We start from the raw sequence: 56,147 nt of genomic DNA on the forward strand, positions 1-56,147 counted from the left end.
GCGCTAGGCACCTTGGTTCCGTTACCGCGGTAGTAACGTATCTTCCTAACGCGTACGGGAACTGGTCGCTGCCACGGGTAGCGATCGGGATAGGCCAGCACGTCCTCATGTAGGCAGATGAGTGTGTCTGTTCCGGCAGGACCGCCGAATGTGAGTACGCCATCGGCGACCTCGACCGCAGAAGTATATGAAGGGGAGTCCGTCACACTGTGCACGGAGGTCGTTGGTATTTCCGTAAAAAGCGTTCGTCCGCGACGAAGCACGACGGTCTTGTCGTCGAAATAGCTGGGACGAATTCGCTCCGCGGCGATTAGACCCCACACGAACACGAGGGCCCACAGCGACAGTAGTAGCGCAACGACTCGAATGATCCCTTCAGGCAATACGAGGTGAACAACCCCGGCCTCAATTGCGAGCACCGCCGTGACTATTCCAAGCATTTGTAATCGACCCGGTTGGTGAGGAATCGCAACTGCCCCTTCAGGGATGAGTGTCTCTCGGCGGATCCAGCGAATGAGATCTCGGTATAGCCCGAGTTCATACTTGGCTAGTCGGAAGCCGGGGTGTTTTCGAAGTAAGCGGAGGAAGCTACGCAGGAAAATCACCTGCCAGCATTCGAAGCGCTAATCCTTGTGCGCCCTTCGTAGGAACATCGGACAGTGCAAGTGGTACGTCTCCGGGGTTAAGGGTTGGGAAGATACCTCGCATCAGGCCGGCTTGCGCCAGCGCTTGTAGCCGGCGCACCAGCATGGCAACGGCAGGGTCTGTTGGCTTCATCTCGCCGAGTTCTTGCCAGAGAGTCTCCGCCTTTTGGGTAGCAGCGAGACAAGTCGGATCGTGAAGATTCTTCCGAAGCTGCTCCCAAGTGTCCGGCGTAGCAACGCCGGTGAAACCCATGAGATCCCATGAATCTAGTTCAATCTGAAAAAGTGACGGGTCGTTGATTGCAGATTTGAGGGAGTTACGGATGTCCTCCGGTGCTCCATGTGGCGAGGATGCCAGGGCGAGAAGGCGCTGTTTTTGCCGTTGGAGCTGTGTGATGCGTTCGTCGAGAAGGACGAGCGATTTCTCAACAGCATTCGGGCTCTGGACTTCAGATACCGGAACGCCGGCGTCGATAAGTGCTCTGGCGCGAAGGACCGCCGCGAGATCGGATACGGAATAGTTGCGGTAGTTACCACTGGTCCGAGCAGGTTCGGGAACTGCGCCACTCGTATGCAGGTGACGCACGGCCCGCACGGAGCAGCCTGCGACTGCAGCGACTTCTGAAATCTTCACACGACCATTCTCAACCCTGACACTGTGTCAGGGTCAAGAAGTCGGAGGAACTAATTAGTTCCTAAACCCGTGCACCGGTGCGGGGATGAATCCGCCACGGTGGATGAATTCGTCGTTGCCCACCTTGTTTACCGGAATGACCGGTGCGTAGCCGAGGAGGCCGCCGAAGTTGACTTCGTCGCCAGGCTTGGTGCCCGGCACGGGGATCAGGCGTGCTGCGGTGGTCTTATGGTTCATGACACCGATTGCCGCTTCGTCGGCAATCATGCCGGCGATGAGTTCGGCAGAAGTGTCGCCTGGGATTGCGATCATGTCGAAGCCGACGGAGCAGATGGAGGTCATTGCCTCGAGTTTGTCCATGGAGATCGCACCGGAGTTTACGGCGTCGATCATGCCTTTGTCCTCGGAGACCGGGATGAACGAGCCTGACAGGCCACCGACGCGGGAGCATGCCATCATGCCGCCCTTCTTCACGGCGTCGTTAAGCAAGGCTAGCGCTGCGGTTGTGCCGTGGGTGCCGACCTGGTCGAGCCCCATGCGTTCGAGGACGTGTGCGACGGAGTCGCCCATTTCGGCGGTCGGTGCAAGCGAGAGGTCGACGATGCCAAACGGGACGCCGAGGCGCTCAGCAGCAAGAGTGCCGACGAGCTGGCCCGCACGGGTGATCTTGAACGCGGCCTTCTTGATCTCCTCGGCGACTTCGTTGAGCGTCGCGCCCTTGAGCGGAGCGATCGCATTGTCAACGACACCTGGGCCCGACACGCCGACAGAGATGACGGTGTCTGGCTCTTCGATGCCGTGGAATGCGCCGGCCATGAACGGGTTGTCGCCGACCGCGTTGGCGAAGACGACGAGCTTCGCACAGGCGATGGAGGAGCGGTCCTTGGTCAGTTCCGCCGCTTCCTTCACAATCTCGCCCATCTTGGCCACGGCGTTCATGTTGATGCCGGCGCGCGAGGATGCGATGTTGACGGAGCTGCAGACGTTGTTGGTCTCCGCCAGAGCTTCCGGGATGGAGTAGATCAGGTTCTTGTCGGCACGCGTGCCGCCCTTTTCTACGAGCGCCGAGTAGCCACCGACAAAGTTCACACCAAGTTCGGCCGCTGCGCGATCAAGTGCACGAGCGATCTCAACAGGGTTGCCCTCGACACCTGCAGCGACGAGTGCGACCGGGGAGACTGAGATGCGCTTGTTCACGATGGGGATGCCAAGCTCGCGTTCGATGCCCTCGCAGACGGGGACAAGGTTGCGTGCGCGCTCGGTGACGCGGTCGTACACGGCCTGTGCGGTCGCTTCCATCGTGGCGCGGGTGCAGCCGATGAGCGAGATACCCATGGTTACGGTGCGGATGTCCAGACGATAGTCCTCGATCATCCGGATGACGTCGAGGAATCGTGCGTCAGAAAACTCGAGTTTCACGGTCGTCCCTTAGATGTCGTTGATGGCGCTGAACAGTGCTTCGGATTGGATCCGGACCACCATGCCGAGTGGCTTGCCACATGCGTCGAAGGCGTCCTGGAGAACGCCCATGTCAACGTTGCCTTCGGGGAGTTCGACGCGCATGATCATGGTGAAGAAGTCATCCATGATGGTCTGCGAGACATCGACAATGTTCAAGCCCTGGTCAGCAGCGGTCTTTGACACGGCCGCAATCACGCCAGGGCGATCCTTACCGGTGGTTGTAATAATTGCATGCATGCGAAAAGTATAGATCGAGAATCGTCGTTAGAGTCGGGTTTATGAAAACTCAGCATGTCCTCGTTCTTGGTGCAGGCGGTAACGTCTCGCGCTTCACTGTGCCCAAACTAGTGGGCAATGGCCATAACGTTAGTGCTCTTGTCCGGAATCCTGACCACGCCAAGCAGCTTGTCGACGATGGCGCCACCGTCATCGTTCGCGATCTCACCACTCTCGACCAGGAGGGATGGGCACGCCTCCTTACGCCATTCGATGTGGTTGTCTGGTCTGCGGGCGCAGGTGGGGGTTCTGCGGAGCGGACCTGGGCGGTGGATCGCGACGCTGCGATGACGATGATCAACGCGCTCGAAGAGCTAGACGAGTTCGCTCCTTTTCTCGTCATGGTGTCCTATGCAGGTGCTACCGAGGCCTCCACTGAGGATGATGGCGGTTCGTGGTACGCCTACGTTGAGTCAAAGAAGGCCGTTGATCGGCGACTGCTTGATTCGAGCCTGCCACACCAGATCCTTGGCCCAACGCTGCTGACCGATGATCCAGCAGAGGGCATCGCGCTTCTCGACGAACCACGTGGCACCGAATCCGAAACCCCTCGAGAGCTCGTAGCAGATGTGATCGTCGAATCGGTTGGCCGTGGCGAGCCGTTTGCACGTAACCCGCTGGACTTTGAGGGTGGCAGCGGGGCAGTAGCAGGCCTCTAATTGTCGAGGGAGAAGTAGTCCTCGCGGCACAGCCGGGCGAAGTTGCGTAGAAGCATGTTCGCCCGGCTGACGTCATGGTTGGGCAGATCTGCGACGATGCGGGCGTACTCCTCGGCAGGGAAGTAGCCGTAGTCGTGGAAGAAATCCATGCGTGTACGCATGGCGTCGGCGTCCATTTCGGCGTGAAACTGTGTGGCCCACACGTGGTCGTCGTAACGCACCATCTGCACTGGGCAGGAGGGACCTGTAGCGAGCACGGTCAACGAATTGGGCAACTCTACGGGGTTCTCTGTATGTCCCGTCAGCGCGGTAAACGTGCCGGAGCCACTGACTACGGGGTCAAGCTCCCCTTCGGCTGTCACGTCAACGATGGTAGGTCCAGAAGGCTCAGGCGAGGTGCACCCAACGGTGCCGCCGAGGTGGTCGACGAGCCAGGAGATGCCGAAGCAGACGAAAAAGACAGGCTTGCCAGATGCAACCACGGTGGATAGCACGTCGTCGATATGCAGGTGCCAGGCACCACGTTCTTCATTGGTGACGTTCAGCGAGCATCCGCCGACGATAATCCCGCTGACCGTGTCGAGCGGGCCTAATTCAGCGTCAGGCGAATTGATGATGCGAAGCTCCATATCCAATTCGCTCAGGCCAGTTGCGCGCAGCGTGTCGTGATACTCGGCGTGCGCGACATCTGGGCCGATCTCGCCGTTGCGAAGTGAAAGGAAAAGGAGCTTAGCCATGCCGGCTACTCTATACCGCTCGGTCTAGTCCTGATTCATTGGGTGCCGAACGGCTTGCTCCACGATGTCAAGCATCGATTCGAGGCGTTCCACAGGCTCACCGGCAGCGAGTTTGGTGATAAACCCTTCGAGAACAGTCTCCAGGTAGGTCTGCACTACCTCCACGGGGACGTCGTCGCGCATATGCTTGTTCGATTCCAAGCGCGTGCGCACCGCCTGGTCGAGCACCTCTTGATGTTCCCGCCAGCGTGCTTCGAACTTCGGGTCAGTTCGCAGTCTCCGCAGGATTTCCGCACGAGTGGTGAACCAATCGTTTGCTTCAGTGTCGTGGAGCATCCCACGCATGACCTCAACCAAACCCTGCTCACTGACCACTTGTGCCTGGCGCTCCGCGTCCGCTTTCGCAATAGCAAGGAACAGTGATTCCTTGTCTCCGAAGTGATGGAAGATCGCGCCTCGGGTTTTACCGGTGGCTTCCTCGAGCCGTGCAACAGTGGCGCCCTCGTAGCCGTAATGGGCGAAGCATTTGCGTGCGGTATCGATAATCTCGCTACGGCGGCGTGCGAGCTCGGCCTCGCTCACGATAGGCATGTCAGTGCTCCTTGGCGTAGTTCTAGGTCAAACGTGGTCGAAGACTAGCGGAGTGCGGAAACAAAGGATTAGGGGGTAAAAATGCGGAAGGGGCCCCGCGTAGTGCGGTGGCCCCTTCGCGGCGATGGCGTCAGGAGAGCTGACTAGCTCTTGACCATCTGGCGAAGCACGTACTGCAGAATGCCGCCGTGGCGGTAGTACTCAGCCTCACCTGGGGTGTCCACGCGGACAACAGCGTCGAACTCGACAGCGTCAGCGCCGTCCTTCTCAGCCTTGACGTGAACCGTTGCCGGGATGTCACCCTTGTTGAAGTCGGTGATACCGGACAGGGTGAAGGTCTCGGTGCCGTCGAGGCCGAGGGACTCGTGGGACTGGCCCTCCGGGAACTGCAGCGGCAGAACACCCATACCGATCAGGTTGGAACGGTGGATGCGCTCAAAGGACTCGGCGATAACTGCCTTCACACCAAGCAGGTTGGTGCCCTTAGCAGCCCAGTCACGGGAAGAACCGGTGCCGTATTCCTTACCAGCAAGGACGACGAGCGGAATGTTCTTCTCGGCGTAGTTCATCGCAGCATCGTAGATGTATGCCTGCGGTGCACCCTCCTGGGTGAAGTCGCGGGTGAATCCACCCTGCTCATCAACCAGCTGGTTGCGCAGACGGATGTTTGCGAAGGTACCGCGAACCATGACCTCGTGGTTGCCACGACGGGAGCCGAAGGAGTTGTAGTCCTGGCGCTCAACACCGTGGGAATCGAGGTAGTTCGCAGCCGGGGTGCCCGGCTTAATGGAGGAAGCAGGGGAGATGTGGTCCGTGGTGACCGAGTCGCCCAGCTTCGCCAGAACGCGAGCACCCTCGATGTCCTTGACATCCTCCGGCTCCTCCGGCATGCCGTCAAAGTACGGTGCCTTGCGGATGTAGGTGGAGTCTTCGTTCCACTCGAAGGTCTTGCCGGTCGGGATGTCGAGACCCTGCCACTGTGCGTCGCCCTTGAAGACGTCGGCGTAGTCAGCCTCGTACATCTCACGGGAGATGGTGCCAGCGATGGTCTCTTCGATCTCCTCGGTGGACGGCCAGACGTCCTTGAGGAAGACGTCGTTGCCGTCTGCGTCCTGGCCGAGCGGCTGGGTTTCGAAGTCGAAGTCCATGGTGCCGGCGATTGCGTATGCAATGACCAAGAGCGGGGACGCGAGGTAGTTCATCTTCACGTCCGGGGAGATACGACCCTCGAAGTTGCGGTTGCCGGAAAGCACTGCGGTTGCGGTGAGGTCAAACTCGTTGACAGCCTCGGAGACCTCAGCCGGCAGCGGGCCAGAGTTGCCGATGCAGGATGCGCAGCCGAAGCCGGACAGGTAGAAGCCAACAGCCTCGAGGTCCTTCCAGAGGTCTGCGCGCTCGTAGTAGCCGTCGACAACCTGGGAGCCCGGAGCCATGATGGTCTTGACCCACGGCTTAGCCTTCAGGCCCTTCTCAGCAGCCTTGCGTGCGAGCAGGGCAGCGCCAACCATGACGGACGGGTTGGAGGTGTTGGTGCAGGAGGTGACTGCAGCAATTGCGACGAAGCCGTGGTCGAGGGTGTACTCGCCACCCTGCGGGGACTCGACGATGACCGGCTTGGAAGCGCGGCCCTCAGCACCCACAGCAGCGGACTCGCCGTTTGCCGGCCAAGACTCGTTGTAGGAGACGCTGTCGACCTTTGCTGCACGAACCGGCTCGGACGTGCCCTCGCCAGCGGTGTTGTAGTCCGGCAGCTGCTTGCGGAAGGTCTCCTTGGACTCCGCGAGCAGGATCCGGTCCTGCGGGCGCTTCGGGCCAGCGATAGACGGCTTGACGGTGGAGAGGTCGAGCTCGAGGTACTCGGAGTACTCAGCTTCCGCAGCGTCCTGCTCAAGCCACATGCCCTGTGCCTTGGCGTATGCCTCGACGCGGTCGATGTCCTCCTGGTTACGACCGGTCAGGTGCAGGTAGTTGATGGTCTCCTCGTCGATCGGGAAGATCGCGCAGGTCGAGCCGAACTCTGGGGACATGTTGCCGATGGTGGCGCGGTTTGCCAGCGGGATCTGCTTGACACCGTTGCCGTAGAACTCGACGAACTTCTGGACCACGCCGTGCTCACGCAGCATCTCGGTGATGGTCAGCACCACGTCGGTTGCGGTCACGCCGGTCGGAATCTCGCCGGTGAGCTTGAAGCCGACAACGCGCGGGATGAGCATGGAGACCGGCTGGCCAAGCATCGCTGCCTCAGCCTCGATACCGCCGACGCCCCAGCCAAGGATGCCCAGGCCGTTTTCCATGGTGGTGTGGGAGTCGGTACCAATGCAGGTGTCCGGGTATGCAACGCCGTCGTTGTCAAAGACAACGCGGGAGAGGTACTCGATGTTGACCTGGTGGACGATGCCGGTTCCCGGTGGGACAACGCGGAAGTTAGAGAAGTTCTCTGCACCCCAGCGCAGGAACTGGTAGCGCTCCTCGTTGCGCTGGTACTCAATCTCTACGTTCTTCTCGATGGCGTCGGTGGAACCAAAGGCCTCGATGATCACAGAGTGGTCAATAACCATCTCTGCCGGGTTCAGGGGGTTGACCTGATCCGGGTTGCCGCCGAGCGACGATACGGCCTCACGCATGGTGGCAAGGTCGACGACACACGGCACGCCCGTGAAGTCCTGCATCAGCACACGTGCTGGGGTGAACTGGATCTCAACGCTCGGCTCTGCCGACGGGTCCCAGTTTGCAATGGCCTTGATGTGGTCTTCGGTGACGTTCTTGCCGTCCTCGGTGCGCAGGAGGTTCTCGCCCAACACCTTAAGGGAGTAGGGGAGTTTCTCCATGCCTTCAACAGCATCGAGAGCGAAGTAGTCGTAAGACTTACCGCCAACCTCGAGCGTCTTCTTGGCACCGAAGGAATTCTTGCTTTCTGCCACGGTGAGCTCCATTCCTCGTCGTAATCAAAAACAGGGATGATGACCCTATGGTCAAGTCCCATACTAAGCGACCCGCCATAGATCCGTACTGATGATAACAGTACGTTCGTTATGTTTTCATATTTTGCTTATCGACTACAGCAAAATCACTCAGATTAGAATCGGCCCAGCAGTTTGGCATGAAGGAGTAATCGTGGAGCCGGAGACGACATTGGACGAGCTAATCGGCCAGCTTGAAACCTCTGCCGTGGCTTTTGGTACGGAGAATCCGGTAAACGATGACCTGCGAAATGGCATTGAAGGCGTGCTGAGCTCGCCGCATTCGGATTCGATTGACCCTGCCGCAGTAGTCGTTTTAGAGCGCACTCCAGAAAAGGTTGCCCAGCTCCGAGATCTTGCCCAGGACATTGCAAACGCTACGGAATATTCAACGGTGCTGATCCGCACACCCCACACCGCAGTGGGGGTAAGCGAAGAGTTGAGTCGTGCGCAGATAGAGACAGGGGAGCTCGCGATGATGTCGCATGCGGATTATGTCGAAGGACTGAAAGCGTTTACAGGGGAGGCGAGTTCCTTCTCTCCAATGTGGCCGGTAGTTGTTGGGGTGGTGCTGGTCGCGTTTGCCCTCCTCGCGATCGCTGCGCGGCGCCCAAAGCCGTCGCGCTAGACAAGTTGCAAGACTTGACGGAATTAATGCCAGGAGCATCTCGGGTTGCTGAAGGGTGCCTGCTCCGCGGCCCTTATTTCGCCATTTGCCCACGTCAAAACATATAAGTAACGGTTCGGTAACCTTGGATGTGAGCAAACTCACACATCAAATAAGCGTGTCAATACATGCAGGTGAGGCGCGTGTGAATCATGTGACAAGACTTGACTTGATCAACTTTATGTAACGAAAGGGATACAAGTCGGTTGGCTTGACGTATGGTGCTCCTATCGGCTCGCGGGTCGATAGTTGTCACACGTTTCGCGTGAAGCTTCATTGAGCGCTCTAGTCAAGCGTTCGACTGATGGATCGGGCTTGTGGGGAAGCACGCCGAGATCCTGAAACATTGTTGAAGCGCCACGGATTCTTGTGGTGGCTACTTCTTCGCGCTGCCGCGTTAGTAGTCAACATCGAGGCCGCACGTTCCTACCCCTAGTCAGGGTTTATGTGTGCCTTGGCGCGCCTGCAGGTTTCTTGATCACCTGCAGGCCTGCCACGGTATGCGCGTGCGGCGTGAAGGAGCACCTTCGTGGCAAATCCACTTAGGGGCACCCGGTTTGGACGTGCACGTAATGTGTTCGGTACTGCCGCGTGTGTCGTTACCGTGTCGTTGGCGGTGGGCCTCGTCAGCCCGGCTGCCTCTGGTCAGAGCTCGACGTCTACCGTCAGCGAACTCGTTTCCGCAGTCACCCGCGCTCAAGCGGACGTGGACGCCCGAAACTTGAACCTCGGCGAACTGCAAGAGGCGGTTAACCAGTCGCTCGTCGATTTGCACGACGCTCATGCAAAGGCCCAGCAGGCCCGCCTCGGCGAAGAGGAAGCTAAGCGTCGCCTGGACGAGGCTCAGGCTCGCGTCGAAAAGCTGCGCGCCGAGCTTGATGAGTTAAGCCGCTCCCAGTATCGCGGGGCGTCGACAAGCGATGTGCTCACGTCGATTAGCGGTAGGGACACGCAGCGCGACGTGCTGGATCGCTCGCTGTTCCTGCGCCAGCGTTCTGAAGAAAAGCGTGCGAAGCTGCAGGAAGCGGAGCAGGCCCGTGCAGAGGCGGCGAACGAAGAGTCGACGCTGCGTCAGACGCGTGAGCTTGCCGACTCGGCTGCTCAAGAAGCCGAGGCTGCGGAGGCGCAAGCGCGTCAGCTTCTCGACGACAACCGCGCAGCGCTCGAGGCAAGCACGGCTGAGCGCGACGCCGCGCAACGCGAGCTCGAAGCAGCACAATCTGATCTCCAGGAGCAGCGTGCGCCTGAGCAGCAGGAAGCATCCGATGAGTCAACGGAGGGCCCTGTGGCCAGCCCGTACGCTTCAACCCTGACCATTTCGCGCGGCGATGCCACCTATGAGGTCCCAGAAGAGGTCGTGGACCGTGTTCGGGAGCGCATCTCTGGTACCTCCCCTGAAGCCGGTGAGCCGAGCCGTGAGGCCATCGTGGATGCCGTGCGTGTTGTCGCCCAGACCTCTTCTTCAGATACGACGTCCGACGACGTGTCCCAGGTTGCTGCGCTTTCTTCGGCAGCAGGCTTGCCACAGCTTGACGACGACGCTATCGCGAAGGCTGGCGCCATCGCCGTCGGCGTGGCCCTGGTTGGCGGCGTTGCTGCGAACCACGGCTCCTTCTCTGATGCGGTGAATAGCGGTGACGCAGGCCAACTTGTGACTGCGTTCGCAGAAGGGCTCACTGGTGCCTTGGGCAATGTCGATAGCACCTCAGGCACTGTGGCTGACGTATTGCCGCAGGTGCAGACTGCGGCAGATCTTACTGAGAAGGCTCGTGCTGCCTCTGCGGCCGTATCCGACGCCTCGCAGGTTGAGACGGTTATCGCACGCGCTCAGTCGATGATCGGCACGCCGTATGTCTGGGGCGGTGGCGATGCAAACGGTCCAACCACGGGCTTGGAAGGTGGCGGCCAAGCTGGCTTCGACTGCTCTGGCCTCGTGCTTTACGCATTCGCCGGCGCTGGCATTGCATTGCCCCACTACACGGGCTACCAGTACCAGCGCGGCACGCATGTGCCGGCGAGCGAAGCGCAGCGCGGCGACTTGCTGTTCTGGGGTCCGGGCGGCAACCAGCACGTTGCTATCTACCTCGGCGACGGCACCATGATCGAGGCACCCCAGTCCGGCATGAACGTGCAGATTTCTCCGGTCCGTTGGTCCGGCATGGCGCCTAACGCGGTCCGCCTGCTCTAATTTTTCGGGGCCACAGTCTAGGCTCAAGGCTATGGCTCTCAACGACTACGACGCACTCCTCGTCCTTTCCTTCGGTGGACCCGAAGGAAAGGGCGAGGTTATTCCTTTTCTAGAGAATGTCACCCGTGGCCGCGGGATTCCGCGTGAGCGGCTCGCCAAGGTGGGGGAACACTACTTCCACTTCGGTGGTGTTAGCCCGATCAATGAACAGAACCGAGTGCTGATTGGCAACATCGAAAAACAGTTGGAGGCTCGGGGGATTGAACTTCCGGTGTACTTCGGCAACCGGAACTGGCACCCCTTTGCGGAAGATACTGCGAAGCAGCTGGAGGCTGACGGGCATAAGCGCGTGCTGGTGTTCGCGACCTCGGCATGGGGTGGGTACTCGGCCTGCCGACAGTACGACGAAGACATCCAGAGGATCTGCGAAGTGACGCCGCAGCTTGAGTACACCAAGCTTTGGCAGTTCTACGCCCACCCGACGTTCGTGCGGCTTATGGCGAACGTGTTGCGTAGCGCCGTCGATGCAGCGCCGGCTGGTGCAAAAGTACTGTTCACTGCTCACAGTGTTCCGAATGCTGCGGATGATGTCTCAGGTGGCCCGGAGGATGCCAACCTGTACTCACGGCAGGTGCATGAGGCGGCCCGGCTGGTCGCCGCGGAAGCTGGCGTCGAAGAGTACGAGGTTGTCTGGCAGTCTCGCTCCGGCAATCCGGCAACGCCGTGGTTGGAGCCGGACATCGTAGATCGCACCGAGGAGCTCCATGATCAAGACAGCACCTTTACGCACTTGATCTGTGTGCCACTCGGCTTCATCACCGACCACATGGAGGTGATCTGGGACCTCGACACCGAGCTGCGACAGGCCTGCGAGGCACGCAACATCACGCTAGATCGCGTTGCGACGGTGGGGCTCGAGCCCGATTTCGCTGGCATGGTCGTCGATATCGCACGAGCTATCACCGATGGTGACAAGCCTGAAACCTTGTCTAACGTTACTGTTCAGGGTTGTACCGTCAACGGCGCGCCGTGCAAGCCGCATTGCTGCGAGCCGTTGAAGCACCCGGGCCGACCGGGTAGCGCAAACTAATTCGCTAGATATTCGCGCCGGTAATCGATCACTGCGTCTGCGACCCCCGCCATGCGGGCGGTGCGGACGTGCCGCCACAGTGCAAACAGGTGAGGGTCGAAGGAGTGGTCGTCGAGGCGCTCCGTTACCGTCTCGATCGTCGCGGCAACACGGTCAGCCCTGGCAAAAAGCTTTGCCGCTCGCGCAGTCACCCCAGCCGGCAGCCCAGGGGTGTCGTAGAAATCAGCGAGCGTGCCGACGGTAAGCCGGGGATTTGGCAATTCCTTCGAGGTGCCACCAGCCGCCTCAATCAAAACGGCGGCCTCATCGGTTGCGCGCGACAGCAGTTGATCTGCCTCACCTGGAGCTAGCCAATCCGGTTCCGGCAGCCGCTCAGTTTCTTCAAACCAACGCCAGCGCACTTCCGCCCCCGAGTAGTCGGGGACAAGGATGTGGCTGATCCCATCTCCCCGGACAACCAACGCACCGGCCTGGGAGAGGGCGTCCATTGCGGGGGATCCAGCTCGGAGGCGCGGTGCCTGTCCTGGTCCCCACAGAATCAAGCGGACAACTGGATCCGGAGACTCAAGGTCGGCGGCGGCGCGGACGTCGCTAAGCAATTGCACCATGGGCGCGTCGCAATAGGTGTGGGTGCCGCCGAGGTCTGTTAACGCGTCGAGGGTGTCGTCCGTGGATTCGACGTTGTACAGCCAGGCGGCAAGCCAGACTGCAGTGTTTTGGAGAGGCGAGTAGACCTGAGCGCGCGTGTGCATCCAGTTGAGTCTAGCTAGGGGGATAGAATACGGAGCCACTATGGGAGATAGCCGGTATAGCGGAGATATTTTTCAGGGCCACGCGCGCAAGAGGAGGCCAACGTATCCAGAGATGCCTGCAGAGCCAGGCATCATCGTGGAGATCGTCGGCAACGACTTTGTCGGCGCAGTGGTTGGATTCGAGCGAACCTACGACGGCGACTTCGTCCGCCTGGAGGACCGCTATGGAACCCAGCGGCTGTTCAAAATGCTGCCGGGGGCATTCATGGTCGAAGGGCAGCGTGTCACCCTCACCCGATATGTTGCACCGCGTAACGACGAACCAAAGCGCTCCAACTCGGGCTCACGCAAGGTTGCTAACGTGCAGGCGAAGGTTGCAATGCCGTCACGCATCTGGGTGGAGGGCATCCACGATGCTGCGATCGTTGAGCAGGTGTGGGGGCACGACCTGCGTGTTGAGGGGGTTGTCGTCGAGTATCTGGAAGGGCTAGACAACCTGCAGATGCGTCTCGACGAGTTCCAGCCTGGACCGGACCGTCGCGTCGGTGTGCTCGCCGATCACCTCATTAGGGGGACTAAGGAGGCTCGGCTCGTCGAAAATGTAGGACCTCATGTGTTGGTGACGGGGCACCCCTACATCGATATCTGGGCTGCGGTGAAACCGAAGAGCGTCGGCATCGCCGCCTGGCCGGAGGTTCCGTACGGCGAAGACTGGAAGACGGGCGTGTGCCGTCGCTTGGGTTGGTCTGATCCAAAGGAAGGCTGGCGCCGCGTTTCATCGTCCGTGCGCACTTTCCGCGACTTGGATTCAACACTTATCGGTGCAGTTGAGAGACTGGTGGACTTCGTCACTAATCCCGAGCTCACGAAGGAAGATCTCACACACATGTAAGATTTGCGCCGTGGGAGCATTGATTTGGTTTATTGTCGCGGCAGGTTTCGCGCTACTCGAGCTTGGCGTGGGCGAATTGACGCTGCTCATGCTCGCTGCGGGTGCGTTGACAACATCGGGGGTCGCCTTATTCGACGTTCCACTTGCAGCTGAAGTCGCGGTGTTTATCGCTTCCTCGTTGCTGTTCTGGTTCTTCCTAAGGCCACGTCTGCGCAAGCGGATGGATAAGCCGCTGGTGCTCGATGAGACGCCACGCGCGCTCGTCGGAAGTCGTGCAGAGGTTGTCGAGGACATCGGCCCCGGGGGTGGGCAAGTGCGTTTCGACGGCAGCCTGTGGTCGGCACGCGCCCTGGATCCGGCAAAAACTATTCCTGCAGGTTCCCACGTGACCGTTTACGATATCGACGGACCCGTAGCCGTCGTTTGGAAGGAGTCCTAAATGGGTGGGTTAGTTACCTTCGCCGTCATACTTATTCTGTTTATCGCGCTGCTTACAGCGTCGATCAAACTGATTCCGCAGGGAGAAGCTGCGGTTATTGAGCGTCTGGGACGCTACACGCGCACGGCGTCCGGTGGGTTGACGTTCCTGGTGCCGTATATCGACCGCATCCGTGCGCGCGTAGACACGCGTGAGCGCGTGGTGTCGTTCCCGCCCCAGGCAGTAATTACCCAGGACAACCTGACCGTGGCGATTGACACGGTGGTGACGTTCCAGATCAACGAGCCTGCGAAGGCCATCTACGGCGTGGACAACTACCTCGTCGGTGTGGAGCAGATTTCGACGGCAACGCTGCGTGACGTCGTTGGTGGCATGACGCTTGAGGAGACGCTGACCTCTCGCGAAACTATTAACCGCCGCCTGCGCGGTGAGCTAGATGCTGCGACCGCAAAGTGGGGCCTGCGCATTAGCCGCGTGGAGCTCAAGGCGATTGATCCGCCACCGTCGATTCAGCAGTCCATGGAGATGCAGATGAAGGCGGACCGCGAAAAGCGCGCGATGATCCTCACCGCTGAAGGTAAGCGCGAGTCCGACATCAAAACCGCTGAGGGTGAAAAGCAGGCTCGCATTCTTTCTGCCGAGGGTGAGAAGCACGCAGCGATTCTCGCCGCTGAGGCTGAGCGTCAAGCAATGATGCTGCGCGCCGAAGGTGAGCGTGCCGCGAAGTACCTCGCTGCGCAGGGTGAAGCGCGTGCGATCCAAAAGGTGAACGCCGCGATTAAGTCCTCTGGAGTGACGCCGGAACTCCTGGCATACCAGTACCTGGACCAGTTGCCGAAGATTGCCAACAACGAGGCGGCCACGATGTGGATGATTCCGTCCCAGTTCGGCGATTCGTTGCAGCAGTTTGCCAAGGCGTTTGCCAACAAGGACGACGACGGAGTGTTCCGCTACGAGGCGGCGCAGGTTGACGAGCGCGATCTTGAGATGGCCGATGAGGGCAATCCGGAGCGTTGGTTCGACACCTCGACCGACCCGGAGCTAGCCAAGGCGCTTGCAGAGGCCCGCGCGGTGGCGAACAAACACGTAGACGATCCAGATCCGACCCAACCTACCGCTGGCACGGCTTCCAGCGACTCGGGGTTGCGAGAGATCAGTGCCCCTGCGAACAAGCCGACCGATTTCGGGTTCAATGACCAGGTGTCGAACCCGCTTAATCAGCCAGATCAGCAGCCCGAGTAATCAGGTTGAGGGCCAGTTGCCAGCCGGCTTGTTCGGCTGGCCATCCCGCTGCCTGGAGCCTCTGGCTGATTGCCTGCTTGGATATGCCGAGCTCGGCTGCTGCTTCATTCTGATTCAGCCCGCGGCGCACGAGCGAGGTCGCTTCTCGTCCCTCGAATGTCCGCTTGTGCAGCACGTGGGCTAGCAGGGCGAATGCGGCAGCGATATCCGCAGCCTCAGTAGTTGCGCCTTGCTTGTCGACGACCACACGCACCTGGCCCGCTTTCACCCCAACCGCCTTTGAGGCAGCTTTCAAGGCATCGCTGTTGCTTGCAGCGACCCCTAGGCCGATGGCCCAGTTGCCGTCGGAGAGCAGCGCCATGATCAGGTTTAACGAAGCCTCAGCGTCATCCACCAGGGTGCGGATATCTTCAACACCGAGCACTTCAAACGGGCTGATGCCTGGGAGAGTGCCAAGCGCCTCCGCGGAACGCTCGACGACGGCAGCACGCCCTTTTTCGCGGCCCCTGTATTTCGCATGCACGGCAATCATGGCTGCCAATACTACGCGGGTCTACCCGTGAGCCTTTACTTACGCGCCGGAAGTCGTGCGTCGAGAATCAACCCGCTAAGGCCAATCACTGCCAATACAGCCATCACTGCGATGACCACAGGGTTTGCCTCACCCGTGAGGGTGTCGCCAAAGATAGTGACCAACACGGTTCCTGGAAGTGAACCCGCAAACGTTGCGATGGCAAACGGCAACACCGGAACGCGCGTGAGCGCTGCTGCGTAGTTGAGGACGGAAAAAGGAACGGCTGCAATGAGGCGCAGGCTGAAAATCGCGAGCCAGCCGCGTTCTTCGAGGCGCCGGTTGATCTGCTCAACAGCAGGATGTGTCAGTCGCGCTTCTACCCAATCCCGCAGCAGAGTGCGCACGATCAACAGTGAGATAACTGCGCTGACTGTCGTCGCGGTAATCGCGATCAGGATCCCTTGTACCGAACCGAAAAGAATGCCGGCAGAGACGGTCATCACGGTGCGCGGGATAGGGAATTGGGTAATCAAGATATAGAGCAGCCAGAACGCTACTGGGAACCAGGGGCCGAGTGTGTCAGCCCAGGTGCGAAGTGTGGAGAGTGGTGGGACGTCGAGAAACACCCAGCCCGCTATGAACACGACGATAAGCGCTGCGAGTACGAGCTTGTTGCGGGCGGCACCCGATATCTTGGGCATACGCACTCCTCGACCATGTCTGTAAATATAAATGTCCCGCTCCGCAGTTCTATTGACTGCTGAGCGGGACTTATCTGTGCCCGGAGGGGGACTTGAACCCCCACGTCCGTTAATAGGACACTAGCACCTCAAGCTAGCGCGTCTGCCATTCCGCCACCCGGGCTAGGGTGTTTGTTCAGCCTCTTGGCTGGGCACCTGCACTACTATAGGGTCGGTTCTTGCAGGTACCAAATCGCCAGCATAACGCGCAGATTCTGCTAAATTTTGCGGGGTGATAGCTCCACCGCGCAGAATGCTGACGTACCGCTGGTTCGTCCCACAAGTTCCGCCTGCTCATGACCCCGCCCGGCTCCACCCGGCGCGATGGGAGGAAGGTAACCGGGTCGTTCGGGACATGGTTTCCGCGTATCCGGGTGTGCTCGCGCTGCATATTCTGAGCTACCTTTTTGGCTCCGGTATCGCAGCGTTCGTGCCGGTGGTGGTCGGCATGATCGTGGACGGTCTCCTTGGCGAAGAAACGTTTAACGCGTGGTGGCTGTTTGCGGTACTGGTGGGCATTTTTGTTTTGTCGTTCATCGGTGAGGCAACCGGCGACGGCCTTGCGGCAGCGTCGGTGGGCCGGGTTACCCACAACGCCCGGTTACACTTATCCTCCGGAGTGCTGCGCGATGGTGCAGGCGCGATGAGCCCGGGTACGGTGCTCAACACGATCGATGCAGACGCAAGCACGGTCGGACGGTACCGCGAACTGCTGTCGTTTCCGCTTATGGCGATCGGTTATGCCGCGGGTGCAGTGGTGGCGATGTGGTCTGTGTCCCCGTGGGTGGCACTTGCCATTCCGGTTAGCGCGATGATCATTGGGCTTTTTGCGGCGTGGACCGCAGGACCAGTGACACGGATCTCGTTGAAGCGTCGCGCTGCGGAAGCGGATGTCGCGGGCTTGGCCACGGATGTCTCTCAAGGCATTCGTGCTGTGAAGGGCCTTGGCGCGGGTGCATCTGTTGCACAACGTTTTGCAGTTGAGACGGCCAACGCCAGGACATTGATCTTGAAGCACCTGAAGGTTGAAGTCGGGCTGGGCTTTGTTCGTCTTGTGGTGGCTTGGCTGTGCAATCTGGCGATCGTGGCACTTGCTGCCTGGTTGACGCTTCGCGGAGAGATCACGCCTGGGCAGATGACATCGGTTGCGCTGCTAGTGCCGCCTGCGCTGAATATGGCGGGATTTGCCTTCGGTGACCTAGCTAGTGGGTGGGGCAGGGCGGTTGCCAGTGGCAAGCGCATCGTGGAGTTGCACCATGCAGCCGAAAAGGTGTCTGAGCCGCAGCCAACCTCCAACGCGATCCCCGGTCCAGGGCTGTGGATCCTTGCTCCGGATGAGCGATCGTTTGCGGTCGTTGAGGCATGGGCGGAGCGTGAGGGGGTGCTGTTCCCACCGCACACCGTCAACGTATTTGAGGGCACGATCGCGGATAACGTGAATCCGCGCGGTGATTTGCCGGAAGTCGTCGTCAAGCAGGCGCTCGCTGCGGCGCATTGCCAGGACATTCTGCGTCGCCTCGGAGGTGTCCGAGAGAACGGTGAATTGCCTGATGCGCCGCTGGGGGAGGCGGGGCTGAATTTGTCGGGCGGGCAGCGGCAACGTGTGGCACTTGCACGCGCACTCGCAGCGGATCCGAACGTGCTCATTTTGGACGACCCAACAACAGGGCTGGACTCTGTCACCCAAGCTGACGTCGTTGCGGCGGTTAAGACGCTACGCGCGGACAAAACAACCATAGTGATCACTGGAAATGCCGCGTGGCGCTCTGCAGGTAACGCATTGGAGGTGCAGTAAATGAAGCGTGAATACGAGCGCGTCGATGCCGTTGCCCCCGCTGGGGTGAAGGAGACCTTCGCGTACCTTGCGGAACTGCCGAACGCACTGGATCGTCGGTGGTGGGTAATGCTGTTGAGTATCCAGGCTGTGATCGTTGCTGTGAACACGACACAGTCGAACCTGTTTGGGCGCAGCGTTGACCCGTTGATCGGTGGCTCGATACCCGGGCTCGGCTCTGGCAGCAGTGCTTTTATTTGGGCCATCGCATTGGCAATGTTTTGCATGCTGATCGAGCTGTCCCTCCGTGGTCTGGGCAACTATGTGGTGGGCCAGAAGGTCGCCCGTGCGTCCATCGATCTGCGCCGTCGTTGCCTCGACGCTATCTTGCGCGCGCCTGTGCCGCGGGTGATGGAGTTGGGCACCGGCAACGTGATTACGCGCATGACGAAGGACATCGATGATGTGGTGCAAACGATCACCGCGATCGGATCCAGGGTCCTCACCACAGCCTTCGTGTTTCCGATTACCTTTCTCGGGCTTTTGCTTATCGACGTCCGCTTTGCCCTCATCCTCGTCATAGTCGGTATCTGCACGTACCCGTTCGCGCGAGCCGTTGTGCGTGCAATCCCTGCTGCGTCGAACGCAGTGAGTGTGGCGGAGGCTCGTAGAAACGCAGTGCTGCTTGATACGGTGCGTGGCCTGCCGACGCTTCGCGCGTTCGGACTAGAACGTTGGGCGCTTGGGCGCATGCGTCGCACCTCCTGGGGTGCGGTGGAGGCGACGATGGATCGTGTGCCCTGGTTCATTCGTCTCATGGGCATCGGACAGTTCGCCTTCGCAGCATGGGTGCTGCTCACTCTTGGTGTGGGTGCCTGGTTGGTGTCTACAGGCGCTGTGACACCTGGGGAGGCCAGCGCTGCTGTGTTCATGGTGATCCGTGCTGAGGTCGTCGTGTTTAATGCGCTGTTTTTCATCGGAGAGCTCCAAAGCGCCGCCACGTCTGTTGGGCGCGCGGTGAGTTTGGCCAAACTGGCGGACGGCCGAGCGGCCACCGTGGTACCTGATGACCTCGATGTGCCTGAAGACGTTGAGATCAACCACGTGTCCTTTGCCTACCCCGGCGGAGCTAACGTTCTTGAGGACCTCTCGGTGACGCTCGCAGCGGGCACGATGACGGCGCTCGTCGGCACGTCTGGCGCGGGCAAATCCACGCTGGCAGCGCTTATCGCAGGCTTAGTGGAGCCGACTTCGGGGAGCATCCGAGTTGGTGGGGTAGATACCTCCCAAGTCAGCGACGTCTGGACTGCGAAGAACGTCACCCTGCTCACCCAGGACGTGCATATCTTCGCGGGCACGCTGCGCGAAGACCTGTCTATGGCTGCTCCGGGAAGTGACGACACTGTTTTGCTCAATGCGCTCGCCAGTGTCGGGTTGGATCCGAACAGCACGCAGTTTGCCCGACTCTTCCCCAATGGGCTCGACACCGCTGTGGGAGCAGGCGCAGATGACCTCCCACCCGAGGTGGAGCAACAGGTCGCGCTCGCGCGTGTGGCGTTGGCAGGTCCGAAGATCCTCATCCTGGACGAAGCGACGGCGGAGGCGGGCAGTGATGCCACAAACATGCTCGAAGATGCTGCTGCAAGGATTACTGAAGGCACGACGGCGTTGGTTGTCGCGCATCGCCTCGATCAAGCTGCAACCGCTGATCGCATCCTGGTGATGGAAGCAGGACGCATTATCGAAGACGGCACCCATGCCGAGCTGCTTGCTGCCGGTGGGAGATATGCACAACTCTTTGAGGCGTGGAGTGGCGAGGGTCACTGATTTTCAGGTAGGAATGGGTCTATGACTGCTTCCTATGTTTCAGACCGTTTCCCCGGCCCCGACCCGTATGCGCCCCTGGCGGACGTGCCTTCGTTCACGGTGACCTCGGATGACATTGTTGACGGCGAGCGTCTCAACGACACACTTGCCGGCGATAACGCCACCAGCCCGCAGCTTGCGTGGGAAGGTGCGCCTGAGGGGACGAAGACCTACGCAGTGACGTGCTTCGACCCGGACGCACCAACCGCGTCGGGTTTTTGGCACTGGTCCGCGTTCAACATCCCGGCAGATATTACCGAGCTGCCTGCTGGCGCAGGCGCCAAGGAGGACCTGGGCGTCGGCGCGGTTGTGCTCACCGGTGATTCCGGAGTTAAAGGGTTCTACGGCGCAAACCCGCCGGCAGGCCACGGGCCGCACCGCTACCTGTTCGTAGTCCACGCGGTGGACACGGAATTGCCGGCAGATCAGATCGCGAACCCAACGCAGCTCGGGTTCAACCTGAACTTCCACTCGTTGGGCCGGGCAATCATCTGGGGTTGGTACGAGAACCAGTAGTATTCGGCGAATGGTACCTGTGCAGCTTCGCGTCGGCGGCGCCTTTTTAGGTCTTGCCGCCGCACTCGTCCTCTATGCAGTCGTCGGATTTACCCGTGGTGATGAGGGGTTTGTGATCACCCCTCAGGTGCTCACGGTGCTTGTGGCTGTCGCTCTCGTCGGTGCGTTTGCGACCACGAACAAAGAGCAGCAAGGCTCGCGCACGCAGGTTATCGCCCTTTTCATCGCGATCGTCTTGATCGGCCTTGGGGTAATTTTGCCGAACACCGCATTATTCACGACGACGCCGGTGTGGCTTGTCGCTTGGGCTATCGCCGCGGGCTTCTGCGCCGTGATTCTACGGCGCAGCGTGCAACCGAAGGCCTAGAGCGCTTTCCACTCAAGCCCATTGCCCACGGCCTGCTCAATAGAGTTCAGACCGTGGGCCTTAATCTGTGCAGCAATGCCCCGGTGGATATCCCGGATCCAACCCGGGCCGCCGTAGATGAATGGCGTGTAGCCCTGCAACAGATTGGCACCTGAAGTGATGCGTTCCCACGCCTGTTGGGGTGTGGAGATACCGCCAACACTGATGATCGCCAATTGGCCGCCGATGCGGTCGTAGAGGCGCTTGAGCACCTCGAGTGAGCGTGCCGCAACGGGTGCACCAGAGATGCCACCCGCACCCATGGCTGCAACCTCGTCTGCATTGGTGTGCAGCCCGTCGCGGGAGATCGTGGTGTTGGTCGCCACGATGCCGTCGAGTCCAAGTTCGACAGCGAGGTCTGCAACAGCGTCGATGTCCTCGTCCGAAAGATCTGGCGCGATCTTGACCAGCACCGGGGTGGTGGTCGACTCTTTCACCACGGAAAGGATGGGGCGAAGCTCCTCCACCGCCTGCAGGTCGCGAAGACCCGGCGTGTTCGGGGAGGACACGTTGACCACGAGATAGTCGGCCAGCGGGCCAAGGGCGGTAGCGGTTGCGCGGTAGTCGGCGACAGCGTCTTCGGCGGTCTTGTTCTTGCCGATGTTAATCCCGACGATGTCGTCGGACTTCCTGCTGCGCAGGTTATCTGCGACAACGAGTGCACCCTTGTTGTTGAACCCCATACGGTTCAAAATTGCCTTGTCCGCGGGAAGGCGGAACAGGCGTGGGGCGGGATTACCCGGCTGCGGCTTCGGAGTCACCGTGCCCATCTCTGCGTAGCCGAAGCCAACGGCGCCCCAGGCGTCGATAGCTTCAGCGTTTTTATCAAACCCAGCCGCAAGTCCGAGCGGGGCAGGGAAGTCAACGCCGAACACTGTCTGGCGCAGCACGGGGTCGTGGACGCGTACAACCTTCTCGAGTGCGCGGTTGAGGGGACTCGCGGCATCCAGTACACGCAGGCCACCGCTGATGATGCCGTGGATGCGCTCCGGCGGGATGCGGAACATCAGTTGCAGGGCGCGGTCGTAAAGACTCATGTTGGTCTCCTAGTTAATCTGCTCGTCGGGTGCGACGATTTGGATGCCATCGCCGGTGGCGGATGCGAGGACGACGGTGCCGTCGTCAAGCGAAATGATGCTCTGAGCGTTCGCGACAGTGGCGAAACTCTTCTTTTCGATCGGCACACCCTGGGAGATGTCGTATCCGGTTGCGGTGTTTTCAGCCAAGGAACTTACCCATGCAAGGCGTTGCGACGAATCCCACGCGACGTCCCACGGGCCTTCCGGCACAGGTGCGCTCTGCTGGAGACGAATGATGTCGTCGGTGGTGTAGACGTGGATCTGGTTGCCGGTGGAGTCGGCAGCGAGCACAAGCCCGTGCTCGCCTGCGGCAACCTTGCCCACGCCGAGGCCAACACGCAGCGTGCCGCCCTGGCGGGAGCCCTGCCAGTCGATGTCCTGGATGGTGGTGTCGAAGCTGCTGATGCGAACTACCGCGTCATCTTGGCCGTCGAGGGCGACCGCCTGCAGCTGGTCGGTCTCGCGGGCAACATCGATCGTGTCCGACAGTTCCCCGTCCTTAAACACCCACACTTTGCGCTCTGTATCGCTTGCAGCGAGCACTTCACCGCTGGAAACAACAGTCGCCGAAGTCACCGGAAGGTCGGTGCTAATAGTTTGCGCGGCTTGGCCGAAGACGTTGACAGCCCCATCACACGCCACTGCGAACGACCCATCGCTGGCAGATACATCCCCGCACGACGCGTCGAGTGGATGCTCTTCAGCCTTGCCGTTGGCAATGTCGTCGATCGACCCAATCAGCAGGGCATTTTCTGTGCGCACCCCGACAACACCGTTTGTCGTGTCTAGGTCGCGCACAGCCTCAAACTGCACTACACGCCCAGCCGGGTTCTCGCTCGCAGGGGACTGGGCAGGTTCGGCGCTGCCCATGTTGGCTGCGGCGTCGCCACCCGCCTCCTCGATTTTTGCGTTCGGGGAGGCGCTGCATGCTGCCAGCGCGAGCGGTAACACCGCGCTAAGGCAGAGTGCGGCAGTAAAACGGGAAGCAGTACGTCGAACAATCACGCACGTAAGCCTAGCAATCAGCCTGCTGCGTTCAGTGATCAAGCGCGGTGCGGAGTAGGGTGTGCAGCCATGATGTCGTGGCTACAGGTGATCGTCCTCTCCATCGTGCAGGGCTTGACGGAGTTTCTCCCGGTGTCCTCGTCGGGTCACCTCCGTATCGTCTCAGAGTTGTTTTGGGGGGAGGACGCTGGCGCAAGTTTTACCGCTGTGATCCAGCTCGGTACCGAGCTTGCCGTACTTGTGTACTTTGCCAAGGACATTTGGCGGATTTTCACCGCGTGGTTCGCTGGACTGTTCGACAAGGCCAAGCGAGGGTTTGATTACCGCATGGGCTGGATGGTCATCGCCGGCACGATCCCAGTCGGGTTGGCAGGTGTGTTGCTGAAGGACCTGATTCGCGAAAACTTCCGCAACTTGTGGATCACCGCGACCGTGCTCATTTTGTTCTCTCTGGTGTTCATTCTTGCGGAACGCCGCGGCAAGAAGTCTCGTGGGTTTGAGGAGCTGACTATGAAGGACGCCGTTCTCATGGGCCTGTGGCAGTGCCTAGCGCTGATTCCTGGTGTGTCGCGCTCCGGCGGAACGATCTCGGGTGGTTTGTTCCTCAACCTCGACCGCGAGGTTGCTACCCGGTTTAGCTTCCTTCTGGCTATCCCCGCGGTACTCGCGTCTGGTCTGTTCTCCTTGCCCGATGCGTTTGACCCGCAAGCGGGACAGGCTGCCTCCGGAATGCAGCTGCTTGTCGGCTCCGGAATTGGCTTTATCGTCGGTTACATCTCCATTGCGTGGTTGCTGAAGTTCGTTTCTAACCACTCGTTTGCCTGGTTCGCTGCCTACCGCATCCCACTCGGTGTCATTGTGATGATTCTGCTTGGCACTGGTGTCATGCAGCCTGTGTAGGGTTGGGCGCATGCAAGCTTGGCCGAACCCAATTGTTCCTAACGTTGCCGGCACTTCGGTGCCGCTGAAGCTCTACGACACCGCTGATCAGCAGGTGAAACCTGTGGATACCACGCCGGATGCGAAGGGCGAAGTGGGGTTGTATGTCTGCGGTATCACTCCATACGACTCGACCCACCTGGGACACGCTGCCACCTATCTCACATTCGACCTTGTGCAGCGTCAGCTGATCGCTAACGGTCACAAGGTGCACTATGTACAGAACATCACCGATGTTGATGACCCTCTGTTCGAGCGCGCCGAGCGTGACGGTGTGGATTGGCGCGAACTCGGCTCAAGCCAGATCGATCTGTTCCGCAGTGACATGGAGATTCTCTCCGTCATCCCGCCGCGCGATTACATCGGCGCGATGGAGTCTGTCGATGAGGTCATCGAGATGGTGCAGAAGCTTCTCGACGAAGGCGTGGCCTACATACTCGACAAGGGCGATGTGTATGCCTCGATCGATGCAACCGAGCAGTTTGGCTACGAGTCGAATCTTGACCGTGCAACGATGGAGGAGTACTTCGCTGAGCGCGGTGGTGACCCGGAGCGTGAAGGCAAGCGCGACAAGCTTGACGCGCTGATCTGGCGTGGTCACCGTGAGGGCGAGCCAGCCTGGGACTCGCCGTTCGGCCCAGGTCGTCCGGGATGGCACGTGGAGTGCTCCGCGATTGCGACGAACCGCTTAGGGGCAAGTTTCGCGATCCAAGGTGGCGGTTCGGACCTGGCGTTTCCGCACCACGAGTTCTCAGCCGCGCACGCAGAGGCCGCGCTGCACGTGGACCGGATGGCCGGCCACTATGTGCACGCGGGCATGATCGCACTTGATGGTGTGAAGATGTCGAAGTCACTAGGTAACCTCGTCTTTGTTCACAAGCTCACCGAGCAAGGCCACGAGGCTTCCGCGATCCGGCTGGCGGTGTTTTCCCAGCACTACCGGGAAGACCGTGATTTCTCCGACGCGATTCTTCACACTGCTGAGGAGCGACTCGACCGGTGGCGTGAGGCCCTGGCGAACGAGGTGTCTGAAGACGAGGCGCTCGGTGTCGTCGATAAGTTGCGCGCTGCGCTGGCAGACGACCTTGACACGCCCACAGCTCTTCGTGTGGTCGATGAAGCACGGGGCGACTGCGACGGTGTGATTGCGACAGCACTTGAGGGGCTACTCGGTGTGCATCTCTAGGCCTCATCCAGCACAATGGTGGTCATGAGCGCAGCAGCACACACGATTCGTGCCCAGTTCCAGCCTGAGGTCGACGAGTTTATCGATGACCTGACGATGTTCGCCTCAGGCTCCTACCTTTCTGAGGAAGACAAGGAGTTGTGGGACGAGCCATTCGACCCGTCCGTGTTGCCTGAGTTGCGGAAAATGCTTGAGCAGTACCTCGACGAGGTCGACGCACTCGGTTCCCAGCCAGAGGACCAGCAACTGGTGGGGCTAGTTGGACCGTTCTACGAGCGCTTGGAGGCATTCAATGTCCGTCATGCGGACGCGGTGCTTGAGCCAGAAGAAAAGGCAGATATTGAGACGCTCGTGATTCGGGTGTGCACCGCGGCGGGCGCGACCGATGAGGCGCTAGAAGCGCTGCCGGAATTTGAGTAGGCAGCGTCCGGCGGCCGTCTTCTGGGATATGGACGGCACGCTGATAGACACAGAGCCGCTCTGGGGACAGGCGACCTACGAGTTAGGGGAGTTGCTTGGTCGGCCACTGACCCCAGAGGTTCGCGAGCGCACCATTGGCGGGAGTTTCCCGAACACGCTTCGCATTGTGGCGCAGTGGGCGGAGCACACACTGACTGACGGCGACGAACAGCGTTATAAAGACTGGATGTTCGGTCGGATGGCTGAACTGTTTTCTGCAGGTATCGAATGCAACCCAGGGATTCTTGAAGTGCTGCAGTCGCTGAAGGAAGACCACATGCCCATGTTCGTGACGACGAATACTGAACGCGTCCTGGCAGATCCGTGCATTGATGCGATTGGGCGTGCGTTCTTCACCGGCACCATTACTGGCGACGAAGTGATCCACCCGAAACCTGCCCCCGACATGTACCTCGAAGCAGCCCGGCGCGTCGGCGCCGCTCCGCAAGACTGTCTCGTGGTCGAGGACTCGTTCAGTGGCATGTCAGCTGCGGCTGCAGCGGGATGTGCAGTGTTGGGGCTCGCGGATCATGTACCTGCCGGTGTGTATCGGTTTGATCCCCACCTGTTTGTGGGGGCCAGTGCCGACGACGTGTACCGCTGGTTTGCTGCAGCCTGCAGCGCGTAGGTGTCACGCGCACAATCGTCGAGAGGCTTCGCTTTGCTACGTATAGTGGTGTGCCATGAGCACTCGTATTGAAGAAGACCTGCTTGGCAAGGCTGAAGTCCCCGCTGATGTGTACTACGGAGTGCATACGCAGCGAGCAGTAGACAACTTCAAGTTGTCGGCCAGCACCCTGAACGATTTGCCGGAGTTCATCCGTGGCATGGCCCAAGTCAAGAAAGCTACCGCTATTGCGAACCGTCGCCTGCATGTGTTGCCGCGCGAGAAAGCCGAAGCAATTGCGTGGGCCTGCGACCAGATTCTGGATGAGGGACGCTGCATGGATCAGTTCCCGATCGACCTATTCCAGGGTGGCGCGGGTACCTCGGCAAACATGAACACGAACGAGGTGGTGGCTAACCTCGCACTGGAATACGTTGGTGCTGAGAAGGGCTCCTACGACATCATCAATCCGAACGATGATGTGAATATGTCCCAGTCCACCAACGATGCGTACCCGACTGGTCTGCGTCTCGGTGTGTACTACGCGGTGCAGGGCTTGCTTGAGGAGCTCGACGAGCTGCAGAAGGCACTGCGCGCGAAAGGCGACGAGTTTTCCGACATCATCAAAATGGGTCGTACTCAGTTGCAGGACGCGGTTCCGATGACGCTGGGTCAGGAATTCACTGCGTTTGGCGCAAACCTCAATGAAGAGCAGCGCACCATCAGCAACGCTGCAACCTCGTTGCTGGAAGTCAACCTTGGCGCAACCGCAATCGGTACGGGAATTAACACTCCGAACGGCTACAAAGATCAGGTTGTCACGGCACTTCGCGAGGTCACCGGCCTGGACATCCAGGCGTCTCCGGATCTGATCGAAGCCACTTCGGATACCGGCGACTACGTCATGATGCACGGCGCTATCAAGCGTGCGGCAATGAAGCTCTCCAAGATGTGTAACGACCTGCGCCTGCTGTCGTCCGGTCCTCGCGCTGGTCTGAACGAGATCAACCTTCCGGAGCGCCAGGCTGGTTCCTCGATCATGCCGGCCAAGGTCAACCCGGTTATCCCGGAGGTTGTTAACCAGGTGTGCTTCAAGGTCTTCGGCAACGACGTGACGGTCTCCATGGCTGCTGAGGCAGGTCAGCTCCAGCTCAACGTCATGGAGCCGGTCATTGCTCAGTCCTTGTTTGAGTCGATCCGTCTGCTGGCCAATGCGGCACGTACGCTGCGCGAGAAGTGCGTTGTGGGCATCACTGCGAACAAGGACGTGTGCGAGGCTTACGTGACTAACTCGATCGGCATCGTCACCTATCTCAACCCGGTGATTGGTCACCACAACGGTGACATCATTGGCCGTGAGGCTGCTTCCACCGGTAAGAGCGTCTATGACCTGGTGCTGGAGAAGGGCCTTATTGAGGAAGAGGATTTGAAGCGGTTGCTGAGCAAGGAAAACCTCATGCACCCGGAATTCCGCGGCAAGCTCTACGTTGATGAGGACGACGCTAATTAGGTTTTAAAACCGCATTTCCTTCCGCGTCAGCGGTGAACCGGGGCAGGGTGGTAGCCAATCTCACACCTGCCCCGTTTCCTTTTGGTGTGATCAATACGGGATAATGGCGGAAGTTCTTACTAACCCGTAATGAAGGAGCGCACACCATGTTGGTTGCCCTGCACACCCTCATTCTTTTCGGGGCAATCGTGTTGGGTGCACGCATTGGCTCGATCGCGATCGGTTTCGCCGGGGGATTGGGGGTGTTGCTGCTCGGTGCGACAGGCATGACGGTCACCGCAGATGCAATTCCGTTCGATGTCATCGGCATCATCATGTGCGTTATCGCAGCGATTTCTGCAATGCAGCTCGCGGGCGGCATGCAATACCTCGTTAATCTTGCGGAGCGACTCTTACGCAGGAACCCTCAACGCATCACTGTCTACGCCCCGATGGTGACGTGGTTGATGACCGTCTTCGCTGGAACTGGGCATACGGCGTTTTCCACGATGCCGGTCATCACAGAGGTGGCGAAGGAAGGAAACGTTCGTCCTTCACGCCCCTTGTCAGCGGCCGTGATCGCTTCACAGATGGCGATCGTCGCTTCACCAATCTCTGCAGCAGTTGTGTTCATGGCGTCAGCGCTTGAACCGCTTGGGGTGGGGTATCTCCAGATTCTTGCGGTGATGCTTCCTGCGACGTTCCTCGCAATTTTCCCGACGGCGTGGGTTGCCAACCATATGGGCAGTGAGCTTGACGACGACCCCGTGTACCGCAAACGCAAGGCCGCTGGACTCGTCGCAACGCATCAAGCTCATGACGATTACGTTGCCGCACCAGGAGCGAAGCGCTCGGTCGCTATCTTTCTGGCAGCGATCGTCATTGTGATGGTCTACGCAACGCTGATTTCGGATCAGATCGGTCTGATTGCGGAGCCAACAGTGCCGCGTAACGAGGCAATTATGGCCATCATGCTCAGCGCCGCGGTCGTCATCATTATGAGCACCCGCACTGCTGCCGCGGAGATTCTGAACACCCAAGTCTTTCGATCCGGCATGTCCGCATGTGTCTGCGTTCTCGGCGTGGCGTGGCTGGGTACGACGTATATCAACTACTACATCGACGACATCCAAAACATCGCCGGTAACGTGCTGACCTCAAAACCCTGGCTGCTTGCGGTCGTGCTCTTTGTCGCCGCATCACTGTTGTATTCACAAGCCGCTACGGCGAAAGCGCTCATCCCCGCCGCATTGGCGATAGGGGTCAGCCCACTCACGGCACTTGCAGCATTCCCGGCGGTCTCCGCACTATTCGTCCTGCCCACGTACCCAACGCTGCTCGCGGCAGTAGAGATGGACGACACGGGCTCGACCCGCATTGGCAAGTATGTGTTTGACCACCCATTCCTCGTCCCCGGAGTGGTCTGCATTTTAGTCAGCGTAATCCTGGGATACCTCATCGGTGCGGCGGTAGTGTGAGATGCATGACTGCACAACCATTGACTGACGTCGAAATCGCTCAAGCACACGAACTCGAACCCATCACCGACATTGCCGCCCGGGCCGGCGTGGATGAGGATGCGCTCATCCCGTACGGCAAGTACATGGCTAAGGTGGACATCAACAAAACCCCGAAGGGCAAGCCGGGCAAGCTCGTCCTGGTGACCGGTGTGTCCCCAACCCCGGCTGGCGAGGGCAAGTCCACCATGCTGATCGGTCTGACCGATGCATTGGCAAAGCTTGGCCACAAGGCGATGGTGGCGCTTCGCGAGCCTTCGCTCGGCCCGGTCATGGGCGTCAAGGGTGGTGCAGCAGGTGGCGGCTACTCCCAGGTCGTTCCGATGGAGCAGATCAACCTGCACTTCACCGGCGACTTCCACGCCATCACCAGCGCCAACAACACCCTGGCTGCGCTGATCGACAACCACATCCATCAGGGCAATGAGCTCAACATCGACCCGCGTCGCGTGACCTGGCAGCGTTGCGTGGACGTGAACGACCGCGTGCTGCGCAACGTCATTACCGGCCTCGGCGGCCCGACCTCGGGTGTTCCGGCAGAAACCGGCTTCACCATCACGGCTGCGTCCGAGATTATGGCGATCCTTGGCCTGGCCACGGACCTGGAGGACCTGAAGCGTCGCCTCGCAGCGATCACTATTGGCCTGACGTACGACGGCAAACCGGTCACTGCCGGCGAGATCGGAGCACAGGGCGCGATGGCCGCTCTACTCAAGGACGCTGTGAACCCGAACCTGGTTCAGACGCTCGGCGGCACCCCGGCGTTTATCCACGGCGGACCGTTTGCCAACATCGCACACGGCTGCAACACCCTCATCGCTACCCGCACGGCACTCGACTATGCCGACATCGTGCTCACCGAGGCCGGCTTCGGTTCTGACCTGGGTGCGGAGAAGTTCTTCGACATCAAGGCACGCTACGGTGATCTGGATGTCGCAGGTGCGGTGATCGTCGCTACGATCCGCTCGATCAAGCACCACGCTGGCATTGCGAAGGAAGACCTTAAGGCTGAAAACGTCGATGCGCTGGCAGAGGGCATCGTGAACCTGGAGCGCCACGTGGAAAACGTGCGCAAGTTCGGCGTCACCCCGGTGGTTGCACTCAACCGGTTTGTCACCGATACCGACGCCGAGCTCGATTTCGTGCGTAACTGGGCAGAGTCCAAGGGCATCGCGCTTGCCGACGCCAACGTGTGGGCCGAAGGCGGCGCCGGCGCCACCGAGCTCGCTGAAACCCTGCTGGCGAACCTCACCGAGGGCGAATCGCACCCGCTGTACGACCCGGCTGAGGGCGTGGAGAAGTCCATCGAAACCATCGCCAAGGAGATCTACCGCGCAGGCGAGGTGCAGTACTCCGCTGCAGCTCTGAAGGACCTGAAGACGTTGAAGGACAACGGCTTTGACAACCTGCCGGTCTGCGTGTCCAAGACGCAGTACTCCTTCTCCGACGACCCGACGGAGCTTGGCGCACCTGAGGGCCACACCCTGCATGTGCGCAACCTCATCCCGCGCACCGGTGCCGGCTTCGTCCTCGCGCTGACGGGCGATGTGATGACTATGCCGGGCCTGCCGAAGAAGCCGGCTGCCAACAACATCGACGTCGACGAGAACGGCGTAGTCAGCGGACTGTTCTAGTCCTTCTCTGGGGCCGGCTCTTCCTCTGCGCGGGAGCCGGGCCAACCGGGATACTCGGGTGGTGTGCCACCAAACGCTGGACACAGCGACTGGAAGGCGCACCACCCGCAAAGCTTCGACTGCTGCGGGCGGAACGAGCCAGCTTTGCCGTCGGCCTCGATCTTCCACCACAACTCCGCCAGGTCGCGCTCGAAGTACTCCAGCTCCTCGCGCGAGGGGGTGAGGATCATTGAGTCCATCACCTTGAGGTACATCAGTTTCAGCTGGGTCGGAACGACGCCGAACAGGCGCCAATAGACCAGCGCGTAGAAGCGCATCTGGAACTGCGCGTCCTGGGAGTAGCGGGGTAGTGGCTTCTTGCCGGTCTTATAGTCGACAACACGTACCTCGCCGGTCTGCGCAATGTCCACTCGGTCGATGAAGCCGCGCACAGGAACCCCGTTGGGCAGTGTGAAATCGACCGGCATTTCTTGTGCGTGCGCGTCGAAGCCGAGCGGGTTTTCCATGGTGAAGTAGCCACGCAGGAGCGTGCGGGCATCCACGAGCAGCTGGTAGTCGTCTTCGACGGGTTCGGCGCAGGTGGGGTCGTCGATACGCATTTGCTCCCACGTCGGCTTGAGCCGCTTCACGGCGGCGGGGTAGGTGCGCTCCTCTCGGGGCCACGTGAACATCTCTTCCAGCACGGCGTGTACGAGCGTGCCTTTCACCTGCGCTTCCGTGTATGGTTCCGGCAGGCGGTCGATCGCGCGGAACCTGTATTGCAGCGGGCAGCGCTTGTAATCGGACGCGCGGGAGGGGGACAGGGCGAGTGGTCGTGGCGTATTGCTGGGAGTCATGGTGCCCAACATCTTAGAGTGGGGGTATGACACAGCCGTTCATCGATTTCATCAGCCAGAGTCCATCCGCCTATCACGCAGCGGAAAACGTCGCCACAAGCCTCGAGGCAGCAGGGTTTACTCGCCGGGCATTGCTTGACGACGACGCCACCCGCCCCGGCGGCCACCTCATCATCAGCGATGGCGCCGTGATTGCGTGGTGGGTCCCGGAAAACCCCAACCCGCGGTTCCGTGTGGTCGGCTCGCACACGGACTCGCCTGGCTTGATGGCCAAGCCCGATCCGGATGTCGTGCGCGAAGGGTTCCGCCAGGTTGCCGTCGAGGTCTACGGCGGGCCGATCCTGGCGAGCTGGTTCGATCGCGACCTCACCTTCGCCGGTCGAGTGGTGACCACCGACCGTAAGGAACACCTCGTGAACACGGGTGCGGTTGCGCGCGTTCCCAACCTGGCTATCCACCTCTACCGGGGTGACATGCCAGAGATCGACCGCCAGGTCCACACCCAGCCGATCCTGGGGGTGGACCGTCCGCTGCTCGAGCTAGCAGCGGAGTCGGCGGGCCTTGCTGCAGACGACATCGTGGCGCACGAACTTATCACCGCGGACGCACAGCGGGGCGAGGTCATCGGTGATCTTCTGGCCGCTGGCCGCCTGGATAACCTGACCAGTGTGTGGGCATCGCTCGAGGCAATGCTCGCAGCCAAGGAAAATGCCCAGGACATTCTGGTGCTTGCGGCGTTTAACCACGAGGAGGTGGGCTCTGCATCCACCGCCGGAGCCGGTGGCCCGATGCTGGAGCGCGTCCTGACCAAGGTGGCGGCGGCATTCGGCGATCCGTCTGAAATTATTGCGAACTCCATCCAGGTTTCCGCCGACGCGGCGCACGCGGTGCACCCGAACTACCCGGGCAAGCACGATCCGACGCATCACCCGCTGATCAACAAGGGCCCGGTGCTGAAGATCAACGCCAACCAGCGCTACGCGTCCAATGCCGCCACGGAGGCCGAGTGGATCCTGGCGTGCCGCGCAGCCGGGGTTCCGCACCAGACCTTCGTGGGCAATAACGCGGTGCCGTGCGGGTCAACGATTGGCCCGATTTCCTCGACACGTCTAGGCCTTCCGACGGTCGATGTGGGTGTGCCACTGTTGTCCATGCACTCCGCACGCGAGCTGTGCGGAGTGGACGACATGGATTACTTCGTGCGCGCACTGTCGGCTTTTTACACCGGCGCACAGTAGGGCATACTTACCGGCATGTATTCGGGACCGTTCCAGCCAGGCGACAAGGTGCAGCTCACTGACGCGAAGCGCCGCCACTTCACCATCGAGCTCAAGGAGGGTGGCCAGTTCCACTCCCACAAGGGCATCGTCAGTCACGATGACATCATCGGTGCCGACGAGGGCACGGTGGTCAAGTCCACGCTGGGCTCGGACTACCTCTGCTTCCGCCACCTCCTGGTGGATCACGTCCTGTCTATGCCGCGCGGCGCTGCGGTGATCTACCCGAAGGATGCGGCCCAGATCCTCGTTGAGGGCGATATCTTCATGGGCGCACGAGTGCTGGAGGCGGGTGCCGGCTCCGGCGCGTTGACCATGTCGCTGCTGCGCGCGGTCGGACCCGAGGGGCACGTGTACTCCTACGAGATTCGCGACGACCACCTGGCGTTCGCCAAAGACAACGTCGCTGAATACTTCGGCGGCGAACCAGAATGGTGGACGCCTCGCCTCGGCGACTTCGGCGAGGTCACCCCGGAAGACCTCGACGGCCAGGTGGACCGCGTCATCTTGGACATGGTCGAGCCGTGGCACTTCATCGACACCGTGAAGAACGTGCTCATCCCAGGTGGTGTGTTCATGACGTACGTGGCCACCGTGCCACAGCTGATGAACATTATGGAGGCTATCCGCGAGGCGAAGTGCTTCACTGAGCCGCGCGCCTGGGAGACCCTGCTGCGCGAGTGGAAGGTCGACGGCCTGGCCACGCGCCCTGAACACCGCATGAACGCACACACGGCGTTTCTTGTCTGGACCCGCAGGCTCGCTGATGGTGTGACGCCGCCGCGTCCGCAGCGTAAGGCTCGTCGATAAGCACTTGCGTCCTATCGGCGATAGGTAGGCTCGGATCCATGGTTGGACACATTGAAGACGATGCTTTCGGGCCCGAATTGCGCAACCTCAAGCGCGAGAACCAGGATTTGGGGGCGCGCAACAAGCGGCTTGCGGAGTTGCTGAAGTCCAGCCGCGACAAGCTCAATGACCTCTACGTCAAGGTCGAGGAACTCGGCGAACCCGCGTCTACCTACGGCATCTACCTTGCCCCGGGTACTCGCGATGGGGAAGCGGAGGTGCACACGTCCGGTCGGCGGATGCGTCTGAAAATCTCGCCCTTGGTCGAGCCGCAAGCCCTTGTACCAGGCACGCTTGTGCGCCTCGGTGAGGGGACCGTTGTGGTGGAAGCCTGCGGGTTTACCCCAACAGGCCAGATTGCCACGATGGTGGAACGCATCGGCACAGATCGCGCCGTGGTCGCCGACCAGCAAGGCGCGGAGTCGCTGGTCATGCTCGCCGAACCGCTACTCAAGACCACGCGTGCAGGCGATACGGTGCTGGTGAATTCGTCCGCCGGTTACGCGTTTGAGCGCATTGAGAAGACCGAAGTCAACCAACTCTCGCTCGAAGAGATCCCGGATGTGACCTATGAAGACATCGGCGGGCTGTCGTCTCAGATTGAGACGATCCAAGACTCCGTCGAGCTGCCGTTTTCACACCCCGAGCTCTACGCCGCGTACGACCTCACCCCGCCGAAGGGCCTGCTGCTCTATGGTCCTCCGGGTTGCGGTAAGACGCTCATTGCAAAGGCGGTGGCGAACTCGTTGTCGCAGCGCATTGGCGACGGAGGACAGGCGCACTTCATCAACGTCAAAGGCCCCGAGCTGCTGAACAAGTTCGTCGGCGAAACCGAGCGGCGCATCCGCCTGATCTTCGAGCGCGCCCGCGAACTCGCCTCCGAGGGCAACCCCGTCATCGTCTTCTTCGACGAGATGGAATCGATCTTCCGCACCCGCGGTTCCGGTGTCTCCTCAGATATGGAAACCACCGTGGTGCCGCAGTTGCTGACTGAGATCGACGGCGTGGAGGACATCGCGAACGTCATCGTCATCGGCGCGACCAACCGCGAGGAACTCATCGACCCCGCAATCCTGCGCCCGGGTCGCCTCGACATCAAGGTCCGCGTGTCGCGACCGAACAAGGAGGAGTCGAAGGACATCCTCGCGCGCTACCTCACTGACGAGATCCCACTCGCGGCTCCTCGCAAAGAACTTATCGACGCAGCCGCTGCCGCTCTGTTCGCCCCGCGCCCCTTCGTGCGACTCGAACTTGTCGACGGCACCGCCGAGGTACTGCACTACTCCGACTTCGTCTCTGGCGCTTTGATTGCCAACGTGGTGGATCGCGCGAAGAAGCTTGCGATCAAGGACCACCTCTCAGGTGTATCTACCGCGGGTGTCACCGCTGATCACCTGCGCGAAGCAGTACGCGACGAGCAAGACGAAAGTGAAGACATGCCGAACACCGCGAACCCAGACGAGTGGGCGCGTATTACTGGCCGTCACGGCAAGCGAGTCGTCGCCGCCGAGGTCATCGGGTAGTAGAGGAGTCTATTCCCCGTAGTGGTAGCGACAAGCCGCAATTCGGATCTCGGTTTCGGTCATTTTGTACACGAGTCGGTGCTCGCTGGTAATCCTCCGGGACCAATAGCCACTGAGCTCATGTTTGAGCGGTTCAGGCTTGCCGATGCCTTGATTGCCGTTGCGTTGAATATCGCGGATGAGCATGTTGATGCGTTTGAGCACACGCTTGTCCGTGGTTTGCCATTCGACATACTCGGCCCAGGCATCTTCGTCCCAAGACAGAATCATCTATCTTCCTCGATGAGCTCATTCTGAACCGACGTTCCTTTTTCCAAGCGTTCGATTCGCTCCTTGAGTACGCGAGCATTCGCTGGGGATTGAAGCAAATAAGAGGTCTCCTTCATCGATTCGTATTCCGCCAGCGAGACAATGACAACCGGATCGTGGCCGGAACGGGTGATGACGACCTCCTCGCAATCGTCAACAACTGTGTTCAGAACCTCCGCATAGTTTGCACGAGATTCCGAGTAAGACATGACTTTCATCATTTGCCTCCAATAACCCCGATAAGTACAACTTCCTGTACAACTCTATTCATTATTGAACGGGCGTGTCAATGAGATCACACAATCCGTGTGACGATCTCAACGGCGAGGTCGAAGTCAGTTGCACTCAAGTGGGCAAAGCTCAACACCAGCCCGTCGCCGCTGTTGGTCCACAGTGCAGATTCGTGACCAGACTCGATACCTGCCTCGAGCAGGCGTTGTTCAAACTCATCCCGTTCGTTTCGTGTGTCAAAACGCACCGTGAGGTCTGCGCCATCGCCGGGCGCGAGTTCGGCACCGTTGATTAACGGAACCAGTCGCTCGTTGAGTACTTTGCGTCGCTGTGCCAGCCCACGATGCACGGCGCGAGATGAGCGGCGAGCGACGCCGTCGTTAAGCAAGTATGCGATGGCACGCTGGGTGACCGAAGAAACTGGCATGCCGAGGACGCTGCGTACCTCGCGCAGCACTTCTGCGGTTGCTGGTGAGGCGACGACGTAGCCGGCCGCGAGTTCCCGGGAGAGCAGCGTGGAAAACGTGCCGAGGGTGAGCACGTCCGCGCGTGTGGCCAGCGAGGACAGCGCAGGCTGTGGGGAGATGCGGTAGCGCAGTTCGGTATTGAAGTCGTCTTCGATCACCACGGTTTCGGTGCGAGCCGCCCATTCCAGGAGCTCTACGCGGCGGGCGGCGGGCATGGCGCCGCCGAACGGGTAGAGGTGGGAGGGGGTTACCAGCAGAGCGTCCAGAGTGTCAGGGAGTTCGCTGACCACAATGCCCTCGTGGTCGGTTGAGCATTCCACGACCTCGTGGCCGCCGAGCGGGATCACTCGCCTCAGGCCTGGGTGTCCGGGGTCCTCCACGCCGACGCGCAGTGCGGCACCTAGCGCGTAGAGGATGCACATCAGCCCTTCGCGTGAGCCGCCGGTGACCACGATCTGATCCGGAGAAACGTGCATGCTGCGTGCAAGACGGAGGTGTTCAGCCACCGCGTGGCGTAGCTCTGGTTCCCCGGACTTATCCATGGAGTTATCGGGTTCTGCGGCGGCCTCGCGCCACGCTTTGCGCCAAGTGACGGGGCGGATGGTGCCGGCGTTGCCGGGAGAAGGCTTCAGGGAGATCTGGGCCTTCGGTGTCATGCGGGGCGGCGCGTCGGTGGTGCGTTCAGGCATCCGTGCGGCGACGGTGAGGTCTGGGTGGATCCGCGTGGGCGCTCCCTGGCTGGTCAGCAGGTAGCCCTCACCCTCGAGCTGGTCGTATGCAGTGACCACACTGCCTCGCGATACCCCAAGTTGCTCGGCGAGAACACGGGTGGACGGGATTGCGTCGTTAGGCGAAAGCGCGCCGGTGGCAACAGCGTCGCGGATCCCTGCCGCGATTTGAGCAGGAATGGGCGTGGGATAGTCGCGTGAGACGTCGAGAAGCATCAACTGGTCCAAAGAATCTAAATATAACTGGCTCTTGGAATCTACCAGTTGGAGGTGCAGACTAAGCGGTATGTCTGATGTAGAACAGTTGAACCAGAAGTTCCTCGGCGGCGTGATTATGGACGTCGTCACCCCAGAACAGGCGAAGATCGCCGAAGACGCCGGCGCGGTCGCTGTGATGGCCCTCGAGCGCGTCCCCGCGGATATCCGCGCCCAGGGCGGCGTGGCCCGCATGTCGGATCCGGATCTGATCGAAGGCATCATCAACACCGTCGATATCCCGGTCATGGCCAAGGCCCGCATCGGCCACACGGTGGAGGCGAAGATCCTCGAGCACCTGGGCGTGGACTATATCGACGAGTCCGAGGTGCTCAGCCCGGCGGACTACGTCAACCACATTGACAAGCGTGGCTTTTCCGTGCCGTTCGTCTGTGGCGCGACCAACCTCGGCGAGGCACTGCGCCGCATCAACGAAGGTGCATCCATGATCCGCTCCAAGGGCGAGGCCGGCACCGGCGACGTGTCCGAGGCCACCAAGCACATCCGCAAGATCACCAGCGAGATCGCTGGCCTCCAGGCTATTTGGGAGAACAACCGCGACGAGCTCTACGTGGCCGCCAAGGAGCTGCAGGCTCCGTACGACCTTGTAGCGTGGGTTGCCGAGAACGGCAAGCTGCCAGTGCCATTGCTTGTCGCTGGTGGCGTGTCCACCCCGGCTGATGCGGCCTTCATGATGGAACTCGGCGCGGACGGTGTGTTTGTCGGCTCCGGCATCTTCAAGTCCGGCAACCCTGAGGCCCGCGCAAAGGCTGTGGTGAAGGCGACGCAGAACTGGAACGACATCGCGGTAGTCACCGAGGTGTCCCGTGGCCTGGGCGAGGCGATGGTGGGCATCAACGTCTCCGACCTCCCGGCACCGCACCGCCTGGCTGAGCGCGGCTGGTGACGCATTTATTCGTGCATCGACTAACCGGTTGAGAATGGCCATAGTTGTACGACCCTAAGTTCTCTGCGACTCGAACCTGTCAAACACATCGCCCCCAGGTCATGCGTGATACTTGGGGGCGAAGACTATTTCCTCATAACCACTCGAATTGGGCGGTCGAATCTATGTGTCTCTTCGAATTGCGAAAGCACTAGCACCGGCAGTGCGGAACTGCACCAGAAAACTCGCAATCAGTACTAGCCCTGTAGTGCATAGGTGCTCCGGAGAGAACCACGGTCCAGCATCTAGAAGTACCGCAAAAGGCCATGGGGTGAAGTTGGTAAAGAAAACCAAAGGCGTATTACAAAGCGCCCACAGGATAATGGTGGCGAGTGTCCCCAGTGATTTTCCCCACTGCGTGATCAGTATTGCACCTGCCGCAAATATCAACACACTGTTGTTGATAATCAGTTCGCTCTCTGGACTGACGGCGGGATCGGTCCCCGGCTCAAGATGATAAGCAACATTGCTCTGGATCGAGGCGAAATAGGCGACAATCACGACGACCATCGCACCAAAGGTTTGTCTAAATACTGATAACCACTGAGCCCGTCGTCTCCGCAGATCAATGTGAGGCATCGAAGGTGTTACAAGCACAACCGTGGTCAAAGCGAAAAGAAGCGAAACTAGCTCAACAGCTGTAATGCCAAAGGTCTCAGTGGGACTACCTCCGACCTCAAACGTTATCCCACGAACTAAACGAATCATTACTCCGCAAAATGCCCCCAAAAGGCAAATGATGTGCCACGGGGTGGACAAGAGAATACTACGGATCGGCATCGGGCTACCTCTGAGTAACTAAACGATGGTCAATGGTTGACCTAGGACTCCTCCGTCAACATTTCCCATGTAGCTTGACAAGACACAATTGCTCTCCAGTTCTTCGCTATGTTTTTGTCAACCACGCTGTGGTCAAGGGAAGATAGCACGTCCTCCGGTGCTGGATCCGTCTCACCGCTCTCGGAAATGCTTTTGTAGAAAGCACCATTTTTCTCAACGCTCTTGGAATAAACACCAGTGCGCTTAGTGATATAGACCCCAACTCGGTCGATCACAAAGGCTCCTTCGGACGTCGGATCTGTACATGACCCGATTCCTAGCTCATCGAGAAGAAGCCCACTGATGTCTAGGCGCCGATCCTCGCCGGCGGTCGTAAAGTTTTGGTAACCGTGGTCCCCGGACTTGATCCGGTAAGCCGAATTGCTGGCGAGTTTCCTCGGTCTTACGCCGTCCGGTAAATATTCTTCGAGGGCGGAGATATCACGAGTCATTTGCTCAAGCCCGGGCTCATCGGCCGAATCCACACATATCTCTGACCCGCCCGACGAGAATGCGCAAGAGTCTCGATCGACGATCGCGACGGGACCTGCAGCTGCCTGCAACAGACCTGCAACACCGACAATCGCCGTAATAGCAATTACTCCGCTAAGACTAATGTTTTTCGAAGCACCAGCAGCCAACAAAAGAAGTCCACCAGCTACCAGTGCGAGGCAAACGCTTACACCCAAGGCAACTACCAGGTTTCGAGGCTCAGTGAGATCAGTCGGATCAACCGCCTGCAAAACAATTGGAGCGACTGCCCAAGTTTTGGCACTGTTAGCACCGAACGCGACAACAAAGTAGGTGACAATAACTGCAATCAATGGCGAGACAGCGGGATGAAACTTGCGAAAGGCAAGCGCAACGAAAGCGGACAGCGCAGCAACCGTGGAGAGAAAAACAGTGCTGACAGCGACTACCAGCAGAATCCAGACGGATCCATCTGCACTTTTAGCGATAGCATCGGTAAAAGCAGGAATAGCCCCAAGTGATATTGACGCGGCTGTAATTAATGCTGGGGCGAGGGTCAAGAATAGAACCTGCAGTTTTAGCGGGTACCGGCCAAGTGAGTTGGCAGTTCCCACGCGAGGAGAAGCTAACGCTGCCACGTTGTAGGAGACGATGACTGCTAGTCCAAAGCAGGATAAAGCAGTTGCATCTCGAAATGCCTCAGCGATATCCGCAGTTCGCGGATACGCAAATTGCATTTGTTTAGAGGTCACCCAAAAGGAAACCCCAACACCGAATACCACCTGAAGGACACCGAGCACCATGAGCACTGGTGAGCCAAATTTTCTAGTGATCATAAGCTGAAGTCCTGAATTAATGTTTCGATGCCACGTAAGCGAGGGCGCGTTCTAGGGGATCGGTTGACACCGAGGAAAAATTGTCTGCCGAAACAGCTTTTAACCGATTCCATTCTCCCTCGTACGCGATGCGACCGTTGTGGAGCGCAACCACGTTGTCAGCCACATGCTCGAGATCATCCTGCAGATGCGTGGAGAGAATGATTGTTGCGCTATCTTTGAGACGATTTAGGAGATGTCGCACCTCAATCCTCGCCTGCGGGTCAAGACCTGCGGTAGGTTCATCCAAAAATAGAATATCGGGCGAATGGATCAGGGAAGCTGCAATTCCAACGCGCCGAGTTTGTCCTCCAGACAGGTTGCTGACTCGGGAATTCTCAATCTCTGGGAGCTCGATCATCTCCAATACTTCCGGGATTCGTCGCAAATAGGCGCGTCTATCAAGCCCTGCAACCCAGCCTGCGTATGCAAGGGCGTCACGGCATGTCATAGTCGAGGCGAAACGTACATCTTGGGGTACATAGCCAATACGACGCCGATAGTTAACTAACGCTCTTCCTGCGATCTCCGTTCCATCGACCGAAAATCCACCTCGTGTCGGCTTTTCTATGGTGCACAGGAGACGTATCAACGTAGACTTTCCACTGCCGTTGCCGCCTATCAGGACCGAGAGACCCGGCGGGAACGTTACAGACACGTCTTTGACTGCTTCCGTAGTGCCAGTGCGTGACTTGAAAGTCTTGCTTAAGGAATTGGTGCGGATCAAGGAGCTTCCTTCCTATTTATCGGCAGGCCCCGGAGTTATCTCCACGCAACGAGTTTCCTGTGCTGCTGGCCACCCGGCCGTAGTAGCTTCCAGGTCCCTTGCATGCCCCAAAAGCTCGAACTATTTGATTGTTTACGCCCCTGACAGAACCAATGAGTGGGTCCGGTGCCCGAGGAATATCCTTGCGCAGCTCTAAGAAAAATTCAGCATTGTTCGCGCAGTTTTCCCGACCGCCTTGGATGCCCAGCCAATTTGTGGACTTGTCCCAACCGACATCCCAGACAACCAAACGGCAGGTTCCCGGCGCTCCACTTTCGCGGAAATCGTACGGAACAATCTCTGAGACATCATCAGACATCGATGTGGTGGGCGAATCGGACCACTGAGAAGGTTCCAAGGAGACGCCACTGCTTGGCGATGCGTCTGATATGGGCGAGAGGAATGACATACCAATTGCGGTTGCTGTCAGTATGGCGAAGATGTGGCGCCTTGAAGCTTGCATGTTCGTTACTCCTAAAAAGTTCGGAGGTGAAGCACCTCCATCAGAAAATTACTGGTGTAAAAAATATAGCATGGGTTACTATTCTGCGACAATAGTGAGAATACTCACAATTTGCCCCCGGCCTGTAGTCTGTTGAAGTGATGAGTAATAACCAATTGCGCTACATGGGTACCGAGACCGAATACGGCATCACTTGCCCCGATAATCCGCTGATCAGCCCGCTAGTTACCTCCACTCACGCGGTGGTGGCGTACGCGGCGTTGCGCACAAAAGCGCGTACGCGATGGGACTATGCGGAAGAAGCCCCGCTGAAGGACGCCCGTGGGTTCGATCTGCAGCGCTACCGCAGTGTGCCGGTGGTGGACGCGAATGCGATCGGGGTGGCGAACGTTGTCGTCGCTAATGGTGCGCGTTATTACGTTGACCACGGCCACCCCGAGTACTCAAGCCCAGAATGCTCGAACGCTTTGGACACCATGATTTATGACGCAGCCGGCGATCACATTCTTAATGACGCCGCCGCTGACATCCGCCACCTGTGGGAAGAGCAGGTCTCCGTCCTGGCTAATCACGATCCGTGCCCGCCGCTGAAGTTCTACAAGAACAACGTCGACGGCAAGGGTCGCTCCTACGGCAGCCACGAAAACTACCTGTACTCCCGCCACACCAATTTTGAGCGGCTCACGCAGGCGTTGATTCCGTTCTTCGTCACTCGCCAGGTGATCATCGGCGCCGGGCGCGTCGGCATCGGCCAAGCGTCGGAGAAGCCCGGTTTCCAGATCTCGCAGCGCGCAGACTACTTCGAGCAGGAAGTCTCGCTCGAGACCACACTCAACCGTGGCATTGTGAATACGCGTGACGAGCCACACGCACCGGAGGAGGACTTCCGTCGCCTCCACGTCATCGTGGGCGATGCGAACATGAGCCAGTTCTCCAACTTCCTCAAGCTCGGCATGACGAAGTTGGTGCTCGACGCCATTGAGCAGGACGTGGACTTCTCAGACCTGCGTCTGAAGGACCCGGTTGCGGAGATCCATGCGGTCAGCCACGACCCGACGCTGAACCATGAGCTTTCGCTTGTCGACGACACCACGCGCACCGCAATCTCCATCTTGCGGATCTACCGTGAGCGGTGTGCAGGCCTTGAGGGGCTTGGGGTCGTCGATAAGCAAGTGCTCGAAATGTGGGGCGAGATTCTCGATGACTTGGAGCGCGATCCGCTATCGACGGCTGACCGGCTGGACTGGACCGCAAAGTGGTCGCTGATCCAGCGTTTCGAGCAGCGCGGCGTGACGATGGCGAAGCTGCAGGCGATTGACCTGCAGTACTCGGACATTGACCCGTCGCATTCGCTGTATCACGCGCTTGTCCGCAAGGGTGCGATGCACACGATGGTTGATGCGGAAACGATCAAACGCGCCGCCGCAGAACCGCCACGCGACACGCGAGCGTACTTCCGCGGCACTGCCGGCCAAAAGTTCGGCGAAAACCTGGTCGCCTCTAGCTGGCAGTCCATGCTGTTTTCTGTCGACGAGCAGCTCTACCGGGTCCCGCTCGACCTGCTTGGGGAGCACACCGCGGCGGACACCGAAGAACTCATCGCCCAATCCAACACGGTGTCCGACTTGCTGGCCGGACTGGGCTTGAAAACGAATAGGTAAAGGTAGGCTGATACCCATGGCTACGCAACAGATGCATGCCGCAGGTGGCGGCGGTGAAGATAACGGTGACAACTTCGACGCATCGCAAGGCGCCGGGCAAGCTCAGATCAACACGACCGGTACGGATGATCTGCTGGACGAGATCGACGCGCTGCTGGACACCAACGCGGAGGAGTTTGTGAAGTCCTTCGTGCAAAAGGGTGGTCAGTAAACGCAATGGTGGCTGGGTACCCGCGGCGCATCATGGGCGTCGAAACAGAATTCGGCGTGGCTGCCTACGACGGTGCTCGCCAAGTGCTCACCCCGGAAGAGATCGCCAGGTATCTCTTCCGCCCGGTAGTAGCGCAGCACCGCAGTTCCAACGTGTATGTGGACAACGCTGCGCGTCTCTACCTGGATGTCGGATCGCACCCGGAATACGCGACGGCGGAGTGCGACTCGTTGTCCCAGCTCCTCGCGCACGATAAGGCGGGCGAGTGGATCTATGCGGATCTTGCAGAAACGGCTGACAAGGCCCTTGCGGCAGACGGCCTCGGCGGGTCGACCTATTTGTTTAAGAACAACGTGGACTCCCGTGGCAACTCCTATGGTGCACACGAGAACTACCTGGTCAGCCGCGAACTCGCGCTGAAGTCCTTCGGTCAGCAACTGCTGCCGTTTCTGATCACACGCCAGCTCATCTGCGGCGCCGGCAAGATCGCAGGCGACACATTCGTCATCTCGCAGCGCGCCGACCAGGTGTGGGAGGGTGTGTCCTCTGCAACGACGCGCACCCGTCCGATCATCAACACCCGCGACGAACCGCATGGGGATTCGCACCGGTTCCGTCGCATGCACGTCATCGTGGGAGATTCCAACATGTCCGAGCCGACCTTTGCGCTGAAGGTGGGCTCGATGCTGCTGGTCATTGAGATGCTCGAGGCGGGCTTCGACCTGCCCGACATGGAGGTCACAGACCCGATTGCGCATATCCGCGATATTGCAGCCGACCCGACAGGGGCGACTCCGCTCGACCTTGCTGCTGGTGGCACCGTGACCGCCCTGGAGGTGCAGCGCACAACGCTTGAGGCGGCGAAGCGCTGGCTAGCGCAACGTCCAGACGAGGGCACGCCGAACGAGGAGATGGCCCGAGTCGTGGACCTGTGGGAGCGTACCCTCGATGCGATTGCGACGCAGGATTTCTCCCAGGTAGATACAGAGATCGACTGGGTGATCAAGCGCAAACTGCTCGAGCAGTTCCGTGCCAAACTCGGTTGCGGCTGGGACCACCCAAAACTCGCCCAGATCGACCTGACCTACCACGACATCAACCGCAAGCGCGGACTGTTCTACCTGCTGGAGCGCAAAGGTCTTGCCAAGCGCTGGATTACCGACGACCAGATCGCACAGGCTGTGGTGAACCCGCCTGAAACCACACGTGCCGCCATCCGCGGGAGGTTCCTCGCGGCAGTACGTGAAGCAGATACGCCACACAACGTCGATTGGGTGCACCTGAAGGTCAACCGTCCGGAGCCGCGCACGATTGAGTTGCTCGACCCATTCGCCAACACCAGCGCCGAGGCAGATGACCTCATCGACTACGTCAACGCTCACGCGGGGGAAGGGGAGTAGCGCATGGCCGACGATTCCGACATGATCATCCGCCAGGTCGGCCTCACCTTTGCACTGCTCAACTCACCTGAAAAGCGGGACGTCGCGTGGGTGCAGCGCCACGTCGACGGTTACGGAGGTCGCAGCCGTGACGCTGCAGGTCATCTCATCCGCCGTGACGTCGCAGAACTGCGCCGACTCTGGGTTCCCGCCCACTTTGTGGACGGGGAAGTTTGGGTAGATAAAGACCTCTACGAGCTTCCCCCGGTGGATCTCACCGCCGAGGAAGCATCCGTCGTCGGTTTGGCCGTAGACCTCTCCCAGCCGGGCTCGCTCGGCAGTTTCGCGCGCTCGGGATGGACAAAGCTCGCCGCATCCGGTGCGACGCGGAACCTGGACGCTCCGACGTTGGTGTCGGTGTCCAACGACATCTTCCAACTCCGCCCAGAGACGTTGCGCGCCATCGTTGCGTGTGTGCGCAACAAGCAGCGCATGTCCTTCGACTTCGTCCGCGCACCAGGCAAGGATCCTGAGCGTCGCGTAGTGGACCCGTGGGGTGTGGTGTCGCTGAACAACCGTGCCTACTTCGTCGGCTACGACATCGACCGCGGTGCCGAGCGCGTCTTCCGCGTGAAGAAGATCTCCCAGGTCAAACGTGTCAACACATCGGAGCAGTTCCACGAGCAAGAACGCGAGCTCCAAAGCATTGTGGAGGCATCGTTGCGAGGCGACCTGGTTGATGCCACCGTCACCGTTGCCAATGGAGCCGGTGAAGAACTCGCAATGCGGGGCAAGCGTATCGACGACACCATCACGCTCACCTCAGTCGACCGCGATTGGATCGTTCGCGCGATTGCCAGCATCGCGGGCAACGTTATTGCGGTGGAGCCAGCTGGGGTACGGGAGGACGTCGTCAAGCTTCTGCGCTCTGCGAAGGGAAAGGAGCCTCATGAGCACTGATCTGCAGCGTCAAGAGCGCGTGGTGCGTTTGCTCAACCTCGTTGCTTACGCATCCAACCACGCGGACCTGACGGTGATGGAGATTGCGCGCGACCTCGGCGCAGATCCGCAGCAGGTGCGCGATGATCTGGACTTGCTGTACATGTCGGGCGTTGGCACTGGTCCGGGGGAGATGATCGAGCTGGAGCATTCCTGGAAGGGTGTGCGGATCATCGACGATCAAGGCTTGACCAAGCCGCTTCGCCTCACCCCAGTCGAAGCAAGTGCGCTGCTGGTGCTGCTCGACTCGTTAGAGACAATGCCTGGGCTTGTCGATGCCCGCGCGGTCCGCTCCGCAGCCGACAAGATCCGTACCGCGACAACCTCCAGCGGCATTGGCGATGCGGAGCACCCCACGACATCGAGTGTTGCGTCCACGGTCGCCGACGCGCTCTCTGCAAAGAAGCAACTTGAGGTGACGTATTACTCGGCAACCTCAGACACAACGAGTAAGCGAATAATCGAACCGGCGAGCCTCTTCCACGAGGACGGCAACACCTACCTCCGCGCCGCAGATGCCGGGGATATAAAGACGTTTAGGCTGGATCGCATCCGGGAAGCGGTACTTCTCGACGAGCCGTCCACCGCCACGGACACCGACTTCGACAGCGCCGATCCTTTCGGGATGGCCCAGCAGGCGAAGGCTCGGTTGTTGATTCATCCGGACGCGACGTGGCTGGCGGACTACTGGGACATCGATATCGAAGGTGACGTAATTGACTCCAAAACGGGGTGGATTCCGGCCACGATGCACTACGGCAGTGGCGACTGGCTGATCCGGTTCTGCCTAGGTCAAGCCGACCGCGTACGTATCCAAGAGCCTGTGGATCTCGCCGACGAACTCGAGGCGCGCGTGAATTCTGCGCTCAAAGCGTTAGACTAAGAGCCCTTACACGTCTGTTGTTGAAAGGAACGCAATGACTTTGCCGAGTGGAGCAGAACTACTCCTTATCCTTTTCGTAATCCTGCTTTTGTTTGGCGCAAACAAGCTGCCGGATCTCGCACGCTCCATGGGTCGCTCCGCCCGCATCTTTAAATCCGAAGTCAAGGAGATGCACAAAGACGAAGCTGACGAACAACCGAAGCAACAGCACGAGATTGAATCCGCGGCTGCCCAGGAGACCCGTAGCGCCGCGCAGGACGCCGATTTCTGGGAGCGCCCGGAGAACCAGCCGCGCTCCTAGGTGGCAATGAAGGCAAAAGTGACAAATCGGAGGAAGAATCCTACCGGCGAGATGTCGCTGGTCGAGCACCTCCAGGAACTTCGTCGTCGGGTACTTGTCTCTCTAGCTGCGATTCTCGTCGGGACGATTGTGGGCTTCATTTGGTATCAATATGCGCCTTGGCGCTTGATGCCGCTGGGCGAAATCATTCGTGGCCCATATTGCAGTTTGCCTGATGAACTTCGAGCAGATTTTACCGGAGACGGTGAGTGCCGTCTTTTGGCAACAAGACCACTAGAGATGTTCATGCTGCGACTGAAGATTGGTGCTCTCGCCGGTCTGGTACTGGCATCTCCGGTGTGGCTATCCCAAATTTGGAAGTTTATTACGCCAGGACTGCTAAAGAACGAACGCCGCTATACGTTTGTCTTCGTAACTATTGCAGTGATTCTTTTTGTAAGCGGCGCAACTCTGGCCTATTTCATCCTTGACCAGGGTTTTCTTATCTTGATGTCAATTGGATCTGAGTTTCAGATCGCTGCACTGTCTGGTGGAGACTACTACAACTTCCTGCTGTCGCTCATCGTGATCTTCGGCGTGAGCTTCGAGGTGCCGCTGATCATCATCATGCTCAACCTCGTCGGAGTGTTGCGCTACGAACATGTGAAGGACAAGCGTCGCTTCATCATCGTGTTGATCTTCATCTTCGCGGCCGTCATGACTCCGACACAGGATCCATTTTCCATGACGATCCTCGGTCTTTCTATAACGTTTTTGGTCGAGCTCGCGTTCCAGTTCTGCCGTTTCAACGACCGCAAGCGCAAGCGTGAGCGTCCAGACTGGATGGATCTTGACGACGAGCAGGGTTCCGGCCCGATCGACGCTCCGACTCCGGTTGGGTCTGCGAGCCCGATTGGCTCGTCGACAAGCATTAGGGCTGCACCAATCGAGCGCCCACAACCGGTACACCGTGCCCCGGCGACAAAGTCGAGCACCTCGCAGAAGCGAGGCTTCGAAAACGACATTGACTTTGGGGACGTACTGTAGGGGGCATGCTTTCCCCCGAGAACTCCACGCCGTTTTTGCAGGAATTCGCCGCCGCGAAGCCTTTCGATCTCGACGACTTCCAGATTGACGCCTGCAAAGCCGTCGAGGAGGACCGTGGCGTGCTGGTTTGCGCGCCGACTGGTTCAGGCAAAACCATTGTTGGCGAGTTCGCGGTCTCGCTCGCGCTGCACCGGGGGACGAAGTGTTTCTACACCACGCCGATTAAGGCGCTGAGCAACCAGAAGTACAACGACCTGGTCGCCGAGCATGGCGAAGAGACTGTTGGGTTGCTCACCGGTGATACCAGCATCAATGGTTCGGCTGAGATCGTCGTCATGACCACTGAGGTGCTGCGTAACATGCTCTACGCCGAGTCACCACAGTTGGATCGCCTGACCCATGTGGTGATGGATGAGATCCACTTTCTGGCAGATCGGGACCGTGGTGCCGTGTGGGAGGAGATCATCCTCAACTTGAGCGACTCGGTCAGCCTCATTGGTCTTTCAGCTACGGTGTCAAACTCCGAGGAGTTCGGCGAATGGCTGTCTACCGTCCGTGGCGATACAGAGGTGATCGTCTCTGAGCACCGCCCGATCCCGCTGAGCCAGTACATGATGGTGGGGCGCAAGATGTTCCCGCTGTTCGAACCCGGCACCGACGGGCGAGTCAACCGCTCCCTCGAGCACGCCATTGAGCGCATCGAGTCCGGCCATTCCAATGAGGGTCGCCGCGACTTCGAAGAAGGCCGTGGCTTCCGTTCGCGCTCCCGCAGCGGCCGTACCCGCGGCCAGGACAAAGTGCGTCCAGTAGGGCGCCCGGAGGTCGTCTCCGTCCTGCAGGGCCAGGACATGCTGCCCGCTATCGTGTTCATCTTCTCCCGCGCCGGCTGCGACGGCGCACTGTTCCAGTGCCTGCGTTCCCGCAAGGAACTGACGACTCCCGAGGAGCGCTCCGAAATCGACCAGATTATCGACGACGGCGTGGAAGGCATTCCCGACGAAGACCTTGAAGTGCTCAACTTTAAACAGTTGCGCACCGCTTGGATGCGCGGCTTTGCCTCCCACCACGCAGGCCTGCTGCCAGCGTTTAAGCACATCGTCGAGCAACTTTTCGTACGCGGCCTGGTCAAGGTGGTCTTCGCCACCGAAACGCTTGCGTTGGGCATCAACATGCCGGCGCGCACGGTCGTGCTAGAGAAGATGGTCAAATTCAATGGCGAGGCCCATGTCGATCTGACTCCTGGCCAGTACACGCAGCTGACCGGGCGTGCGGGGCGTCGCGGCATCGACCACATCGGCAACGCCGTCGTGCAGTGGGCGCCGGCGCTGGACCCCCATGCGGTTGCCGGGTTGGCCTCGACCCGCACATACCCGCTGATTTCGCAATTTCAGCCTGGCTACAACATGGCCATCAACATGCTGGCCATGAATGGGTTCGACGATTCGATTCGGCTTATCGAGCAGTCCTTCGCCCAGTTCCAAACGGACCGCTCCGTGGTGGGCGAGGTCCGTGACATTGAGCGCCTGCAGGCTAAGGTGCGGACGTTGCGCGAGAAGTTGGAGCGCGACATCTCCGCGTTCGCGCCGCCGTCCGAAGATCCCGCAGCGGAGCTTGTGGAGTACTCGCGGCTGCGTCGAGACCTCAACGATGCGGAGAAGAAAGCGCGCCGCGAAGCGATTGAGAACCGTCACACGGAGACGGTGAAAATCCTTGCCCGCCTTCAAGTCGGCGAGGTGATCGCGCTGCCAGGCAAGCGGAAGCCGGAACTGGCCGCTGTGGTGCAACCCGCGGCGAAGCAGCACGACCCGCGTCCCTGGGTGACCACAGAGCGCGGCTGGTCGGCGCGTATCGACGCCGCCTCGTTCCGCAACCCACCCATGGTCGTCGGCCGCATCAAGGTGCCACGTCACATGCAGCAACAGCCACGAAAACACGCGCGCAAGGTGGCAGACATGCTGCACCGTGGCCACTTCAACGCGCCGAAGCGACTGCGTGAGAAGGCAAGAACCCGTCCGAACAAGCAGGTGCTGGCGCTGCAAGCGGCGCTTCGCAACCACCCGGTTCATCACTGGCCAACCCACGACCGCGAGCTTCTTGCCCGGACCGCTGAAGACATCGTGCGCGACGAGCGCAAACTTGCCTCACTTGAACGCCGGGTCGACTCGTCGACTGATTCCCTCGGCCGAACCTTTGAGCGCATCATCGGGCTGCTCACGGAGATGGACTACGTCGAACTTGTTGACGGCGAACCGCACGTCACCGACGAGGGCGAGCGTCTATCGCGTATTCACAACGTCTCAGACCTTCTGGTCGCACAGTGTCTCAAGCGCGGCATCTGGGACGAGCTAGATCCAGCGGAACTCGCCGGTGTCGCATCCATGGTGGTGTTCGAAAACCGTCGTGCAACCCAGGGTTCGCCGGAGGCGGCAACCGGCGCGATGGCTGATGCGATGAACGACACCATGCGCATCTACGGCGAACTGGTGTCTGATGAGCAGCGCCATAATCTTCCCGCAACACGCCTTCCGGATGCCGGGTTTAGCCTGTCCATGCATCAGTGGACCGCGGGTGCGCCGCTAGGCTATGCCCTTGCAGCTGCGGCAGAATCCGGCGCGGAACTGACACCTGGCGACTTCGTTCGCTGGTGCCGCCAAGTCATCGACCTGCTCGAGCAGATTAAGAAGACCGGCTACTCGGACCAGATTCGTGATAACGCCAACCGTGCGGTCGACGCGATCCGCCGCGGTGTGGTGGCTATCGGTAACTAGCGGGCAATAGCGACACGGTGGCGATTCGCAGGTTTCGGTTCATCGGATCCATGATGAGCGACTGCACTGCGAACACCTTGCCGTGTGCAAAGACCGGCCCGCCAGAGTCTCCTTTGATCGCCGGGGGAGAGGCGTAGACTAAGCCCGCGGGGCGGATACGCGTGGCAAACGACCGTGACGCGGAAAACGGCAGCTTGCCCAGGTAGAGGCCTGGCTTTCCCTGAGGAGTTTTCGCACGTCCGCCGAAGCCAACCGTCAGCGTCGATGCGCCGATCTTCGGAGGAGCCCCAATCTCAAGCAGCGGAGCCGATGAGCGTTCGGTGAGCCTTGCCAATGCAATATCAGTACCGGGAATCGGTGCGGCGGATCTGAGGCGGTACGTGGTGTCGTCGATACGCACACGCACCTTCGATTCATCCACACCGCGAAAGAAATGCGCACACGTGAGCACCGTATCGGGCGTGATCAGCGCGCCTGAACAGTAACTACGTCCAGGCTTACTGATGCGGGCGATTGATCGTGCGAGGGATTCAGACACAGCAGCGATGGTATCGATCTACCATGGCCAGCATGACGTTTGATGCAAGTGTGTACGCGAAGCGCCGACAAATGGCTGCCGAATTGGTAAAGCAACGTGGCTTGAGCGGATTGGTGATCGGGACTGGTGCAGAGTTTGCCTACCTCACCGGCTCCTGGGCGTCCTCCCACGAACGCCTCACCGCCCTCGTCATCTCCGCCGATGGCGCGCGTGTCGTCGCACCGATGACAGACCTGCTTTCGTTGGGGCTCGACGGCGCGGACGACGTCGAGGTGATTGGCTGGCGCGATGGTGAGAACCCGTACCGCCTCGTTGCTGACTCGCTCCCGGATGGCCCGGTCGGTCTCGGCTCCTCTTTGACCGCCGACCACGTGTTCGCACTGCAGGCCCTGCTGCCACGTACAGATCTGGCTGAGACTGAGGTCGCGGAATTGTTCATGGTGAAAGACGCTGCAGAGCTTGAACAACTCGAGGCCGCAGGCAGGGCAATCGACCGTGTGCACGAACGTGCTGCGGAGCTGCTTCAGCCGGGCCGTACGGAACGCGAGGTCGCTGCAGAACTGAACGCGCTGATCCTCGAAGAGCACGAAACGGTCGCGTTCGTCATCGTCGGTTCGGGACCAAACGGCTCGAACCCGCACCACGACTTTTCGGACCGTGTGCTCGAGGAGGGCGACCCCGTGGTCGTAGACCTGGGCGGTGTGCTGCCATCTGGCTACCAATCGGACTGCACCCGTACTCACGTCGTGGGTGGTAGGAACAAGGCGAAGCCAGACTTCCTGGAGGCGTACGACGCGCTTCAGCGCGCATTCCAGGCGGCCTGCGACGCAGCCCGCCCCGGCATTACCGCAGGGGAGCTCGACGCCGTCGCACGAGGCGTACTGGAGGAGGCCGGCTACGGCGAGTGGTTTACCCACCGTCTTGGACACGGTATCGGATTGTCGGGCCATGAGCAGCCGTTCATCATCGCAGGTAGCGACGTCATCTTGCGCGAGGGAATGGCCTTTTCCATCGAGCCGGGCATCTATAAGCCAGGTGAGTGGGGCATGCGCATCGAAGACATCGTGACGCTGACGGCTACCGGCATGAAGACCTTCAACACCACTCGCCGCGACCTGGATGCAGCGCGTGGATAACCCCGGGGTTGTGCTCCTGCTCGGTGCTCGCAGCGACATCGGCGGCGAGATCGCTGTGCGCATCTGCAGTGGTCGTGAAGTCGTACTCGCAGCGCGTGGTAGCGACGGCCTCGATGACGTGAAACGTCGTTTGCTTGCAGCGGGCGCGACTGTTGTCCGAGCCGTTAATTTTGACGCTACCAACCTCGACTCGCATCGCCGCATCGTCCGCGAGGCGGGGGAGGTCACGTCCGCCATCGTGGCCTTCGGCATTTTGGGCGATCAGGAACTAGCAGAGCGCGATGAACGCGAGGCCGCTCGCATTGCCACGGTGGACTACGTGGCACAGGTCAACATGCTTACCGTCCTTGCCGACGAGATGGCACGCGGCGAGATCTTCGCCTTTTCTTCCATCGCGGGCTGGCGGGCACGGCGTGCGAATTATGTCTATGGCTCGACCAAGGCAGGCCTCGACGCGTTTTGCCAAGGACTCTCCGACAAGCTTCACGGCACGGAGCTGAACCTCATCTTGGCGCGCCCCGGGTTCGTCATTGGCGCGATGACTGAGGGGATGAAGCCTGCGATTATGTCTGTGACGCCGGATGTCGTCGCTGATGCTGTCGTTGACGCTGCGGCCAAGGGACGGAGTACGACAGTGTGGATTCCGCGTCGCCTCGCCGTTTTGGCCATGATTATGCGCTTGGTTCCACGTCCAATCTGGCGCCACATGCCGAGGTAGCTCATGGCGTCGTTGCTCCTTCCTCGTGTGCGCTCGCTCGTCGGGCTCGGCCTTGACTTAGTTCGTCCTGCTCAACGAACCGGGCCAGACTTCGGCCGAGCTACCTGGCTTATGGGCGTGACGCCTGGTTCCCTTCTCGAGGCCGTACAGATCCGACCAGTAGGGGCAAGCGGGCTGTTGAACCCCTCAGACTCCTGGCGAATCGAATACGCCACGAGCGATACTCAAGGCCGGATCTTGTCCGCGACAGGCGCAGTGTTTCGCTCTCGTACGCCGTGGATGGGGAAAGGTGAACGGCCCACGATCGCGTTTGCGCCATCGACGCAGGGCGTTGCACGGCGTTGCGACCCCTCATATTCCTGCACCGTGGGCATCGGACCACGTATCAAGCCCATAGACTTGATCGCCGCGTATGAACAACCCGTAATCAACTTGTTCCTTGCAGCCGGCGCCGACGTAGTCATCACCGATTACCCACGCGACCCCGGGGACGATGTGGAGCTCTATTGCGACCACGTTGCGGCAGCACGCTCGCTCGCCGACGCGGTTCGCGCAAGCACCCACCTGGGTGTCGGTACGTCCAAACTCGGCCTGTGGGGCTTCTCCCAGGGCGGGGGAGCCGCCGCAGCGTGGCTCGAGGAACCTGAGTACGCACCCGATCTCCAACTGCTGGCAGCTGTGGTCGCAGCTCCGCCAGTGGACATGGTCAGCATGCTCCATCACGTCGATGGCGCGCTTGCCTCCGTAGTGATCCTCTACGCGGTCGCGGGTCTCATGGCCAGCGACGACGCAATTGCTGCCGAGATTGCTCCGCACTTGAGCCCAAGAGGTGTTGCGGCCATTGCGAACGGGGCGCGCACGTGTGCTTTAGGGGCGGTGCTGCATCGCCCGTGGTCGCATACTCGCTCTTGGACGAGGACCGGAGTGAGCATGGCATCGCTTCTCGACGACCTCCCGTTGACCAGCAGCCACCTTGATGCAACACGCCTAGGCACCAAACGCCCGCTAGGTATTCCGATTCGTCTGTGGAGTTCGCCATACGACGACCTTGTCCCGCACTCAGATGTCTCAGCCTTGGCAGAGAGTTGGGGAGTGGAGTTCCTCTCACGTACGGCCAAGCGTATCCGTGGCAGGACTGGCACGAACCACTTCGGCCCGTATTTTCTCTACGCTGCAACTGACGTGGGTTGGTTGCTCGATCGGCTCAACGGGTAGTCTCTGGCCCATGCCTGTGCTCCTGTTGTCCTACTTCGTTGTTGAAGCGATCGCGTTCTTTCTCGTCGCCAAGTGGATTGGTGTCGGATGGGCGCTGTTGGCAATTTTCGCACTGATGATCTTCGGCGGCTTTGCCGCCAGCATGTCGCTTCGCAGTGAACTTACGCAGATGGCTCGTGGGCGAACCAGCCTTGGCAAGTTGGCTGGCGACTCCGCGCTGTTGATGGCGGGTTGGGCGCTAAGTCTCGTCCCTGGTTTCGTGAGCTCTGTCATCGGCCTGCTATTAGTGTTCGGTCCGACACGAGCAATCGCGCGTCGTTCGATGACCAAACGCGCCCGTCGCGGCATGGAAGACCTCGGCGCGCGCCTCTACGAGGCCACCCCGATGTCGCAGTTCACCACCTCCTACGGTTCGTTTACCAATCCCAATCAGCCCTATCCGCAGAAAGGAGCGGATGCTGACGACGTCGTTATTGATGCCGACGAGTTGGAGGAATGGTTCCGCAACAGCGGCAATGAGCCGGGGGAGAAGTAGGTGACGGCCCTTACCCGCTTCCTCCGGTTCGTACTCGCGGCCTGCTCTGGCTGGCTGGTGTTCTTCTCGTACGAACCGCACGGACACTGGTTCTCCGCCATCGTCGGCATATCCGTGTTTTATCTTGCGCTCATGCCATGGCAACGCTGGCCGGGTACTGATCGTCCTTCCGCAGCCTTCGGCGGCCTACTGGGCTTTACGCAGGCTGCGTTTTGCTACCTCTACCTGCTGCCGTGGATCGGGGAGTTTGTCGGCGCAATGCCGTATGTCGCTTTGTCGATCTTCCTCGCGCTCTACGGCATCGCTATAGGTGTGTTTGGTGTGATCGTCGCGCGTTGGCGCTTTGGCTTCCTCGCGTTTGCGCTGATCTACCTTGCGGTTGAGTTTTGCCGCTCGTCGTTTCCTTTCGGCGGGTTTAGCTGGGTACGCCTGGCGTGGGGGCAAATCAATGGTCCACTAGCTGCTCTCGCACCTTGGGGTGGTCCGGCGCTGATCTCAATTGCGGTGGCGCTGGCAGGGGCAGGTCTCACCGTGGCCATCCTGCAGCGTGGGACGCAACGCTGGGCCGGCCTTGTAGCCGCAGTACTGCCCCTCGGTCTCGGCACCGTGGCGCAGATCGGGGTCAATAACCCTGCCTCGACAGTGGGCGAAGCAACCGTTGCCGCGGTACAGGGCAACGTCCCTCGCATGGGGCTTGATTTCAACGCACAGCGCCGCGCGGTGCTGGCCAACCACGTCAACGAAACGCTTGCGCTTCGCGACGACCTCCGCGCGCAAAACATGGATGTCGACGCCGTTTTCTGGCCAGAGAATTCCTCCGACGTCAATCCGTTCACCGACTCGGAAGCACGAGCGCTTATCGACGTCGCCGTGCGCGGCATCGACGCACCGTTGCTCGTTGGCACACTCACACGTGACGACGTTGGGTCCCGCAACACCATGGTCGTCTTCGATCCAGAGGATGGGCCAGGGGAGTACCACCACAAGCGGTTCCTCCAG

55 protein-coding genes and 1 tRNA gene (2 of these 56 only partly in view) are annotated in these 56,147 nt (G+C 60.0%); 36 read left to right on the forward strand and 20 right to left on the reverse strand.

The features are described from left to right. Positions 1 to 7: the 3' portion of a PLDc N-terminal domain-containing protein gene (locus tag HMPREF3048_RS01300; protein ID WP_083279521.1), read on the forward strand. It extends 239 nt beyond the left edge of the window; the window shows 7 of its 246 coding nt (coding positions 240-246); its start codon lies off the left edge, out of view; the stop codon is at positions 5 to 7. Between the two features lie 581 nt (positions 8 to 588). Here the strand turns inward: HMPREF3048_RS01300 and HMPREF3048_RS11665 are convergent. From HMPREF3048_RS11665 to HMPREF3048_RS01315, 3 genes are read right to left on the reverse strand one after another with little or no spacing between them, the layout of a single operon-like run. Beyond that, a complete protein-coding gene (locus tag HMPREF3048_RS11665) occupies positions 589 to 1,278 on the reverse strand; it encodes a MerR family transcriptional regulator (protein WP_083316635.1) in 690 nt (229 codons plus the stop codon). Positions 1,279 to 1,332: 54 nt separating this feature from the next. Then, positions 1,333 to 2,697 (reverse strand): PFL family protein, encoded by a 1,365-nt coding sequence (locus HMPREF3048_RS01310; RefSeq protein ID WP_083316637.1) that lies wholly within the window; start codon positions 2,695 to 2,697, stop codon positions 1,333 to 1,335. Between the two features lie 9 nt (positions 2,698 to 2,706). After that, positions 2,707 to 2,976 (reverse strand): ACT domain-containing protein, encoded by a 270-nt coding sequence (locus tag HMPREF3048_RS01315; RefSeq protein WP_070423148.1) that lies wholly within the window; start codon positions 2,974 to 2,976, stop codon positions 2,707 to 2,709. A gap of 41 nt (positions 2,977 to 3,017) precedes the next feature. Here HMPREF3048_RS01315 and HMPREF3048_RS01320 point away from each other — a divergent pair, with 41 nt between their 5' ends. Further along, positions 3,018 to 3,674: an NAD(P)H-binding protein gene (locus tag HMPREF3048_RS01320; RefSeq protein WP_070770999.1), complete on the forward strand. Its 657-nt coding sequence runs from the start codon at positions 3,018 to 3,020 to the stop codon at positions 3,672 to 3,674. On the opposite strand, the gene HMPREF3048_RS01325 is transcribed toward HMPREF3048_RS01320, so the two are convergent. The 3 genes from HMPREF3048_RS01325 to acnA all read right to left on the reverse strand — a co-directional run bounded on the left by HMPREF3048_RS01325 (position 3,671) and on the right by acnA (position 7,923). Beyond that, entirely contained in the window at positions 3,671 to 4,411 is a 741-nt protein-coding gene (locus HMPREF3048_RS01325) for a glutamine amidotransferase-related protein (protein ID WP_070423149.1), read from the reverse strand. The two genes, HMPREF3048_RS01320 and HMPREF3048_RS01325, sit on opposite strands and share 4 nt — an antisense overlap. Positions 4,412 to 4,435: 24 nt before the next feature. Further along, entirely contained in the window at positions 4,436 to 5,002 is a 567-nt protein-coding gene (locus HMPREF3048_RS01330; protein WP_070423150.1) for a TetR/AcrR family transcriptional regulator, read from the reverse strand. Between the two features lie 143 nt (positions 5,003 to 5,145). After that, positions 5,146 to 7,923: an aconitate hydratase AcnA gene (gene acnA / locus HMPREF3048_RS01335; RefSeq protein WP_208856595.1), complete on the reverse strand. Its 2,778-nt coding sequence runs from the start codon at positions 7,921 to 7,923 to the stop codon at positions 5,146 to 5,148. Between the two features lie 193 nt (positions 7,924 to 8,116). On the opposite strand from acnA, the gene HMPREF3048_RS01340 reads away from it, so the two are divergent. The 3 genes from HMPREF3048_RS01340 (at position 8,117) to HMPREF3048_RS01350 (ending at position 11,907) form a co-directional block, all read left to right on the forward strand. After that, complete coding sequence (locus HMPREF3048_RS01340; RefSeq protein WP_083279523.1) at positions 8,117 to 8,590, forward strand: Rv1476 family membrane protein; 474 nt, start codon at positions 8,117 to 8,119, stop codon at positions 8,588 to 8,590. 568 nt (positions 8,591 to 9,158) lie between these two features. Next, positions 9,159 to 10,817, forward strand: a complete 1,659-nt coding sequence (locus HMPREF3048_RS01345; protein ID WP_070771000.1) for a DIP1281 family NlpC/P60 protein — start codon at positions 9,159 to 9,161, stop codon at positions 10,815 to 10,817. A 31-nt stretch (positions 10,818 to 10,848) separates the two neighbouring features. Then, on the forward strand, positions 10,849 to 11,907 hold the full coding sequence (locus tag HMPREF3048_RS01350; RefSeq protein WP_070771001.1) for a ferrochelatase: 1,059 nt from the start codon (positions 10,849 to 10,851) through the stop codon (positions 11,905 to 11,907). Here the strand turns inward: HMPREF3048_RS01350 and HMPREF3048_RS01355 are convergent. Then, on the reverse strand, positions 11,904 to 12,659 hold the full coding sequence (locus HMPREF3048_RS01355; RefSeq protein WP_070771002.1) for a hypothetical protein: 756 nt from the start codon (positions 12,657 to 12,659) through the stop codon (positions 11,904 to 11,906). The genes HMPREF3048_RS01350 and HMPREF3048_RS01355 overlap by 4 nt on opposite strands. Before the next feature lie 40 nt (positions 12,660 to 12,699). Between HMPREF3048_RS01355 and HMPREF3048_RS01360 the strand changes: the two genes are divergently transcribed. The 3 genes from HMPREF3048_RS01360 to HMPREF3048_RS01370 are packed head-to-tail and all read left to right on the forward strand — an operon-like array spanning position 12,700 to position 15,232. Further along, positions 12,700 to 13,551, forward strand: a complete 852-nt coding sequence (locus HMPREF3048_RS01360) for a DUF3097 domain-containing protein (RefSeq protein ID WP_070423154.1) — start codon at positions 12,700 to 12,702, stop codon at positions 13,549 to 13,551. 10 nt (positions 13,552 to 13,561) lie between these two features. Continuing rightward, positions 13,562 to 13,990, forward strand: a complete 429-nt coding sequence (locus HMPREF3048_RS01365) for an NfeD family protein (protein WP_070423155.1) — start codon at positions 13,562 to 13,564, stop codon at positions 13,988 to 13,990. After that, positions 13,991 to 15,232 (forward strand): SPFH domain-containing protein, encoded by a 1,242-nt coding sequence (locus HMPREF3048_RS01370; RefSeq protein WP_083279524.1) that lies wholly within the window; start codon positions 13,991 to 13,993, stop codon positions 15,230 to 15,232. Here HMPREF3048_RS01370 and HMPREF3048_RS01375 read toward each other — a convergent pair. The 3 genes from HMPREF3048_RS01375 to HMPREF3048_RS01385 all read right to left on the reverse strand — a co-directional run bounded on the left by HMPREF3048_RS01375 (position 15,204) and on the right by HMPREF3048_RS01385 (position 16,610). After that, complete coding sequence (locus HMPREF3048_RS01375) at positions 15,204 to 15,764, reverse strand: MarR family transcriptional regulator (protein WP_070423156.1); 561 nt, start codon at positions 15,762 to 15,764, stop codon at positions 15,204 to 15,206. The genes HMPREF3048_RS01370 and HMPREF3048_RS01375 overlap by 29 nt on opposite strands. 35 nt (positions 15,765 to 15,799) lie before the next feature. Continuing rightward, positions 15,800 to 16,447 carry a TVP38/TMEM64 family protein gene (locus HMPREF3048_RS01380; protein ID WP_070771003.1) on the reverse strand — a complete coding sequence of 216 codons (648 nt, stop codon included), beginning with the start codon at positions 16,445 to 16,447 and terminating at the stop codon, positions 15,800 to 15,802. 77 nt (positions 16,448 to 16,524) lie between these two features. Beyond that, positions 16,525 to 16,610 (reverse strand) — tRNA-Leu (locus tag HMPREF3048_RS01385). 231 nt (positions 16,611 to 16,841) lie between these two features. On the opposite strand from HMPREF3048_RS01385, the gene HMPREF3048_RS01390 reads away from it, so the two are divergent. Genes HMPREF3048_RS01390 through HMPREF3048_RS01405 form a run of 4 tightly spaced genes read left to right on the forward strand, consistent with a single transcriptional unit; the run spans position 16,842 to position 21,009 of the window. Then, a complete protein-coding gene (locus tag HMPREF3048_RS01390) occupies positions 16,842 to 18,281 on the forward strand; it encodes an ABC transporter transmembrane domain-containing protein (protein ID WP_371326158.1) in 1,440 nt (479 codons plus the stop codon). After that, complete coding sequence (locus HMPREF3048_RS01395) at positions 18,282 to 20,087, forward strand: ABC transporter ATP-binding protein (protein ID WP_070771005.1); 1,806 nt, start codon at positions 18,282 to 18,284, stop codon at positions 20,085 to 20,087. 21 nt (positions 20,088 to 20,108) lie between these two features. Further along, complete coding sequence (locus tag HMPREF3048_RS01400) at positions 20,109 to 20,642, forward strand: YbhB/YbcL family Raf kinase inhibitor-like protein (protein WP_070423160.1); 534 nt, start codon at positions 20,109 to 20,111, stop codon at positions 20,640 to 20,642. A gap of 10 nt (positions 20,643 to 20,652) precedes the next feature. Further along, positions 20,653 to 21,009 carry a hypothetical protein gene (locus tag HMPREF3048_RS01405; RefSeq protein WP_070423161.1) on the forward strand — a complete coding sequence of 119 codons (357 nt, stop codon included), beginning with the start codon at positions 20,653 to 20,655 and terminating at the stop codon, positions 21,007 to 21,009. Here HMPREF3048_RS01405 and HMPREF3048_RS01410 read toward each other — a convergent pair. Both HMPREF3048_RS01410 and HMPREF3048_RS01415 read right to left on the reverse strand, forming a co-directional pair. Continuing rightward, a complete protein-coding gene (locus HMPREF3048_RS01410) occupies positions 21,006 to 22,085 on the reverse strand; it encodes a quinone-dependent dihydroorotate dehydrogenase (protein ID WP_070771006.1) in 1,080 nt (359 codons plus the stop codon). The genes HMPREF3048_RS01405 and HMPREF3048_RS01410 overlap by 4 nt on opposite strands. Positions 22,086 to 22,094: 9 nt before the next feature. After that, complete coding sequence (locus tag HMPREF3048_RS01415) at positions 22,095 to 23,132, reverse strand: YncE family protein (RefSeq protein WP_246818822.1); 1,038 nt, start codon at positions 23,130 to 23,132, stop codon at positions 22,095 to 22,097. Positions 23,133 to 23,204: 72 nt separating this feature from the next. Here HMPREF3048_RS01415 and HMPREF3048_RS01420 point away from each other — a divergent pair, with 72 nt between their 5' ends. The 7 genes from HMPREF3048_RS01420 to HMPREF3048_RS01450 all read left to right on the forward strand — a co-directional run bounded on the left by HMPREF3048_RS01420 (position 23,205) and on the right by HMPREF3048_RS01450 (position 30,963). Then, positions 23,205 to 24,032, forward strand: coding sequence for an undecaprenyl-diphosphate phosphatase (locus tag HMPREF3048_RS01420; RefSeq protein WP_070771043.1), 828 nt, complete (start codon positions 23,205 to 23,207; stop codon positions 24,030 to 24,032). A 10-nt stretch (positions 24,033 to 24,042) separates the two neighbouring features. Further along, positions 24,043 to 25,257, forward strand: a complete 1,215-nt coding sequence (mshC, locus tag HMPREF3048_RS01425; protein ID WP_070771007.1) for a cysteine--1-D-myo-inosityl 2-amino-2-deoxy-alpha-D-glucopyranoside ligase — start codon at positions 24,043 to 24,045, stop codon at positions 25,255 to 25,257. A gap of 24 nt (positions 25,258 to 25,281) precedes the next feature. Continuing rightward, complete coding sequence (locus HMPREF3048_RS01430; protein ID WP_070451478.1) at positions 25,282 to 25,677, forward strand: hypothetical protein; 396 nt, start codon at positions 25,282 to 25,284, stop codon at positions 25,675 to 25,677. Beyond that, entirely contained in the window at positions 25,670 to 26,344 is a 675-nt protein-coding gene (locus tag HMPREF3048_RS01435) for an HAD family hydrolase (protein ID WP_256374921.1), read from the forward strand. The genes HMPREF3048_RS01430 and HMPREF3048_RS01435 overlap by 8 nt, the downstream gene beginning before the upstream one ends. 55 nt (positions 26,345 to 26,399) lie before the next feature. Then, on the forward strand, positions 26,400 to 27,833 hold the full coding sequence (aspA, locus tag HMPREF3048_RS01440; protein ID WP_070451482.1) for an aspartate ammonia-lyase: 1,434 nt from the start codon (positions 26,400 to 26,402) through the stop codon (positions 27,831 to 27,833). A 146-nt stretch (positions 27,834 to 27,979) separates the two neighbouring features. Further along, positions 27,980 to 29,290, forward strand: a complete 1,311-nt coding sequence (locus tag HMPREF3048_RS01445) for an anaerobic C4-dicarboxylate transporter (protein WP_070771008.1) — start codon at positions 27,980 to 27,982, stop codon at positions 29,288 to 29,290. 5 nt (positions 29,291 to 29,295) lie between these two features. Then, on the forward strand, positions 29,296 to 30,963 hold the full coding sequence (locus HMPREF3048_RS01450) for a formate--tetrahydrofolate ligase (protein WP_070484796.1): 1,668 nt from the start codon (positions 29,296 to 29,298) through the stop codon (positions 30,961 to 30,963). Here HMPREF3048_RS01450 and HMPREF3048_RS01455 read toward each other — a convergent pair. Further along, positions 30,960 to 31,799: a RecB family exonuclease gene (locus tag HMPREF3048_RS01455; RefSeq protein WP_070771044.1), complete on the reverse strand. Its 840-nt coding sequence runs from the start codon at positions 31,797 to 31,799 to the stop codon at positions 30,960 to 30,962. The two genes, HMPREF3048_RS01450 and HMPREF3048_RS01455, sit on opposite strands and share 4 nt — an antisense overlap. 26 nt (positions 31,800 to 31,825) lie before the next feature. Between HMPREF3048_RS01455 and HMPREF3048_RS01460 the strand changes: the two genes are divergently transcribed. Genes HMPREF3048_RS01460 through arc form a run of 3 tightly spaced genes read left to right on the forward strand, consistent with a single transcriptional unit; the run spans position 31,826 to position 35,448 of the window. After that, entirely contained in the window at positions 31,826 to 33,037 is a 1,212-nt protein-coding gene (locus tag HMPREF3048_RS01460) for a M18 family aminopeptidase (RefSeq protein WP_070771009.1), read from the forward strand. Between the two features lie 15 nt (positions 33,038 to 33,052). Continuing rightward, positions 33,053 to 33,886, forward strand: a complete 834-nt coding sequence (locus HMPREF3048_RS01465; protein WP_070423170.1) for a tRNA (adenine-N1)-methyltransferase — start codon at positions 33,053 to 33,055, stop codon at positions 33,884 to 33,886. 38 nt (positions 33,887 to 33,924) lie between these two features. After that, the gene (gene arc, locus HMPREF3048_RS01470; RefSeq protein WP_070615064.1) at positions 33,925 to 35,448 is read left to right on the forward strand and encodes a proteasome ATPase; all 1,524 of its coding nucleotides are present in this window, start codon (positions 33,925 to 33,927) and stop codon (positions 35,446 to 35,448) included. Between the two features lie 9 nt (positions 35,449 to 35,457). Here arc and HMPREF3048_RS01475 read toward each other — a convergent pair whose 3' ends face one another. From HMPREF3048_RS01475 to HMPREF3048_RS01485, 3 genes are all read right to left on the reverse strand, one after another. Next, the gene (locus HMPREF3048_RS01475) at positions 35,458 to 35,718 is read right to left on the reverse strand and encodes a Txe/YoeB family addiction module toxin (RefSeq protein WP_070423172.1); all 261 of its coding nucleotides are present in this window, start codon (positions 35,716 to 35,718) and stop codon (positions 35,458 to 35,460) included. Then, positions 35,715 to 35,975, reverse strand: a complete 261-nt coding sequence (locus HMPREF3048_RS01480) for a type II toxin-antitoxin system Phd/YefM family antitoxin (RefSeq protein WP_070423251.1) — start codon at positions 35,973 to 35,975, stop codon at positions 35,715 to 35,717. Before HMPREF3048_RS01480 ends, HMPREF3048_RS01475 begins: the two co-directional genes overlap by 4 nt. 77 nt (positions 35,976 to 36,052) lie before the next feature. Next, complete coding sequence (locus HMPREF3048_RS01485) at positions 36,053 to 37,411, reverse strand: MocR-like pyridoxine biosynthesis transcription factor PdxR (protein WP_245168081.1); 1,359 nt, start codon at positions 37,409 to 37,411, stop codon at positions 36,053 to 36,055. A 58-nt stretch (positions 37,412 to 37,469) separates the two neighbouring features. Here HMPREF3048_RS01485 and pdxS point away from each other — a divergent pair, with 58 nt between their 5' ends. After that, a complete protein-coding gene (gene pdxS / locus HMPREF3048_RS01490) occupies positions 37,470 to 38,345 on the forward strand; it encodes a pyridoxal 5'-phosphate synthase lyase subunit PdxS (RefSeq protein WP_070423174.1) in 876 nt (291 codons plus the stop codon). 162 nt (positions 38,346 to 38,507) lie between these two features. Here pdxS and HMPREF3048_RS01495 read toward each other — a convergent pair whose 3' ends face one another. The 3 genes from HMPREF3048_RS01495 to HMPREF3048_RS11670 form a co-directional block, all read right to left on the reverse strand. After that, complete coding sequence (locus HMPREF3048_RS01495; RefSeq protein ID WP_141750679.1) at positions 38,508 to 39,092, reverse strand: hypothetical protein; 585 nt, start codon at positions 39,090 to 39,092, stop codon at positions 38,508 to 38,510. Between the two features lie 113 nt (positions 39,093 to 39,205). Beyond that, a complete protein-coding gene (locus HMPREF3048_RS01500; RefSeq protein WP_070484790.1) occupies positions 39,206 to 40,510 on the reverse strand; it encodes a hypothetical protein in 1,305 nt (434 codons plus the stop codon). A gap of 16 nt (positions 40,511 to 40,526) precedes the next feature. Next, on the reverse strand, positions 40,527 to 41,276 hold the full coding sequence (locus HMPREF3048_RS11670) for an ABC transporter ATP-binding protein (protein WP_083279525.1): 750 nt from the start codon (positions 41,274 to 41,276) through the stop codon (positions 40,527 to 40,529). Positions 41,277 to 41,918: 642 nt separating this feature from the next. On the opposite strand from HMPREF3048_RS11670, the gene dop reads away from it, so the two are divergent. From dop to HMPREF3048_RS01545, 8 genes are read left to right on the forward strand one after another with little or no spacing between them, the layout of a single operon-like run. Next, positions 41,919 to 43,439 (forward strand): depupylase/deamidase Dop, encoded by a 1,521-nt coding sequence (gene dop, locus HMPREF3048_RS01510; protein ID WP_070771010.1) that lies wholly within the window; start codon positions 41,919 to 41,921, stop codon positions 43,437 to 43,439. Positions 43,440 to 43,455: 16 nt separating this feature from the next. Then, positions 43,456 to 43,650, forward strand: a complete 195-nt coding sequence (locus HMPREF3048_RS01515) for a ubiquitin-like protein Pup (protein WP_070423179.1) — start codon at positions 43,456 to 43,458, stop codon at positions 43,648 to 43,650. A 5-nt stretch (positions 43,651 to 43,655) separates the two neighbouring features. Next, on the forward strand, positions 43,656 to 45,050 hold the full coding sequence (pafA, locus tag HMPREF3048_RS01520) for a Pup--protein ligase (protein ID WP_070771011.1): 1,395 nt from the start codon (positions 43,656 to 43,658) through the stop codon (positions 45,048 to 45,050). Positions 45,051 to 45,053: 3 nt separating this feature from the next. After that, positions 45,054 to 45,989 carry a helix-turn-helix transcriptional regulator gene (locus HMPREF3048_RS01525; RefSeq protein ID WP_070484787.1) on the forward strand — a complete coding sequence of 312 codons (936 nt, stop codon included), beginning with the start codon at positions 45,054 to 45,056 and terminating at the stop codon, positions 45,987 to 45,989. Beyond that, positions 45,979 to 46,911: a helix-turn-helix transcriptional regulator gene (locus HMPREF3048_RS01530; protein WP_070771012.1), complete on the forward strand. Its 933-nt coding sequence runs from the start codon at positions 45,979 to 45,981 to the stop codon at positions 46,909 to 46,911. Before HMPREF3048_RS01525 ends, HMPREF3048_RS01530 begins: the two co-directional genes overlap by 11 nt. Positions 46,912 to 46,945: 34 nt before the next feature. Beyond that, entirely contained in the window at positions 46,946 to 47,212 is a 267-nt protein-coding gene (gene tatA, locus HMPREF3048_RS01535; RefSeq protein WP_070570299.1) for a Sec-independent protein translocase subunit TatA, read from the forward strand. A 6-nt stretch (positions 47,213 to 47,218) separates the two neighbouring features. After that, positions 47,219 to 48,238 (forward strand): twin-arginine translocase subunit TatC, encoded by a 1,020-nt coding sequence (tatC, locus tag HMPREF3048_RS01540; RefSeq protein ID WP_224212712.1) that lies wholly within the window; start codon positions 47,219 to 47,221, stop codon positions 48,236 to 48,238. Positions 48,239 to 48,243: 5 nt separating this feature from the next. After that, positions 48,244 to 51,006 (forward strand): DEAD/DEAH box helicase, encoded by a 2,763-nt coding sequence (locus HMPREF3048_RS01545; RefSeq protein WP_070771013.1) that lies wholly within the window; start codon positions 48,244 to 48,246, stop codon positions 51,004 to 51,006. Here HMPREF3048_RS01545 and HMPREF3048_RS01550 read toward each other — a convergent pair. Then, the gene (locus HMPREF3048_RS01550) at positions 50,993 to 51,544 is read right to left on the reverse strand and encodes a S1 family peptidase (RefSeq protein WP_070771014.1); all 552 of its coding nucleotides are present in this window, start codon (positions 51,542 to 51,544) and stop codon (positions 50,993 to 50,995) included. The genes HMPREF3048_RS01545 and HMPREF3048_RS01550 overlap by 14 nt on opposite strands. 23 nt (positions 51,545 to 51,567) lie before the next feature. Here HMPREF3048_RS01550 and HMPREF3048_RS01555 point away from each other — a divergent pair, with 23 nt between their 5' ends. From HMPREF3048_RS01555 to lnt, 5 genes are all read left to right on the forward strand, one after another. Next, a complete protein-coding gene (locus tag HMPREF3048_RS01555) occupies positions 51,568 to 52,680 on the forward strand; it encodes a M24 family metallopeptidase (protein WP_070771015.1) in 1,113 nt (370 codons plus the stop codon). Next, positions 52,673 to 53,398 carry an SDR family oxidoreductase gene (locus HMPREF3048_RS01560; RefSeq protein ID WP_371326159.1) on the forward strand — a complete coding sequence of 242 codons (726 nt, stop codon included), beginning with the start codon at positions 52,673 to 52,675 and terminating at the stop codon, positions 53,396 to 53,398. Before HMPREF3048_RS01555 ends, HMPREF3048_RS01560 begins: the two co-directional genes overlap by 8 nt. 366 nt (positions 53,399 to 53,764) lie before the next feature. Continuing rightward, positions 53,765 to 54,613: a lipase family protein gene (locus HMPREF3048_RS01565; RefSeq protein ID WP_246818824.1), complete on the forward strand. Its 849-nt coding sequence runs from the start codon at positions 53,765 to 53,767 to the stop codon at positions 54,611 to 54,613. 10 nt (positions 54,614 to 54,623) lie between these two features. Next, complete coding sequence (locus HMPREF3048_RS01570) at positions 54,624 to 55,148, forward strand: FxsA family protein (RefSeq protein WP_070451519.1); 525 nt, start codon at positions 54,624 to 54,626, stop codon at positions 55,146 to 55,148. Then, a protein-coding gene (lnt, locus tag HMPREF3048_RS01575; RefSeq protein WP_070771018.1) for an apolipoprotein N-acyltransferase crosses the window boundary here: on the forward strand, positions 55,149 to 56,147 show its 5' portion. 546 nt of this gene lie beyond the right edge of the window; only the first 999 of its 1,545 coding nucleotides appear in the window; the start codon lies at positions 55,149 to 55,151; its stop codon lies beyond the right edge, outside the window. It begins immediately after the preceding gene.

Source organism: Corynebacterium sp. HMSC075D04 (assembly GCF_001815635.1).
Lineage (GTDB): Bacteria > Actinomycetota > Actinomycetes > Mycobacteriales > Mycobacteriaceae > Corynebacterium > Corynebacterium coyleae.

Bases quoted from the DNA above. Each gene is read 5' to 3' on its own strand.
- HMPREF3048_RS01315 (WP_070423148.1), bottom strand. From the start codon at position 2,976: ATGCATGCAATTATTACAACCACCGGTAAGGATCGCCCTGGCGTGATT.
- HMPREF3048_RS01320 (WP_070770999.1), top strand. From the start codon at position 3,018: ATGAAAACTCAGCATGTCCTCGTTCTTGGTGCAGGCGGTAACGTCTCG.
- HMPREF3048_RS01325 (WP_070423149.1), bottom strand. From the start codon at position 4,411: ATGGCTAAGCTCCTTTTCCTTTCACTTCGCAACGGCGAGATCGGCCCA.
- HMPREF3048_RS01330 (WP_070423150.1), bottom strand. From the start codon at position 5,002: ATGCCTATCGTGAGCGAGGCCGAGCTCGCACGCCGCCGTAGCGAGATT.
- HMPREF3048_RS01350 (WP_070771001.1), top strand. From the start codon at position 10,849: ATGGCTCTCAACGACTACGACGCACTCCTCGTCCTTTCCTTCGGTGGA.
- HMPREF3048_RS01355 (WP_070771002.1), bottom strand. From the start codon at position 12,659: ATGCACACGCGCGCTCAGGTCTACTCGCCTCTCCAAAACACTGCAGTC.
- HMPREF3048_RS01360 (WP_070423154.1), top strand. From the start codon at position 12,700: ATGGGAGATAGCCGGTATAGCGGAGATATTTTTCAGGGCCACGCGCGC.
- HMPREF3048_RS01370 (WP_083279524.1), top strand. From the start codon at position 13,991: ATGGGTGGGTTAGTTACCTTCGCCGTCATACTTATTCTGTTTATCGCG.
- HMPREF3048_RS01375 (WP_070423156.1), bottom strand. From the start codon at position 15,764: ATGATTGCCGTGCATGCGAAATACAGGGGCCGCGAAAAAGGGCGTGCT.
- HMPREF3048_RS01380 (WP_070771003.1), bottom strand. From the start codon at position 16,447: ATGCCCAAGATATCGGGTGCCGCCCGCAACAAGCTCGTACTCGCAGCG.
- HMPREF3048_RS01390 (WP_371326158.1), top strand. From the start codon at position 16,842: ATGGTTTCCGCGTATCCGGGTGTGCTCGCGCTGCATATTCTGAGCTAC.
- HMPREF3048_RS01395 (WP_070771005.1), top strand. From the start codon at position 18,282: ATGAAGCGTGAATACGAGCGCGTCGATGCCGTTGCCCCCGCTGGGGTG.
- HMPREF3048_RS01400 (WP_070423160.1), top strand. From the start codon at position 20,109: ATGACTGCTTCCTATGTTTCAGACCGTTTCCCCGGCCCCGACCCGTAT.
- HMPREF3048_RS01405 (WP_070423161.1), top strand. From the start codon at position 20,653: ATGGTACCTGTGCAGCTTCGCGTCGGCGGCGCCTTTTTAGGTCTTGCC.
- HMPREF3048_RS01410 (WP_070771006.1), bottom strand. From the start codon at position 22,085: ATGAGTCTTTACGACCGCGCCCTGCAACTGATGTTCCGCATCCCGCCG.
- HMPREF3048_RS01420 (WP_070771043.1), top strand. From the start codon at position 23,205: ATGTCGTGGCTACAGGTGATCGTCCTCTCCATCGTGCAGGGCTTGACG.
- mshC (WP_070771007.1), top strand. From the start codon at position 24,043: ATGCAAGCTTGGCCGAACCCAATTGTTCCTAACGTTGCCGGCACTTCG.
- HMPREF3048_RS01430 (WP_070451478.1), top strand. From the start codon at position 25,282: ATGAGCGCAGCAGCACACACGATTCGTGCCCAGTTCCAGCCTGAGGTC.
- aspA (WP_070451482.1), top strand. From the start codon at position 26,400: ATGAGCACTCGTATTGAAGAAGACCTGCTTGGCAAGGCTGAAGTCCCC.
- HMPREF3048_RS01445 (WP_070771008.1), top strand. From the start codon at position 27,980: ATGTTGGTTGCCCTGCACACCCTCATTCTTTTCGGGGCAATCGTGTTG.
- HMPREF3048_RS01450 (WP_070484796.1), top strand. From the start codon at position 29,296: ATGACTGCACAACCATTGACTGACGTCGAAATCGCTCAAGCACACGAA.
- HMPREF3048_RS01455 (WP_070771044.1), bottom strand. From the start codon at position 31,799: ATGACTCCCAGCAATACGCCACGACCACTCGCCCTGTCCCCCTCCCGC.
- HMPREF3048_RS01460 (WP_070771009.1), top strand. From the start codon at position 31,826: ATGACACAGCCGTTCATCGATTTCATCAGCCAGAGTCCATCCGCCTAT.
- HMPREF3048_RS01465 (WP_070423170.1), top strand. From the start codon at position 33,053: ATGTATTCGGGACCGTTCCAGCCAGGCGACAAGGTGCAGCTCACTGAC.
- arc (WP_070615064.1), top strand. From the start codon at position 33,925: ATGGTTGGACACATTGAAGACGATGCTTTCGGGCCCGAATTGCGCAAC.
- HMPREF3048_RS01475 (WP_070423172.1), bottom strand. From the start codon at position 35,718: ATGATTCTGTCTTGGGACGAAGATGCCTGGGCCGAGTATGTCGAATGG.
- HMPREF3048_RS01480 (WP_070423251.1), bottom strand. From the start codon at position 35,975: ATGAAAGTCATGTCTTACTCGGAATCTCGTGCAAACTATGCGGAGGTT.
- pdxS (WP_070423174.1), top strand. From the start codon at position 37,470: ATGTCTGATGTAGAACAGTTGAACCAGAAGTTCCTCGGCGGCGTGATT.
- HMPREF3048_RS01495 (WP_141750679.1), bottom strand. From the start codon at position 39,092: ATGATTCGTTTAGTTCGTGGGATAACGTTTGAGGTCGGAGGTAGTCCC.
- HMPREF3048_RS01500 (WP_070484790.1), bottom strand. From the start codon at position 40,510: ATGATCACTAGAAAATTTGGCTCACCAGTGCTCATGGTGCTCGGTGTC.
- dop (WP_070771010.1), top strand. From the start codon at position 41,919: ATGAGTAATAACCAATTGCGCTACATGGGTACCGAGACCGAATACGGC.
- HMPREF3048_RS01515 (WP_070423179.1), top strand. From the start codon at position 43,456: ATGGCTACGCAACAGATGCATGCCGCAGGTGGCGGCGGTGAAGATAAC.
- pafA (WP_070771011.1), top strand. From the start codon at position 43,656: ATGGTGGCTGGGTACCCGCGGCGCATCATGGGCGTCGAAACAGAATTC.
- HMPREF3048_RS01525 (WP_070484787.1), top strand. From the start codon at position 45,054: ATGGCCGACGATTCCGACATGATCATCCGCCAGGTCGGCCTCACCTTT.
- HMPREF3048_RS01530 (WP_070771012.1), top strand. From the start codon at position 45,979: ATGAGCACTGATCTGCAGCGTCAAGAGCGCGTGGTGCGTTTGCTCAAC.
- tatA (WP_070570299.1), top strand. From the start codon at position 46,946: ATGACTTTGCCGAGTGGAGCAGAACTACTCCTTATCCTTTTCGTAATC.
- tatC (WP_224212712.1), top strand. From the start codon at position 47,219: ATGAAGGCAAAAGTGACAAATCGGAGGAAGAATCCTACCGGCGAGATG.
- HMPREF3048_RS01545 (WP_070771013.1), top strand. From the start codon at position 48,244: ATGCTTTCCCCCGAGAACTCCACGCCGTTTTTGCAGGAATTCGCCGCC.
- HMPREF3048_RS01555 (WP_070771015.1), top strand. From the start codon at position 51,568: ATGGCCAGCATGACGTTTGATGCAAGTGTGTACGCGAAGCGCCGACAA.
- HMPREF3048_RS01570 (WP_070451519.1), top strand. From the start codon at position 54,624: ATGCCTGTGCTCCTGTTGTCCTACTTCGTTGTTGAAGCGATCGCGTTC.